This window comes from Streptomyces sp. NPDC006193, assembly GCF_040613915.1.
Taxonomy (GTDB): Bacteria; Actinomycetota; Actinomycetes; order Streptomycetales; family Streptomycetaceae; genus Streptomyces.
The window spans coordinates 1-51,398 of record NZ_JBEXTB010000041.1 but is presented as its reverse complement, the minus strand read 5'-3'; the positions used below and the strand labels follow the sequence as shown (position 1 = coordinate 51,398).

Annotated in this window: 46 protein-coding genes, 1 rRNA gene, 1 pseudogene and 1 riboswitch; of the genes and pseudogenes, 20 read left to right on the top strand and 28 right to left on the bottom strand. The window is 72.7% G+C overall.

Going from position 1 to position 51,398, the window contains the following annotated elements:
* The first annotated feature begins 93 nt into the window (after positions 1–93).
* From ABZ261_RS27400 to besC, 4 genes are all read left to right on the top strand, one after another.
* The gene (locus tag ABZ261_RS27400; RefSeq protein WP_356863671.1) at positions 94–1,176 is read left to right on the top strand and encodes a 3-isopropylmalate dehydrogenase; all 1,083 of its coding nucleotides are present in this window, start codon (positions 94–96) and stop codon (positions 1,174–1,176) included.
* A gap of 1 nt (position 1,177) precedes the next feature.
* The gene (locus ABZ261_RS27395) at positions 1,178–2,413 is read left to right on the top strand and encodes an argininosuccinate synthase-related protein (RefSeq protein ID WP_356863665.1); all 1,236 of its coding nucleotides are present in this window, start codon (positions 1,178–1,180) and stop codon (positions 2,411–2,413) included.
* Positions 2,414–2,695: 282 nt separating this feature from the next.
* Positions 2,696–3,454, top strand: a complete 759-nt coding sequence (locus ABZ261_RS27390; RefSeq protein WP_356863663.1) for an ArpA protein — start codon at positions 2,696–2,698, stop codon at positions 3,452–3,454.
* A 35-nt stretch (positions 3,455–3,489) separates the two neighbouring features.
* Positions 3,490–4,260, top strand: coding sequence for a 4-chloro-allylglycine synthase BesC (gene besC / locus ABZ261_RS27385; protein WP_356863661.1), 771 nt, complete (start codon positions 3,490–3,492; stop codon positions 4,258–4,260).
* 80 nt (positions 4,261–4,340) lie between these two features.
* On the opposite strand, the gene ABZ261_RS27380 is transcribed toward besC, so the two are convergent.
* The 4 genes from ABZ261_RS27380 to ABZ261_RS27365 all read right to left on the bottom strand — a co-directional run bounded on the left by ABZ261_RS27380 (position 4,341) and on the right by ABZ261_RS27365 (position 9,950).
* Positions 4,341–5,861 carry a hypothetical protein gene (locus tag ABZ261_RS27380; RefSeq protein ID WP_356863659.1) on the bottom strand — a complete coding sequence of 507 codons (1,521 nt, stop codon included), beginning with the start codon at positions 5,859–5,861 and terminating at the stop codon, positions 4,341–4,343.
* A 68-nt stretch (positions 5,862–5,929) separates the two neighbouring features.
* Positions 5,930–7,753, bottom strand: a complete 1,824-nt coding sequence (locus tag ABZ261_RS27375; RefSeq protein ID WP_356863657.1) for a BTAD domain-containing putative transcriptional regulator — start codon at positions 7,751–7,753, stop codon at positions 5,930–5,932.
* Positions 7,754–8,112: 359 nt separating this feature from the next.
* A complete protein-coding gene (locus ABZ261_RS27370; RefSeq protein ID WP_356863655.1) occupies positions 8,113–9,132 on the bottom strand; it encodes a DMT family transporter in 1,020 nt (339 codons plus the stop codon).
* 65 nt (positions 9,133–9,197) lie between these two features.
* Positions 9,198–9,950 carry a thioesterase domain-containing protein gene (locus tag ABZ261_RS27365; RefSeq protein WP_356863653.1) on the bottom strand — a complete coding sequence of 251 codons (753 nt, stop codon included), beginning with the start codon at positions 9,948–9,950 and terminating at the stop codon, positions 9,198–9,200.
* A gap of 149 nt (positions 9,951–10,099) precedes the next feature.
* Between ABZ261_RS27365 and ABZ261_RS27360 the strand changes: the two genes are divergently transcribed.
* On the top strand, positions 10,100–10,603 hold the full coding sequence (locus ABZ261_RS27360; protein WP_356863651.1) for an Lrp/AsnC family transcriptional regulator: 504 nt from the start codon (positions 10,100–10,102) through the stop codon (positions 10,601–10,603).
* Positions 10,604–10,655: 52 nt separating this feature from the next.
* Here ABZ261_RS27360 and ABZ261_RS27355 read toward each other — a convergent pair whose 3' ends face one another.
* From ABZ261_RS27355 to ABZ261_RS27340, 4 genes are all read right to left on the bottom strand, one after another.
* Positions 10,656–11,504 carry an alpha/beta hydrolase gene (locus ABZ261_RS27355; RefSeq protein ID WP_356863649.1) on the bottom strand — a complete coding sequence of 283 codons (849 nt, stop codon included), beginning with the start codon at positions 11,502–11,504 and terminating at the stop codon, positions 10,656–10,658.
* Positions 11,494–12,759: an aminotransferase class I/II-fold pyridoxal phosphate-dependent enzyme gene (locus tag ABZ261_RS27350; RefSeq protein ID WP_356863647.1), complete on the bottom strand. Its 1,266-nt coding sequence runs from the start codon at positions 12,757–12,759 to the stop codon at positions 11,494–11,496. The genes ABZ261_RS27355 and ABZ261_RS27350 overlap by 11 nt, the downstream gene beginning before the upstream one ends.
* A gap of 126 nt (positions 12,760–12,885) precedes the next feature.
* Positions 12,886–13,110 carry a phosphopantetheine-binding protein gene (locus tag ABZ261_RS27345; RefSeq protein ID WP_356863645.1) on the bottom strand — a complete coding sequence of 75 codons (225 nt, stop codon included), beginning with the start codon at positions 13,108–13,110 and terminating at the stop codon, positions 12,886–12,888.
* 52 nt (positions 13,111–13,162) lie between these two features.
* Positions 13,163–14,137 carry a chlorinating enzyme gene (locus ABZ261_RS27340; RefSeq protein WP_356863643.1) on the bottom strand — a complete coding sequence of 325 codons (975 nt, stop codon included), beginning with the start codon at positions 14,135–14,137 and terminating at the stop codon, positions 13,163–13,165.
* Positions 14,138–14,465: 328 nt separating this feature from the next.
* On the opposite strand from ABZ261_RS27340, the gene ABZ261_RS27335 reads away from it, so the two are divergent.
* The 3 genes from ABZ261_RS27335 (at position 14,466) to ABZ261_RS27325 (ending at position 16,442) form a co-directional block, all read left to right on the top strand.
* Positions 14,466–14,837, top strand: a complete 372-nt coding sequence (locus tag ABZ261_RS27335) for a cupin domain-containing protein (protein ID WP_356863641.1) — start codon at positions 14,466–14,468, stop codon at positions 14,835–14,837.
* 342 nt (positions 14,838–15,179) lie between these two features.
* Entirely contained in the window at positions 15,180–15,650 is a 471-nt protein-coding gene (locus ABZ261_RS27330; RefSeq protein WP_356863639.1) for a Rieske (2Fe-2S) protein, read from the top strand.
* Between the two features lie 321 nt (positions 15,651–15,971).
* Positions 15,972–16,442, top strand: a complete 471-nt coding sequence (locus ABZ261_RS27325; RefSeq protein ID WP_356863637.1) for a pyridoxamine 5'-phosphate oxidase family protein — start codon at positions 15,972–15,974, stop codon at positions 16,440–16,442.
* Positions 16,443–16,445: 3 nt separating this feature from the next.
* On the opposite strand, the gene ABZ261_RS27320 is transcribed toward ABZ261_RS27325, so the two are convergent.
* Positions 16,446–17,348, bottom strand: a complete 903-nt coding sequence (locus ABZ261_RS27320; protein WP_356863635.1) for a LysR family transcriptional regulator — start codon at positions 17,346–17,348, stop codon at positions 16,446–16,448.
* Between the two features lie 75 nt (positions 17,349–17,423).
* Here ABZ261_RS27320 and ABZ261_RS27315 point away from each other — a divergent pair, with 75 nt between their 5' ends.
* Positions 17,424–18,356 carry a DMT family transporter gene (locus tag ABZ261_RS27315; protein WP_356863633.1) on the top strand — a complete coding sequence of 311 codons (933 nt, stop codon included), beginning with the start codon at positions 17,424–17,426 and terminating at the stop codon, positions 18,354–18,356.
* Between the two features lie 553 nt (positions 18,357–18,909).
* Here ABZ261_RS27315 and ABZ261_RS27310 read toward each other — a convergent pair.
* Complete coding sequence (locus ABZ261_RS27310; protein WP_356863631.1) at positions 18,910–20,241, bottom strand: aminotransferase class I/II-fold pyridoxal phosphate-dependent enzyme; 1,332 nt, start codon at positions 20,239–20,241, stop codon at positions 18,910–18,912.
* A gap of 50 nt (positions 20,242–20,291) precedes the next feature.
* On the opposite strand from ABZ261_RS27310, the gene ABZ261_RS27305 reads away from it, so the two are divergent.
* Positions 20,292–20,966: a pyridoxamine 5'-phosphate oxidase family protein gene (locus ABZ261_RS27305; RefSeq protein ID WP_356863629.1), complete on the top strand. Its 675-nt coding sequence runs from the start codon at positions 20,292–20,294 to the stop codon at positions 20,964–20,966.
* Between the two features lie 10 nt (positions 20,967–20,976).
* Here ABZ261_RS27305 and ABZ261_RS27300 read toward each other — a convergent pair whose 3' ends face one another.
* The 4 genes from ABZ261_RS27300 to ABZ261_RS27285 all read right to left on the bottom strand — a co-directional run bounded on the left by ABZ261_RS27300 (position 20,977) and on the right by ABZ261_RS27285 (position 24,871).
* Positions 20,977–21,924, bottom strand: a complete 948-nt coding sequence (locus ABZ261_RS27300) for an EamA family transporter (protein ID WP_356863627.1) — start codon at positions 21,922–21,924, stop codon at positions 20,977–20,979.
* 192 nt (positions 21,925–22,116) lie between these two features.
* Positions 22,117–23,115 (bottom strand): EamA family transporter, encoded by a 999-nt coding sequence (locus ABZ261_RS27295; RefSeq protein WP_356863625.1) that lies wholly within the window; start codon positions 23,113–23,115, stop codon positions 22,117–22,119.
* 135 nt (positions 23,116–23,250) lie between these two features.
* Positions 23,251–23,976 carry a Clp protease N-terminal domain-containing protein gene (locus ABZ261_RS27290; protein ID WP_356863623.1) on the bottom strand — a complete coding sequence of 242 codons (726 nt, stop codon included), beginning with the start codon at positions 23,974–23,976 and terminating at the stop codon, positions 23,251–23,253.
* Between the two features lie 268 nt (positions 23,977–24,244).
* Positions 24,245–24,871 (bottom strand): PadR family transcriptional regulator, encoded by a 627-nt coding sequence (locus ABZ261_RS27285; protein ID WP_356863621.1) that lies wholly within the window; start codon positions 24,869–24,871, stop codon positions 24,245–24,247.
* Between the two features lie 367 nt (positions 24,872–25,238).
* Here ABZ261_RS27285 and ABZ261_RS27280 point away from each other — a divergent pair, with 367 nt between their 5' ends.
* Entirely contained in the window at positions 25,239–26,051 is an 813-nt protein-coding gene (locus ABZ261_RS27280) for a PhzF family phenazine biosynthesis protein (RefSeq protein WP_356863619.1), read from the top strand.
* Positions 26,052–26,070: 19 nt separating this feature from the next.
* Here ABZ261_RS27280 and ABZ261_RS27275 read toward each other — a convergent pair whose 3' ends face one another.
* Positions 26,071–26,871 (bottom strand): type II CAAX endopeptidase family protein, encoded by an 801-nt coding sequence (locus tag ABZ261_RS27275; RefSeq protein WP_356863617.1) that lies wholly within the window; start codon positions 26,869–26,871, stop codon positions 26,071–26,073.
* Between the two features lie 308 nt (positions 26,872–27,179).
* On the bottom strand, positions 27,180–28,697 hold the full coding sequence (locus ABZ261_RS27270; RefSeq protein WP_356863615.1) for a glutamate--cysteine ligase: 1,518 nt from the start codon (positions 28,695–28,697) through the stop codon (positions 27,180–27,182).
* A 570-nt stretch (positions 28,698–29,267) separates the two neighbouring features.
* Here ABZ261_RS27270 and ABZ261_RS27265 point away from each other — a divergent pair.
* The 8 genes from ABZ261_RS27265 to ABZ261_RS27230 all read left to right on the top strand — a co-directional run bounded on the left by ABZ261_RS27265 (position 29,268) and on the right by ABZ261_RS27230 (position 37,028).
* Complete coding sequence (locus tag ABZ261_RS27265) at positions 29,268–29,855, top strand: hypothetical protein (protein ID WP_356863613.1); 588 nt, start codon at positions 29,268–29,270, stop codon at positions 29,853–29,855.
* A 330-nt stretch (positions 29,856–30,185) separates the two neighbouring features.
* On the top strand, positions 30,186–30,392 hold the full coding sequence (locus tag ABZ261_RS27260; protein ID WP_356863669.1) for a DUF5999 family protein: 207 nt from the start codon (positions 30,186–30,188) through the stop codon (positions 30,390–30,392).
* A 629-nt stretch (positions 30,393–31,021) separates the two neighbouring features.
* Positions 31,022–32,980 carry an amino acid transporter gene (locus ABZ261_RS27255; RefSeq protein WP_356863611.1) on the top strand — a complete coding sequence of 653 codons (1,959 nt, stop codon included), beginning with the start codon at positions 31,022–31,024 and terminating at the stop codon, positions 32,978–32,980.
* 49 nt (positions 32,981–33,029) lie between these two features.
* On the top strand, positions 33,030–33,425 hold the full coding sequence (locus ABZ261_RS27250) for a helix-turn-helix transcriptional regulator (RefSeq protein ID WP_356863609.1): 396 nt from the start codon (positions 33,030–33,032) through the stop codon (positions 33,423–33,425).
* A gap of 247 nt (positions 33,426–33,672) precedes the next feature.
* Complete coding sequence (modA, locus tag ABZ261_RS27245; protein WP_356863607.1) at positions 33,673–34,503, top strand: molybdate ABC transporter substrate-binding protein; 831 nt, start codon at positions 33,673–33,675, stop codon at positions 34,501–34,503.
* Positions 34,500–35,360, top strand: coding sequence for a molybdate ABC transporter permease subunit (gene modB, locus ABZ261_RS27240; protein WP_356863605.1), 861 nt, complete (start codon positions 34,500–34,502; stop codon positions 35,358–35,360). Before modA ends, modB begins: the two co-directional genes overlap by 4 nt.
* On the top strand, positions 35,357–36,580 hold the full coding sequence (locus ABZ261_RS27235; protein WP_356863603.1) for an ABC transporter ATP-binding protein: 1,224 nt from the start codon (positions 35,357–35,359) through the stop codon (positions 36,578–36,580). The genes modB and ABZ261_RS27235 overlap by 4 nt, the downstream gene beginning before the upstream one ends.
* 28 nt (positions 36,581–36,608) lie before the next feature.
* On the top strand, positions 36,609–37,028 hold the full coding sequence (locus tag ABZ261_RS27230) for a TOBE domain-containing protein (protein WP_356863601.1): 420 nt from the start codon (positions 36,609–36,611) through the stop codon (positions 37,026–37,028).
* Between the two features lie 62 nt (positions 37,029–37,090).
* Here the strand turns inward: ABZ261_RS27230 and gcvP are convergent, their stop codons facing one another.
* The gene (gene gcvP, locus ABZ261_RS27225) at positions 37,091–39,976 is read right to left on the bottom strand and encodes an aminomethyl-transferring glycine dehydrogenase (protein ID WP_356863600.1); all 2,886 of its coding nucleotides are present in this window, start codon (positions 39,974–39,976) and stop codon (positions 37,091–37,093) included.
* A 175-nt stretch (positions 39,977–40,151) separates the two neighbouring features.
* Positions 40,152–40,246: riboswitch (glycine riboswitch) on the bottom strand.
* A gap of 119 nt (positions 40,247–40,365) precedes the next feature.
* On the opposite strand from gcvP, the gene ABZ261_RS27220 reads away from it, so the two are divergent.
* Positions 40,366–40,737, top strand: a complete 372-nt coding sequence (locus ABZ261_RS27220; RefSeq protein WP_356863598.1) for a PRC-barrel domain-containing protein — start codon at positions 40,366–40,368, stop codon at positions 40,735–40,737.
* 188 nt (positions 40,738–40,925) lie between these two features.
* Here ABZ261_RS27220 and ABZ261_RS27215 read toward each other — a convergent pair.
* The 11 genes and pseudogenes from ABZ261_RS27215 to rrf all read right to left on the bottom strand — a co-directional run.
* Positions 40,926–42,254: pseudogene (locus ABZ261_RS27215) on the bottom strand (DNA polymerase IV); the annotation flags it as partial.
* A gap of 66 nt (positions 42,255–42,320) precedes the next feature.
* Complete coding sequence (locus tag ABZ261_RS27210) at positions 42,321–43,004, bottom strand: MerR family transcriptional regulator (protein WP_356863596.1); 684 nt, start codon at positions 43,002–43,004, stop codon at positions 42,321–42,323.
* Between the two features lie 258 nt (positions 43,005–43,262).
* Positions 43,263–43,736 (bottom strand): bifunctional nuclease family protein, encoded by a 474-nt coding sequence (locus ABZ261_RS27205; protein WP_026253112.1) that lies wholly within the window; start codon positions 43,734–43,736, stop codon positions 43,263–43,265.
* Positions 43,737–43,868: 132 nt separating this feature from the next.
* A complete protein-coding gene (locus ABZ261_RS27200) occupies positions 43,869–44,606 on the bottom strand; it encodes a MerR family transcriptional regulator (protein ID WP_356863594.1) in 738 nt (245 codons plus the stop codon).
* 44 nt (positions 44,607–44,650) lie between these two features.
* Positions 44,651–45,481: an FHA domain-containing protein gene (locus ABZ261_RS27195; RefSeq protein ID WP_356863592.1), complete on the bottom strand. Its 831-nt coding sequence runs from the start codon at positions 45,479–45,481 to the stop codon at positions 44,651–44,653.
* A gap of 190 nt (positions 45,482–45,671) precedes the next feature.
* Positions 45,672–46,598, bottom strand: a complete 927-nt coding sequence (locus ABZ261_RS27190; RefSeq protein ID WP_356863590.1) for a DUF881 domain-containing protein — start codon at positions 46,596–46,598, stop codon at positions 45,672–45,674.
* A 5-nt stretch (positions 46,599–46,603) separates the two neighbouring features.
* On the bottom strand, positions 46,604–46,936 hold the full coding sequence (locus tag ABZ261_RS27185; protein WP_003988855.1) for a small basic family protein: 333 nt from the start codon (positions 46,934–46,936) through the stop codon (positions 46,604–46,606).
* The gene (locus tag ABZ261_RS27180) at positions 46,933–47,847 is read right to left on the bottom strand and encodes a DUF881 domain-containing protein (protein ID WP_356863589.1); all 915 of its coding nucleotides are present in this window, start codon (positions 47,845–47,847) and stop codon (positions 46,933–46,935) included. The genes ABZ261_RS27185 and ABZ261_RS27180 overlap by 4 nt, the downstream gene beginning before the upstream one ends.
* A gap of 124 nt (positions 47,848–47,971) precedes the next feature.
* Positions 47,972–50,467 (bottom strand): mannose-1-phosphate guanyltransferase, encoded by a 2,496-nt coding sequence (locus tag ABZ261_RS27175; RefSeq protein ID WP_356863667.1) that lies wholly within the window; start codon positions 50,465–50,467, stop codon positions 47,972–47,974.
* Between the two features lie 108 nt (positions 50,468–50,575).
* The gene (locus ABZ261_RS27170) at positions 50,576–51,193 is read right to left on the bottom strand and encodes a CDP-alcohol phosphatidyltransferase family protein (RefSeq protein WP_356863587.1); all 618 of its coding nucleotides are present in this window, start codon (positions 51,191–51,193) and stop codon (positions 50,576–50,578) included.
* 110 nt (positions 51,194–51,303) lie between these two features.
* Positions 51,304–51,398: ribosomal RNA gene (rrf, locus tag ABZ261_RS27165) — 5S ribosomal RNA — on the bottom strand; the annotation flags it as partial.

Below are 51,398 nucleotides of genomic sequence, written 5' to 3'. Positions count from 1 at the left end.
CTCAACGGCCTCGACGACATCTCGATCACCCTCCGCAACGAGACCGACATCGCCGCCTACGAGGCCCGCCGCCCGCCCCACAAGCCGCGCACCCTGTCCCCCGCCTCCCGCGTCATCGACCTCGCCGTGATCCCCGGCGACGGCATCGGCCCCGAGGTGGTGGCCGAGGGACTCAAGGTGCTGAGGGCCGTGCTGCCGCCGGAGGTCGAGCTGAGGACCACGGAGTACGACCTCGGCGCCGATCGCTGGCATCGCACCGGCGAGACGCTCCCGGACGCCGAGCTCGACGCCCTGAAGCGGCACGACGCCATCCTCCTCGGCGCCATCGGGCACCCGTCGGTCCCCAGCGGCGTACTGGAGCGCGGCCTGCTGCTGAAACTGCGGTTCGCCTTCGACCACTACGTCAACCTGCGCCCGAGCAGGCTCCTCGCCGGGGCCGGCAGCCCACTGGCCGGTGACCCGCAGATCGACTTCGTCGTCGTCAGGGAGGGCACCGAGGGCCCGTACACGGGCAACGGCGGCAGCCTGCGCACCGGCACGCCCCACGAGATCGCCACCGAGGTCAGCGTCAACACGGCGTACGGCGTCGAGCGGGTGGTCCGGGACGCGTACGAGCGGGCCCGCAGCCGCCCGCGGCGGAAGCTCACGCTGGTGCACAAGAACAACGTGCTGGTGCACGCGGGACGGCTGTGGACGGACGTCTTCGCCCGGGTGGGCGAGGAGTACCCCGACGTCACCACCGACTACCTGCACGTCGACGCGGCGACGATCTTCCTGGTGACCCAGCCGGAGCGTTTCGACGTGATCGTGACCGACAACCTCTTCGGTGACATCCTCACGGACCTGGCCGCCGCCGTGAGCGGCGGCATCGGCCTGGCCGCGTCGGGCAACATCGATCCGGCAGGGGACTTCCCCTCGATGTTCGAGCCGGTGCACGGTTCCGCACCGGACATCGCCGGCACCGGCCGGGCCGACCCCACCGCCACCTGCCTGTCCGTGGCGCTCCTCCTGCGGCACCTCGGCTTCGACGACGAGGCGGCGCGGGTCGAGGACGCGGTCGCCGCGCACCTCGCCGGGCGGACGACGGCCACGGCGGCCGGTTCGACCGAGGAGACCGGCGACGCCATCGCCGCTCTGGCCGCCGGGCGCCTGCCGGCCGGGACGAGGGCGGCCTGACGTGCGCGCACCCCTGGAGCACGAGTGGAACCGGCCGGTGCGCACCGCCCCGATCAGGTCGTTCCGCGAACTGGTCACGGGCGGCACGGACCTCACCGCCCCCTTGGTGACGATGTTCAGCGGCGGCCTGGACAGCACCTATCTGCTGTACCGGCTCAAGGAGATGGGCGCCACCGACGTCCACGCGCTCACCGTCGACCTGGGCGAGGGCGAGTCGCAGGAGGCGAAGCAGGAGATCTGCCAGCGGCTCGGCGTGAAACTGCACGTCCAGGCGGGGACGCGGCAGTTCGTCGACGAGTTCGTCCGCCCGGCGATCTCCGCCCAGGCCGTTTACCTCGGCACGCATCCCATCAGCTCGTCGCTGAGCCGGCCGCTGATCGCCCGGCTCGCCGTGAACCTGGCGCACAGGCTGGGCGGCGAGACGGTCCTCCATACGGCCAACCGGTCGCAGAACACACTCCGGCGCCTCAACGGAGCCCTGGAACTGCTGGGTTTCCGGGGCCGGTACGGCAGTCCGTACGACCTGGAGCCCGTCGACCGGGCCCGGAAGACCAAGGAGCTCACCGCCGCCGGGCTGACGCTGATGAGCGAGCGCACGGTCTCCAGCGACTCCAACCTGTGGTGCCGCGAGTTCGAGAGCGGAGCCCTGGACGATCCCGAGGACTTCGCGGTGCCGGAGCACCTGTACCGGTGGACCCGCGCGGACGGCGCCCCGGCCGAGGAGACGGTGGAGATCGGGTTCCTCGGCGGTGTGCCGACCTCGGTCGACGGCACTCCCCTGGCGCTGCCCGAGATGATCGGCGCGCTGAACACCCGGGTCGGCCGGCACGGGCTGGGGCGGTACAGCGGCCTGGAGCACCTCGGCGACGGGGTGAAGGTGCTGGAGGCGCGGGAGATGCCGGCGGCCTGGCTGCTGCTGCGCTCCTACCGGCAGCTGGAGAGCGCCGTCCTGCGCTACGAGACGATCCGCGAGAAGACCCACCTCGAACAGCTGTGGGTGCGCGAGGCCGTCGAGGGCCGCTGGTACGGCGAACTGCGGCGGTGTGCGCAGGCGTTCGTCGACACCTGCGCGGTCGAGGTGACCGGGACGGTGCGGTGGCGGCTGGGCGGGGGCCGGGCCGGCGTCGAGTCGATCGTGGCGCGGGACCCGCTGTACCTGCGCGACCGCGACGCCTGGGAGTGCGCCTCCGTCGCCCATGAGCTCGCCGCCTCCGCCTCGGCGACCGGCTCGGCGTAGGCCGGCCGCGGCGGACCGCCTTTCCCGCCGCCGCGCGCCTCACCGCCTGCGCCCGACGCGCGGCCGACCCGCGCCCCTGGCCGTACCGCCGGGCGCGGCGCGCCGCCCGCCCCGGCCCGCACCGCAGCGCACCACAGCGCACCGCAGCGCACCGCAGCGCACCGCAGCGCACCGCAGCGCACCGCACGACAGGAAGCAGTCGGTTCTCCGCCCGTCGAGCGACGGCGGGCGTCCGCATCCGCATCCGCATCCGCATCCGCATCCGCAAGAACGGAGAGCAGCATGGGCGACTTCGCGCCGCGACTCGACGACGTCCTGACCCGTCCGGACGGCCGCCGGCTGCGCCGGATGGCCGAGCACTTCCACCGGTACGGCATGGTCACCGTCACGGACGTGATCGGCGAGGAGACCCGCGGGCGGGTCCGGGCGGAGACGGAGCGCCTGCTCGGCTCCCACGCCGAACGCCGGGACCTCCGGCTCGCCACCACCGGTTACACCCGCCGCTCGATGTCCGTCGTGCCGAGTGAGGCCGTCCGGGACGGCAGCGGCCCGATCGCGCGCCTCTACTCGCACCCCGATCTGGTGCGGGTGCTGGAGGAGATCGCGGGTGAGCGGCTGTACCCGTGCCCCAAGAGCGACGAGAACTTCCTGATCACCCGTCAGGAGCAGCGCGGCGACACGCACGGCTGGCACTGGGGCGACTTCAGCTTCGCCCTGATCTGGGTGGTCCAGGCGCCGCCGATCGACGTCGGCGGCCTGCTGCAGTGCGTCCCGCACACCTCGTGGGACAAGGCGTCGCCGCGGATCAACCAGTACCTGGTGGACAACCCCGTCCACACCTACCACTTCGCCTCCGGTGACGTGTACTTCCTGCGCACCGACACCACGCTGCACCGCACCGTCCCGCTGCGCGAGGACGCCACCCGGATCATCCTCAACATGACGTGGGCGGGGGCACGCGATCTGGACCGCGACCTCGCCGCGGACGACCGCTGGTGGGACGACCCCGGTGTCTCCGCGGCGAGCTCCGTCGAGAAGTGACGACCGGCCGACCACCACGAAGCAGGAGAAGCGACATGACCGAAACGAACGCCCTGCGTCCCGGCACCGCCGTGTGGGACCACTTCGACAACGTCGAGACCGGGGTCCGCCGGCGTATCGCCGTGGCCGACCCCTCGGTCAAGGCCTACCTCGACGGGATGCTCGTCCGCGTCGCCGAGCACCGTGCCGTGGAACACCCGCTGCTGAACCGCTACCGCACCACCCCGTTCGATCCGCGGCAGGAGCGCCTGTTCTACAGCGAGTGCCACTACTTCTTCCAGCACCTGCCCTTCTACATCACGGGCATGGCGACGAAGACCCGGGACGAGATGATCCTGCGCGAGATCATCCTCAACGTGGCCGACGAGGTCGGTTCGGACCCGACGCACTCCACGCTCTTCGCCGGCTTCCTCGCCCGGCTGGGCATCGACCGCGAGCACCTGGACCGCTACGAGCCGCTGGAGGTCACCCGGCGGCTGAACGACGGCATCCGCCGCCTGTACACGGAGTCGTCGATCTACACGGCGCTCGGCGCGCTCTACGCGGACGAGACCATGTCCTCCATCATGGTCTCCAAGATCGACGACGGTCTGCGCAACCAGGGGTACGACGAGGAGACGCGCCACTTCTGGCGGCTGCACATCGACGTCGAGGTCGGGCACAGCAACTCCGTCTTCAACGCGATCGCCCCGTACGTCGGTTCGGCCGACGCCCGGCAGGAGTTCGAGGCGGGCGCCTTCGAGTTCCTGGAGCTGGTGGAGCGCTACTGGGACGGCGTGGGCCAGCTGGTGGGGCCGACCGCCTGACCGGGCGCACGGCACGCGCACGACGCCGGGGCGGGCGCCCTCCCGTGTGGAGGGGGCCCGCCCCGGCGTCGCAGGACCGGTCAGATGCTCGCCCAGGCGCTGTTCAGGGCCGCCTGGTCGAACGGCGTCTCCACGCCGGCGAGCACCTGGGCGAGGGCCGCGTAGCACACCGCGTCCGCGTCCCCGACACTCTCGGCCTTGGCCAGCGTCTTCTGCAACCGGTACAGCTGGGTGAAGGCCTGCTTGAAGTCCTGCCGGCCCAGCAGGGCCTTGATCTGGCCGGCGGCCTTGGCCACCTCGCCGGAACGCTCGCGTCCCGCGACCGGCTCGCGCTCGGCGATGCCCGCGTGGGCCGCCAGGAACCGCTCGCACGGCTCGATGTGCTGCGGCTTGACGGACAGCGTGTCCAGCGGAGCGGCGTTCACCAGCAGCGCGAGGCGCAGCACGTCCTCCGGGACGTCGGCGCCGGTGCCCTTGGCGAGCTGGGCGTTGCCCACCACGACGACCTCGGGCGCCGTCTTCACGACGGGCGTGAGGTGGGGTTCGGCCAGCAGCAGACGCAGAGCCAGCAGATCGTCCTCGACCCGGGTGGAGGGGGTCACGATGGTCAGCTCGGCGGACCGGACGTGCTCCTCCACCGCGCTCAGCACCGGGGACAGGCGCAGGCGCACCGGCTCACCGGACGCGTCGTCGCGTGCCACCGTGCGCCGCCCGCTGTCCCACGGCACCTCGACGCCGTCCCCGGAGCCGGCGGAAGCGATGCGGAAGGTGCCCATGCCGGAGTCCGTGTACTCCTCGACCAGTCCCCGCTCGGCGACGGCCGCGAAGTACACGGTCTTGGCCTCGTCGAAGGGCAGTCCCTCGGCGGCGGGGCCGACCCGGTAGGCGTGGCCGGACTTGATGTACGGGGGCTTGATCCAGCCGGCCGGGGCGCCGTCGTAGTCCTCGGGGGCGAGCGAGAACCGCACGGGCAGGCCGACCTTGCGGCTGAACTCGAGGTCGGGACGGTTGTGACCGGGGTTGAGGACGACCGCTCCGGTCCCGAATTCGGGCTTGACCCAGTCGCCGACCCAGATGGGCAGGAGGTCCCCGGTGAGCGGGTGGCGGCAGAACCGCCCGGTGAACGCGGCGTGTTCGCCCGGGGGGAGGCCGGGGCTCAGCGGGTGTCCCGGGTGGACGGCGACGGCGCAGGAGCTGGGCAGTCCCGTCCAGTCGGTGACGAAGGCGGTCACGGAGGCGCGTTCGTCGGTGTCGGCCACGTCCTCGAGCGGGAACTCGAAGATCGCGCCGACGGACCGGCGGACCAGCTTGCGGTGCCGGGACACGGTCGACTGGGGCCAGCCGCCGTCGGCGTCCGCGGCGACATGGTCGCGGGCGGCGCGGGAGGGGACGTAGCGCACCTCGTCGCCGTCGCCGATCAGCGTGGCCGCTTCGGCGAGCCGCGTGAGGGTCTCGCGCGACGCCGGGGCGGCCGTGGCGGCCGCCGCGTCCGCTCCCTCGATCGCCCGCAGGCGCCGCAGACAGGCCCCGAGGGCCTCGCTGCGGAGGTTCGCCTCGGGGGATTCCGGGTCACGAAGGACCAGGACGATGGTGCTCCTCACTGATGGCTCCAATGCACTGAGACGGTTCTTTGTCGTCGCCGGGTGCCGGCGGTGGCGCCGCGTCGTACTCAGGGACGCGACAGGCTTGCGGCCGCCGCGGCCGCGGCGGCCGGGCGGGGCCGGGGCACGCCCGGCAGCGGGGCGGGCTCCGGCGGTGGGCTGCCGAGGCCGGCGGCGGCGGTCTCGGCGGCGAGCTGCCCGGCGTAGGCGTGGAGCAGCTCGTGGATGACGTAGCGCCCCGGGACCGAGGTGCCGAGCAGATGGGCGTCGACGAGTGATTCGAGCAGGGCGTCGGCCTGGTCCAGGGAGATGCCGGCGAGCGCCGCGACCGTGCACGTCTCGATGTGGGTGACCGGCAGTTGCCCGAGCAGGCGGAAGACGCCCTGCTGAGCACGGCTGAGCCCCAGGTAGGACTGGCGGAACGCTTCGATCAGCCCGCCGTCCTCCGCCTCCAGGGTGGCCAGCCGCTGCCGTCGCCGGCCGAGACGGGAGGCGAGGTGGGCGACGGACCAGGAGGTGCGGTGGCGCAGTTTCGCGGCGGCCAGCCGGATGGCCAGCGGAAGCCGGCCGCACCCGTCGACGACGGTGTCCACGGCTTCGCGCTCGGCCGCGGCACGGTGGGTCCCCACCATGCTGCCGAACAGGTCGCGCCCTTCCGCGGAGGTCATCTCCCGGAGCGTGAGGTGGCAGGTGGCGATCAGGTCCGTCAGCCGGGTACGGCTGGTCACGACGGTCAGGCAGCCGGGCACCCCGGGCAGCAGCGGGCGGATCTGCCGGGTGTCGGCCACGTTGTCCAGCAGGATCAGCGCGCGCCTGCCGGCGAGGACCCGGCGCCAGATGGCGGAGCGCTCGGCCGGCCCGTCCGGCAGGTCGCCCGGGGGCAGGCCGAGGGCGGCCAGCAGGGTGCCGAGGGCCGTCGCGGGGTCGAGCGGCCGGCCGTCCGCGGCCCAGCCGCCCATGTCGACGAAGAGCTGGGCGTCCGGGTAGAGCGGCGTCAGCAGGTGGGCGGCGTGCACCGCAAGCGCCGTCTTGCCGATGCCGGCCATGCCGTCGATCGCCACGACCGCCGGGGCGGCGGAGGGCGGTTGCCCGCCGTCGGCGTGGCTGCGGGCCACTTCGCGCAGGGTGCGCATCTCCGGCGTCCGGCCGGTGAAGTGGGCGGCGGCGCTCGGCAGGTTGGTGGAGGCGAGGCGGGGGGCGGGGCGTGCCGGGGGGCGGCCTTCGCTGCGCAGGATGCGGCGGTGCAGGTCCTGGAGCTCCGCGCCGGGGCTGACGCCCAGTTCGCGCCGAAGGACGCGGCGGGTCTCCTCGTAGACGGTGAGCGCCCGCGCCTGTGTGCCGGAACGGTAGAGCGCCAGCATCAGCTGGGCGACCAACCGTTCGCGCAGCGGGTTCTCGGCGACCCAGGCGGACAGGTCGGCGATGACGGACTCGTGGCGTCCCTGGGCCAGTTCGAGATCGACCCGTTCCTCCATGGCGGCGAGCCGCAGTTCGTCCAGCACGGCCGTCTGGGCGCGCAGGGCCGGGCTCTCCAGCCCCGCCAGGGCGGGGCCGCGCCACAGTGCGAGCGCGGCGCGGAACTCCTCCAGGGCCCGGCCGAGGCGGCCCTCCTCCCGGTGCGCGCGGGCGCGGGCCACCCGCTGGGTGAACGTCCGGGAGTCCAGGCGCCAGCCGTCGAGGGCGAGGCGGTAGCCGTCCCCGGCCAGGGTGAGCCGTTCGGCGATCTCCGGATGGATCCCGCGCAGGTCGGACGCGACGTTGCGGATCTGCTTGGCGGCGGTGGCGGGCGCCCGGTCCTCCCACACGGTGTCGATCAGGCGGTTGAGGGAAAGGGGTTCGCCGTCGGCGAGGAGCAGGGCGCCGAGGACCGTCTGGCGCTTCCTCCCGGACATCCCCAGGCGGTCCCGACCGCACCACAACTCCAGCAGACCCAAGACACGGCACTCCAACACGGGCCCTCATGCCTCCAAGCGATGATGACGCGGTCCAGGACTGGCTGCTTCGATTTTCGGCTCTCCGCTCCCCGGGGCGGCCGAATTTCGGCCACTGCCCGGGTGCGGTCGAACGAGTCGCGCGGGTGTCTGCGGGCGTCGGACGGGCCGTCAGGACGACCGGAAGTCCTCACCGGGGCCGACGCGGGCCCCCGGGGGGCCGGGGAGGGGGGCAGGTGCCCCGCCGGGACGGGGGGATGACCAGCGGGATGCACCTGCCCGGTCCGTCACCGGCGCCTCGGCGCGCCGGTCGCTTCTCCTCAGCGTGCGCCCGCCTCCGGCACCACCGCGCCGCGCGGCTGCGGGACGGCGCTGCCGCCCGGCTCCGCGACGTCCTCAGCCCGGTCGTCGCGCTGCGGGGTCACGTCCGGGACGGCAGGCTTCGAGGCCCGGTATCCGCTGACCACGGCGAGCAGCGCCCCGCCCAGCATGACCACCGCCGCGCCGGCCTGGGCCCAGGTGAACATCTCCCCGAGGAAGGCGAAGGAGAACAGGGTGGCGAAGAGCGGGACGGCGAACATCATCACCGAGGCGGTGGACGCGCCCACGTCCCGGATGCCGCGGACGTACAGCAGGTAGGCCACGGCGGTCGGGCCGATCGCCATGTGGACGGCGTTGAGCCAGAACCCGCCGGACAGTTCGCCCCACTGGACGTCGCCGAACCGGGGTGCGGCCATCGCGGCGAGGACCAGCGAGCCGGCGACCGTGGAGTACGTCACCGCCAGCACCGGGTCCATGCCGACCACCAGTTTGCGGTTGAGCAAGGTGTAGACGGACCACACGGCGGCGCCGACGAGGAAGACGGTGTCGCCCATGAGCCGCTGGGAGCCGCCCGCGCCGTCGGCGGTGGTGGCGACGAAGAACAGCGCCGCGCCGCCGACGCCGACGACCAGTCCGGCTATGCGCACCGGCCGTGCCGACTCGCGGCCGCCCAGGATGAGGACGAGGGACGTGATGACCGGTGTGAGCGCGGGGAAGATCACTCCGCCGTCGCTCGACGGGGCCATGGTGACGCCCCAGAAGAACAGCGCGTTGTAGCCGAAGACTCCGACCACACCGGCCGCGCAGGCGCCTGCCACGGCCTTCCGCGACGGCCTCTGCTGCGGTCGCCGGACGAGGGTGATCAGCAGCAGGACGAGGGCGCCGCCGCCGAACCGGAACAGGGCCGCGACCTCGTGCGGGACGTGTTCCGTCGCGTACTTCGACGAGGGGAAGGCGCTGCCCCACAGCACCATGGCGAACAGGAGCCAGCCGTAGGCTCCGAGCTGTTTGGTCTTCATGTCACATCACGCTCGTTCGTCGTCTCGATTCCGGTAGCCGGCCCCGCGGCCCTGCCGTCGGGCCGTCAGCCGCCGTCCAGGGCTTCGGCGATGAGGCCGTGCACCCGGGAGGCGTGCGTGAAAATGGCGAAGTGGTCGCCTTCCAGTACGTGCAGGGTGAACCGCTCGGTCGTCTGTTCCTGCCAGTCGGCCAGATGGGGCACGGTGGCCCTCGGGTCGTCGGTCGCGGCGAAGGCGGTGAGCGGGATGTCCAGAGGCGGTTCCGCCGTGTACCGGTACGCCTCGCTGACCGCGAAGTCCGCGGTGAGCAGCGGGTGGAGCATGCGCAGCATGCCCGGGTCGTCCAGCACCCAGTCGGGGGTGCCGCCGTGGTGCCGCAGGATGTCCGCCAGCTGCTCGATGGTCAGTTCCTCCAGGCGGGAGGAGTGCTCCCCGACCTGGGGGGCGCGGCGCCCGGCGACGAAGAGGTGCACCGGCGCCGGCGCGCCCATGCGCCTGAGCTGGCGGCACAGTTCGAAGGCGCAGATCGCCCCGGTGCTGTGCCCCAGCACGGCGTACGGGCCCTCGACGACGGCCGCGACGTCCTCGGCGAGCGCGGTCACCAGCGGGCCCACCTCGCTCAGCGGCGCCTCCTGTCTGCGGGTCTCGCGGCCCGGGGGCTGGACGGGGCACAGGCCGATCCGCTCCGGCAGCCCGGCGCCCCAGGCCCGGTACGCGGAGGCGCCCGCGCCCGAGTGGGGCAGGCACAGCAGCCGGACGTCCGCCCGCTCGGCGACGCCGAAGGGCAGCCAGGGAGTCGTGGTGCGCTGCGTGCTCATGATCCTCTTTCTCCGTGGGAGGCTGGGGACCAGCCGTGAGGGACCTGGCGGAACGAGCCCGTGACTCGAGGCGGTGGACAGCCAGGATCTTGGCAGGTAATTCGACGACTCGCTACTGACGCCGAAACTACTGCGGTACTTTGGCGAGCATGCCGAATTTTGATGAGATCAATCGCGCCTTGCTTCTCGAACTCCAGAAGAATGCGCGCCGCTCCAACCGGGAGCTGGCGCGCACGCTGGGCATCGCCGACTCGACGTGCCTGGAACGGGTGAAGAACCTGCAGCAGAACGAGGTGATCCTCGGGTACGGCGCCGAGGTGAACCTGGACGCGCTGGGCCGTGGTCTGAAGGCGATGATCGCGGTGCGGATCCACCCGAAGAGCCGGCACGCCGTCGAGTCGTTCCGGGAGTTCGTGCTCGGCCTCGACGAGGTCCTGGACGTGTTCGTGGTGTCGGGGAACGACGACTTCCAGGTGCTGGTGGCCGTGCAGGACCCACAGCACCTGGAGGACTTCGTACTGGACCGCATCGCGCAGTTCCCGTCGGTGGCCGACCTGAGCGCCTCCCTCGTCTACGAGCACCTGCAGCGCCGGCCGGTGGAGATCCTCGCGCCCAAGCCGAAGCGGCGCCGGCCCGCCAAGCCGTGGACCTGACGGGCGCGAAGCGCGGGCACGGACCGCGCGGGCACGGACCGCGCGGGCGGGTTCAGCGAGCGGCGGTGCCGGCCCGCCGGCCCGCCCGGTGCATGAACGCGGCCATCCGCCCGGCCGCCCCGGCCGGGTCGGTGAAGAGCGCGTAGTGGCCGCCGGTCGGCAGCACGGACAGCTCCGCCCCCGCGATCAGGGCGGCCGCGCGCCGCGTATGGAGGTGGCTCACCATCTCGTCGTCCTCGCGCGCGAGGAACAGGGACGGTGTCCGCAGCCCGGAGCAGGCCGCGACCGGGTCGTAGTCGTTCGCCGCGTGGATGCCGTGAGCGAAGCGGGTCAGCGCCTCGACGTCCTGCCGGTAGGGCCAGGTGACCATCCGCGTCAGCTCCTCGTCGGGCAGGCCGAGCACGGCCGACTCGTTGCCCCGCGGCCGTACCGCCTCGTGGTAGAAGCCGGCGCGGCCGTCGTCGGCGGAGATCTTCGCGCACATGTCGAAGACGGCGTTGCCGAGCCGGGCGCCCGGACTGCCGGTGAACAGCATGGCGCCGTCGACCGAGGTGAAAGACAGTGCCCGCTCGCCCAGCGCATGGGTGACGAACAGGCCGATCGAGGCGCCGGTGCACCAGCCGGCGACATGGGCGCGGGTGATGCCGGCCGCGTCCAGGACGGCCAGCGCGTCGGCGGTGTGGTCGGCCAGTGTCACCCGGCCCGGCCCGGCCCCGGGGCTGCCGCGCAGCTCCCAGGTGACGAGGTCGAGCCCGTGCGCCCGGAACTCGGCGCCGAGGCCCGCCAGGAGCTCGTTCTCCATGCCCACGGCGTTGACGAAGAGCACGGCCGGCGTCCCGTCGTCGCCGTAGGAGGCGACGTCCAGGGTGATCCCACCGCTGCGGACGGTCTCAGTGCGCATCGCGCATCTCCTTCAGTGCCTCGGCGAACCGGGCGATCCCCTCGGCGACGACCGACTCGTCGGGGCTCAGGCTCAGCCGCACGCAGCGAGTGGCGTGCCGCGCCAGGAACGGCGAGTCGAACGGGGGCACGAAGAAGTGGCGGCCCGGCACGACGAACACCTTCCTGCGCTTGAGCTCCTCGTACATCGCGAGATCGTCGAACCAGTCGTGGTCGATCCACAGCCAGCAGAACATCCCGCCCTCGGTGGCATGGAGGCGCCAGTCGACGTCGTCGGGCAGCAGTTCGTGCAGCAGCTTCTCGGCGACCTGGCGCTTGCGCCGGTAGTACGGCTTGATCACGTCCTGGGTGAGGGTGTCGAGCACACCGGTGTCCAGCGCCCGTTCCGCCGTGGCCTGGATCAGCTGCGGGGGATGCAGATAGGAGTTGGCGGTGAAGGAGAGCAGGGCGTCGATCGCCTCGCGCGGGCCGATCGCGAAGCCGAGCCGCTCGCCGGGCAGGCCGGCCTTGGACAGGGTGAAGCAGTTGACGACGTGGGAGTGCAGCGGCGGGTCCACCCGGTCCTCGGCGACCGAGGGGAACGGATCGCCGTAGGCGTGGTCCAGGAACAGCGGCACATCCCGCTCCTCGGCGATCTCGACGAGCCCGGCCAGGGCGTCCGGCGTGATGCTGCGGCCGGTGGGATTGCCCGGGGTGGACAGCAGCATCATCCCCATGGAGGCTTCCCGCCGCACCGCGTCGAGGTCGAAGGTGTAGCGGAACGAGCGGTCCTCCAGGAGTTCGACTCCGGGGGCCACACCGACGATGCCGCGCTCGTCCAGGCTGAGCCCGTGGTAGCCGGTGTAGTCCGGGACGGACGGCAGCACCAGGCGCCGCGGGCCGTCCGGACCGGGCCCGGTGAAGACCGTGGTGGCCATGAACGCCAGCATCTGGCAGCCGGCGCCGACCACGACGTTCTCGGCCGTGATGGACCAGCCGTAGCGGCGGTTGAAGTAGCGCACGACGGCGTCGACGAGTCCGTCGGAGCCGCGGGAGGGGCCGTAGCGGCCGCCTGCCTCCGTGAAGCGCCGCGACAGCGACTCCTGGTGCAGTCGCTGCCAGGTGTCGGTCACCTCCGGGATGTGCGCCGGGTTGCCCGGGCTCAGGTTCACCCAGGATCCGGCGGAGGGGTCGGAGGCGGCGAGCGCGATGTCCTCCATGATGCTGCGGATCCCCGAAAGGCCGCCCATCTTCGCGCCCCGGGGCGAGAGTTGCACCGGTGAAGTCCTTCCGTTCAGGGCACGCGCCGTTCCCGTGCGGGTCGTGCGGTTCGCGTGTGGAGCGGGCCGTGACCCGCGTACGGGGGGACACCGGTGCGTCCGGTGTCCCCCCGTGAGCCGGCGCTACGCCGCGGCGCGGGACGCGAGGTGCGCCGAGATGCTCTTGATCGTGGAGTGCCGGAACAGCTCGTCCATCGGCACCTCGATGCCCAGCTCGCGGGTGATCGCCGCCTGTATCTCCGCCATGACGAGCGAGTGTCCGCCGAGGGCGAAGAAGTCGTCGTCGGGGGAGATGCCGTCCAGCTTCAGGGCGTCTTCCCAGATCTTGCCGATCTTCTGCTGAATCACGCTGTGTCCTTCCTGCCGTGCCGGCCGGGTGACCGGGCCGGGCGTGGGCGCGTCAGTGGGTGTTCTTCGTGGCGAACGGCTCGCCGTGAGCGTTGGTGGTGCGCAGCCGGTTGTGGCCGTAGGTGTCGCGGCCCGAGACCAGGACGGCGCCGTAGTCCTTCAGGTCGAAGTCGTGCCCGTGCGCCGTGTAGGAGGTCTGGTCGGGATAGATCCGCACATGCGTCGGCACGTAGCGGGAGGTGATCGCGAACCGGGTCTCGCGCTCGGTGATGTTGGGCAGCGAGCCGTGCACGCAGGAGGCGGTGAAGATCAGGGCCTCGCCGGGCTGCAGCTCCACCTCGGCGACGTCCTCGGGACGCGGCTCCCAGCCGGGCTCCACGGCGAAGTCGGAGAAGTCGTAGCCGTAGAAGCCGGTCTCCTTGGTGAACGTGGTCACGTGGTCCGTCTCGTAGCGCGCCTCACGGCCGCGCGCCGGGGACTTGGCCTCGTCGAAGATGCGCTCGCGGTGGGAGCCGCGCACGAACTTCATGCAGCCGGTGCGCTTGGTGGCCGGCGTGAAGGTCGTCCACACGGTGATGTCGATGTACGCGTTCCAGTCCGACTCCGTCGGCACCAGCTGGGGCTTGCCGGTGGCGTAGCTGTAGTCGCGGACCTGGTGCCACTCGGTGCCCCGGGAACCGGGGAACTTCGCGAAGAACTCGGTGCGCCACGACAGCACGTCGGGGCCGAGGATCGCGTTCAGGTACTTGAGGATCGTCGGGTGCGTGACGTGCCGCGACAGCTCCGGGATGTCCAGGTGGCGGTCGTAGTTCATGCTGTTCTTGAACACCGAGTGGGTGGTGTCCTGGTTCTTGACGCGCACCTCACGCAGGATCTCGGCCGCCTCGTCGGGCTCGTACAGCTTGACCGGGCCGATGAATCCGTCCCGCATGAACTGCGCGATGTCGTCCTTGATGTCCTCGGGAACGATCGCGTCGTCGGCGATCTTCATGCCCGAACCCTCGGGCCCGATCTTGGTCTCGGTCATCGTCAGGTCACGTCCTTTCATTTTCCTGAACTCGTCGAATTCATCCCGCCCACACGACCCGGCGCGGTCACGGAACACACGGAACTGCGAATGCGCCGTTGTGGAATCGACCGGAATACAGGAACGTGCGGCTGCCCTTTCCTGGACCATCCTTCGCGGCCCTGTCCTCGCACGGTCCTCGCCGCGTCCTCGCTGGTACGGGTTGACAGCCCGTCACCTGCCGCCCGATGCTGACGGCGGTCGCGCCCCGGCAGCAAGCTCCCCGCTCGCCGCCGGCCGGCCGAATGCCTCACGGCACACACGGTCCAGCGAGAACGAGGAGGGCTTCATGGCCCGGCCGGAAACGCCCGTCAACATCGAAGAGAAGCTGGCGAAAGTGACCGAACACTGGTCGCCGAAGACGGTGCTGGAGGCGAACGGCCTCGAATTCAAGGCGGCGAAGGTCCAGGGTGAATTCGTGTGGCACGACCACCCGGAGGGCGACGAACTGTTCCTCGTGGTGCGGGGCGAGCTGACCATCGACCTCGAAGACCGCCCGAGTGCGGTCCTGCGGGCGGGAGAGATGTTCGTCGTGCCGCGCGGCGTACGGCACAGGCCGCGCGCCGAGCAGGAGTGCGAGATCGTCATCATGGATCCGCCCGGGGTGGTCAACACGGGTGCGGTCACGAGCGATCTGACGGCCGCGGAGGAGTGGATCTGACGGCTTCGCCGCCGGGCTGCTGCCCACGCACGCGGCGATCGGGGCCGTGGCGACGGGGGCCGCGGCGCCCGCCGGGCTGACCGTCCTGCGGCCGGCGCAGGGGTGGCCCCGGGCGGCGCAGCGGGGCGGTCACGCGCCGCCGGCGCCGGGCCACCAGGAGGCGCAGCGGCGGGCCCCCGGACCTCGTGCCGGCCGCGGACCGGGATGCCGGATCGGCGGCCGCCCGCGGGCTCGGATGTCCCGGGTGCCTGCGCCGGCAGGCGGGGATGTGTCTGAACGGCCGCCGCGTTCCGGCCGTACCTCCTGGCGGATCACGAGAAGCTCCCCGGGAGGGAACCCGACATGACCAGCGCATCGTCCCAGCCATCCGCCGAGTTCCCGGCCGCGCTCGAACAGGGCGGCGCCGTTGCGGGACCGGCCCGCCGTACCGTCGTGGCGGCGGTCGGCGCCGCCGGCATCGCCGCGGCGCTGACCGCCTGCGGCGCGGGCGACGACTCGTCCGGCGCCGGGTCCGCGTCCGCCGGCGGCACCGCGCTCGCCCGCACCTCGGACATCCCCGAGGGCGGCGGAAAGGTCTTCAAGGACCAGGGTGTCGTGGTCACCCAGCCGACGGCGGGCACGTTCAAGGCGTTCTCGTCCAAGTGCACCCACCAGGGGTGCGCGGTGGGCAGCGTGGCGAAGGGCGTCATCGTCTGCCCCTGCCACAACAGCCAGTTCTCCGCCGAGGACGGCAGCGTGAAGAAGGGTCCCGCGACACGGCCGCTGCCCTCGGCGAAGATCACCGTCTCCGGCGAGGAGATCAGGCTGGCCTGAGCCGGCCCGGAGCCGTCCGCGCGCCCGTGTGAGGGCGGCGGGGCGAGGGGCCACAGGTCGTCGCGGGGGTGCTACCGGGGGGCGCCCCCGCGACGGTCTCGTCCGGGCCGGTCGGCCGTGCAGCACGACGGCAGCGCGGGCGCGGTGCCGTCCGGGCCGGGCGCCCGCACGGCACGACGGCAGCGCGGGCTCCCCCCGCCGGGGTCCCGCGGCGATGTCACGTCCGGACGGGAGCCGAGCCGTTCCTTTTCCGGACTCGATGTCCGAGGATCGATCCAGCCGGGGGTTCCTCTGGCGCCACAGGGGAGAAGAGGGGGCCGCATGACCGTCACTCAGCAGCGCCGGGGCCGCAAGATCATGATGACGCCCGGCGAGCTGGACGAGTTCCTGACCACTCAGCGCACCTGCCGGGTCGCGACCGTGTCGGCCGACGGCACACCGCATGTGAGCGCGCTGTGGTTCGCCTGGGACGGCACCTCGCTGTGGCTGTACTCCGTGGTGCGCAGCCGGCGCTGGGCCCAGTTGCGCCGCGATCCGCGGGTGGCGGTGGTGGTCGACTCGGGCGAGGAGTACGACCAGTTGCGCGGGGTGGAGCTGTCCGGGCGGGTGGAGTTCGTGGGCGAGGTCCCGCGCACGGGCGAGCTGTGCGCCGAACTCGACACCGCCGAGACGCTGTTCGCCCGCAAGAACTTCGGCCTGGAGGAGATGCCGCACGACGGCCGGCACGCCTGGGCCCGGCTGACCCCGGAGAAGATCGTGTCCTGGGACTTCCGGAAGCTGGGCGGGGCGTAGCGCTCAGCCCAGCTTCTGTGCCGTCGCGCGCAGGGCCTCGACCGCCGCGCGGATGGAGGGCCGGCGGTCGGCGTCCGCGCGCCAGACGACGTACACGTGCCGGCGCACCCGCTGCTTGAGCGGTACGAGGGCCACGCCGTCCGGCACCGGGTGACGGCCCAGCAGCGGCGCGATGCACACGCCCAGCCCGGCCTGCACGAGCGCGAGCTGGGTGTGCGTCTCGCCGGCGCGGTGGCCGACGATCGGCTCGACGCCCTTGGAACGCAGGGTGAACACCAGCCACTCGTGGCAGAACTCGCCCTCGCCCCAGGTGATCCACTCGTCGTCCGCGAACTCCGCGAGGTCCACCTCGTCGCGGTCCGCGAGCCGGTGCCCGGCGGGCACGGCGACCTCGGCCGGATCGTCCAGCAGGGGGGCCTTGACCAGGCCGTCGGGCACGGGCATCGGCTTGTTGTACCAGTCCAGCACCACAGCGAGGTCGAGGTCGCCGCGGACGACTCCGGCGACGCCCCGCTCCGGCTCCAGCTCGCTGGAGCGCACCCGCAGTCCGGGGTGCGCGGCGCGCAGCGCGCCGAGCGCGGCGGGGAACAGGCCCCGGGCGGCGGTCGGGAACGCCGACAGCCGCAGTTCGCCGACGACCTGGCCGCGGTGCGCCTCCAGGTCGGACTCGGCCAGCTCGACCTGCGACAGGATGCGCGCCGCGTGCTCGGACAGCAGCCGGCCGGCGTCCGTGAGGCGCACTCCCCGGCCGTTCCTGGCGAGGAGCTGCTGGCCGACCTCCCGCTCCAGCTTGCCGAGCTGCTGCGAGACCGCGGAGGTGGTGACGTGCAGCGCGTCGGCGGCCGCGCTGACCGAGCCGTGCCGGGCCAGGGCGTCGAGGGTGCGCAGGCGCTCCAGATTCAACATGTAAGCGATCCTAAGAGATAGTGGGCGAGAAATCTCGATTGTGCTACGACGTGCTGGTCCAGCATGGTGGTAGCCATGAGCACGGTCACCGCCTCCCGAACCCAGTCCCCCGCACCCGTCCGCCCCCGCGTCCGCCTGGACTGGCGGCTCCGCTTCGGGGCGCTCTCCCTGATCTGGGGCTTCAGCTTCCTGCTGATCAAGGTGGGGACGGACGGGTACGCGCCCTTCCAGGTCACGCTGGGACGGCTCGTCTTCGGCACGGCGGTGCTCGGGGCGGCGATGGCCGTGAAGCGGGAGCGGCTGCCGCGCGGGGCCCGGCTGTGGGGGCACATGGCGGTCGCGGCCTTCCTGTTGAACGCGCTGCCGTTCTCCCTCTTCGCGTACGCGGAGCTGACCATCCCGTCCACCCTGGCCGGCATCTGCAACGCCACGTCCCCCCTGTGGGGCATGGCCCTGTCGCTGGTCGCCCTGTCCGAGGACCGGCCGACCCGGGTGCGCGTCGCCGGGCTCGGACTGGGCTTCCTCGGGGTGCTGACGGTGCTGGGGGCCTGGCAGGGCTTCCACGGGCTGGACGCCAGGGGGACGGCGATGGCGCTGCTGGCCTCGCTGAGCTACCCGGTGGGCTGGATCTACGTCCGCCGGACGCTGGCCGGCACGGGGAACTCGCACCTGTCGATGACCGGGGGGCAGCTGCTGCTGGCGACGGTGCAGCTCGCGGTGGTGACGCCGCTGTTCACCAGCGCGCCGCGGCACTTCGCGTTGGTACCGCTGCTGGCCGTCGCCGCGCTCGGCGCACTGGGCACGGGCCTCGCGGTGCTCATCCAGTACGGGCTGGTCGCCGAGGTCGGGCCCACCACCGCCCAGATGGTCACGTACTTCATCCCCGTCATCGCCACGGCCGCCGGGGTGGCCATCCTCGACGAGTCGCTCCGCTGGAGCACACCGGTGGGAGCGGTGATCGTCCTCGCGGGAGCCGCACTCACCCAGGTCCGGCGCAAGGACGCCTGAGGTCGCCCCGGCGGGGTGCGGCGGCGAGGGCGAAGTTCGGGGGCGGGGGCGGGGTCACGGGCGCGAGGGCCGGGCCGGGTACGCCGAAAGGCCGGCACTCCGTGCGCGGCGGAGGGCCGGCCGCAGCGGGGCCGCAGCGGGGCCGCAGCGGGCCCGACACCGAGGCAGGGACCCGGAAGAGCGGGCCGCGCTTCCGGTCGTCGCTTCCATCTCGCGCCGCTCCCCCACCCCGGCGCCACCGACCCCGGCGGCCACGAACACGCCGCCGCAGGCACTCCCGGCGCCGCCACCCGCAGCGATAGCCGCAGGCGAGGTGCGGGCCGAGCGCGGGCCGCAGCGGGCCCGACACCGAGGCAGGGACCCGGAAGAGCGGGCCGCGCTTCCGGTCGTCGCCCCTTTCTCGCGCCGCTCCCCCACCCCGGCGCCACCGACCCCGGCGGCCACGAACACGCCGCCGCAGGCACTCCCACCGCCCCCCTTCACACACACAGCCGCAGCCGTCGGCGGAACCCACGCCACCGGCGCGGGCCGCTGGTGGCGCACCGTTGCGTCCTCAGCCGTAGACGCGGGCCGGGGACGGTCGCACCGCCGCCGCCACCGCGTCGGCCAGCGGGGCGATGTCCGCCGCCGTGAGCGGTGAGACCGTGATGCGGACGCCCTGCGGTGAGGCGACGCGGAAGCGGGCGCCGGGAGCCACCGCCCAGCCTCCTTGGAGCAGGCGGGCCACCGCGCCGGTCTCGTCGGGCACCGGGACCCAGACGTTCATGCCGCTGCGGCCGTGGGCGGTGATCCCGCGCTCCGCGAGGGCGTCGACCAGGGCGTTCCTGCGTGCTCCGTACGCCGCCGCCACCGCCGCCCGGTCGACCGCGCCCTCCCTCCAGAGGTGGAGCACGGCCCGCTGCAGCACCAGGCTCACCCAGCCGGGCCCGAGGCGCTGACGGCCCCGCACCCGGTCGACGGTGACGGGGTCCCCGGCGAGCACGGCGAGGCGCAGGTCGGGCCCGTACGCCTTGGCCGCCGAGCGGACGAAGGCCCAGTGGGACGTGACGCCGGCGAGGAGGTGCAGCGGCAGGTCGACGATGCCGTGGCCGTGGTCGTCCTCGATGAGCAGGGTCTCCGGATGGTCCCGCAGCACCGCGCGCAGGGCACGCGCGCGCGGTGCGGTCACCGCGGCTCCGGTCGGGTTCTGCGCGCGGCCGGTGACGATCAGGGCACGGGCTCCGGACTCCAGGGCGCGGCGAAGGTCGTCGGGGCGCGGTCCGTCGTCGTCCACGCCGACGGGGGCCGTGCGCAGCCCCAGGGCGGGGACCAGGTCGAGGACGCTGCCCCAGCCGGGGTCCTCGACGGCGACGGTGTCCCCCGGCCTGAGGTGCGCGCCGAGCACGCGTTCCACGGCGTCCAGGGACCCGGAGGTGACGGTCAGCGGACCGGCGGGGACGCCGTCGGCGTCGAGTTCGGCCCGGGCGACGCGGGCGAGGTCCGCGTCGACGGGGTCGTCGCCGTACAGGACCGGCTGCCGGTCCCCCTGCTCCGCCGCGGCGGCCAGGGCCGGGGCCAGGCGGGGCAGCAGCGCCGGGTCGGGGTTGCCGGTGGACAGGTCGCGGCCCCCGGCGGGGACCTCGACGCGCAGTTGCTCGCGCCCGGTGGTGGCCGGCCTGGGCCGGACGCGGCTGCCGCGGCGGCCGGCCGTCTCGATCACCCCGCGCTCGCGCAGGGTGCGGTAGGCGGCGGCGACCGTGTTCGGATTGACCCCCAGCCGAGCCGCCAACTCCCTGATGGGGGGCAGGTGTTCGCCCGGTCGCAGCTCTCCGGCGCCGACGGCCTGCTCGACGCCGGCCGCGATGTCGGCTGCACCACGCCCTGTGATCCGATATTCTCCTAGCACAATACACATTATGCACTATTACAAACGCGCTCGTCGCGGGGAGGACCGTCATGCAGGACAGGCCCGAGGAAGCCCAGGCCGCCGTGTACGCGCCGACCGACCGGACCGTGCCCACGCGTTCCGCGGACCGGGCGTCGTACGACAGGGAACTGGTGCACGCGATATTGGACGAGGGCTACGTCTGCCACCTCGGCTTCGTGCGCGACGGGGCCCCGGTCGTGCTGCCGACGCTGTACGGCCGGGTCGGTGAGCGGCTCTACGTCCACGGGTCCACCGGTTCCCGGCCGCTGCGGACGGCCGGCGGGAGCGGCCTGCCGGTGTGCCTGACCGTCACCCATGTCGACGGGCTGGTGCTGGCCCGCTCCGCCTTCCACCACTCGGTGAACTACCGCTCGGTCGTGGTGCACGGCGTCGCCCACCAGGTCACCGACCCCGAGGAGCGGCGGCTGGCCCTGGACGCGCTGGTGGACCACGTCGTACCGGGCCGGGCCGCCGACTCCCGGCCCGCCGACAGGAAGGAACTGGCCGCCACCGCGGTGATCCGCCTGGACCTGGAGGAGGTCTCGGCCAAGGTCCGCACCGGCGGCGCCAACGACGACCCGGCCGACCTGTCCCTGCCGTACTGGGCCGGGGTCGTCCCGCTGCGCAAGGGCTACGGCACGCCGGTGCCGAACGCCGACCTGGCGCCCGGCATCCCGCTGCCGGACTACCTGGCGGCGCGGTAGCGGCGGAGGGTCACGCCGGAGCCGGCCGCGGACGTCCGGCTCGACGGGCCTCGCCCACGGCCGGGACCGCGACGGAACCGAGGAGGAGCAGGGTGCCGACCGTGGTGGTCGCGGTCAGCCGTTCGCCGAGCAGGGTGACGGCGAGGACGGCGGCCGTCACCGGCTCCAGCAGCATGATCACCGAGACGGTGGCGGAGCGTACGACCGCGGCGCCCGCGAAGTACAGGGCGTACGCGAGGGCCGTGGGCACGGCGGCCATGTAGAGCAGCAGGCACAGCAGCCGGCCCGGATGGGCGGTGTGCGGGAGCAGGCCCTCGTGGACCGCGAACGGCAGCAGGCACAGGGTGGTCACCGCGAAGACCCCCACGGTGGTGTCGGAGGCGTCGGCGCCGCCGTTGCGGCCCCACCGGCGGGTGAGCAGCGTCATGGCGCCGTAGCCCGCCGCCGAGGCGAGCGCCAGCAGCACACCCGCGGGCCGGACGGTCGCGGCCGACCCGCCGAAGGTGAGGACGGCCAGCCCGGCCAGCCCGCCGGCGACCGAGAGGACACCGCCGGCGCCGAGCCGCTCGCCGAGCAGGAGCCGGGCGCCGAGGGCGATGAGCACGGGGCCGGCGCCCAGGGTGACGACGGTGGCCACGGCCAGCCCCGTCGACTCGACGGCTGCGAAGTAGCAGGTCTGGAAGACGGCGAGGCCGAGACCGACGGCCACGGCCCGGCCCGCCCGGCGGCGCAGTGGCCCGGCCGGGGCGGCCGGGCGGACGCGCGGGCGCACACCACGGCCGGCCAGCAGCAGGAGCAGCCCCAGCGCGCAGCGCCAGAAGGACAGTGCGAAGGCGCCCGTGTCGCTGGTCCGGTAGATCAGCGAGGCGGCGGCGCCGGCGGTGCCCCAGGCGGCACCGGTGACGATCAGGTAGAGCAGGCCGCGCCCGACGGGCAGGCCTGAAGCAGTGTTCGACAAGGAGATCTCTCCGCAGAAGCGCACTGTGGAGTGCGGAAGTTCGGGGGCGACCCGCTTCGGCGGGGCGCGCGGACTTCATCTGCGGGCAGCACCGTCCCGCCCGGCGCGTGTGCGCGGGGCGTGTGTCCCGGAGGCCCGCCTCAGGCGGCCGGGGGCGAAAGGACGAGTGCGTTCGACGGCATGCGCGGCACTTTATGCGGCGGTGCCGCGGGAGGACAACTCCCTTTCCGGACCGCCCGACGCGGCCGGTTCCGCGGGGCCCCCGGCGGAGGCGCCCGACTGGGCGATGAAGGCGCCGGCCAGCACGACCGCCCCGCCGGCGACCTGCGGCGCCGACAGGTGCTCGCCGAGCAGCACCCAGGCCAGCACGGTCGCGATGACCGCCTCCAGGCAGGCGACGACCCCGGCGACCTGGGGCGACAGCCGCCGCACGGACAGCACGCCGGTGACGTAGGCGACGACCGTGGCGAACAGCACGATCCAGGCCAGCAGGACGACGGCCGGCACGTCGGCGCCGTGCAGCCGGGCGGCGCCGGCCAGCACCGTCCAGTCCATGCTCCAGGGGCGGGCGACGGCCGTCAGCACGGCGGCGCCGACGAGCAGACCGTAGGCGATGACACCGAGCGGATCGGGCGCTTCGGTGCCGGCGTCGCTGCCCTGGTCGGACAGGACGAAGTAGCCGACCTGGCAGCAGGCGGCGCCCAGTGCGAAGACCAGGCCCAGCGCGTCGAAACGCAGGCCCGACCACACCTCCACCACGCAGGAGAGGCCGCCCGCCGCGAGGACCGCGCCGAGCGCGGCGGCGCGCGTCACCGGCCGCCGCTGCACGAACCGCACCCAGCCCAGCACCAGGGCGGGAGCCAGGTACTCGACGAGCAGGGCCACGCCGACCGGGATGCGGGAGAGCGCGGCGAAGTAGCAGGCCTGGACACCGGCGACGGCGAGCAGTCCGAACCCGGCGAGCAGCGCGGGACGGCGGCGCGGCAGGACGCGGTGCCGTACGGCGACGGGCAGCATCACCAGGGCGGCGCCCGCCACCCGCAGCCACACCACGTGCAGCGGGTCGAGTCCCGCCTCGATCAGGGGCTTGGCGGCCACTCCGGACCCGCCGAAGGCCAGCGCCGACACGAGCGCGAGACCGAGTCCGACTCCCCTGCCGGGGCTGCGCTGACTGCTCACTGACGTTTGCACCGGCCCATGATGTCAGGCCACGACAGCAGCGTCACCCCCGTTGACACCTGTCTCACCAGCTGGGAGGCGGCTTCGGCTCGGGGGCACCGCGCGCCGGGCGCGTCAGGGGCCGCCGCCCCGGCCGCGCCGGGCGCGTCAGCGGGCCGCCGCCCCCTCGCCGTCCCCGGCCTCCGCGGCTCCCGTCTCGATCCGCGCCACGAGCTCCGGGGCGGAGATGCCGGCGCGCTTCAGGACCTCGACGGCCCGCGAGCTCGGATCGCCGACGAGCGCCTTGAGCAGGTCGGCGCCGGTGACCCGGGGCGCTCCGCGCCGCCTGGCCCGGCCGCAGGCCTCCGCAAGAGCGGCGGCCGCGGCGGGGGACCAGCCGGCGGCGTCCCTGGGCGTCGGATCGTGGTCGGCGGACGCGGGAATCACGGCGGACGAGCCGCCCTCGCCGGGTCCGGCCGGCGCGTCACGACCGGCCGCAGCGGCATCCTCCGCGGACGGACCGCCTCCGCCGCCGGCCGGCGCGTCGTGACCGGTCCGCGCCGGCGCGGCGACGATATTCCCGGAGTCCTCCACCTCCCCGGAGTCCTCCACGCTGCCCTGCCAGCGCAGCCCGTAGCCGATGCTGCGCTGCACGAGGTAGCCGAGGAGCCGGGCGAGCTGCGGAGGGCCGCCGACGGCGGCGCGGACCTCGGGGTCGTGCTCCAGCAGCGAGTGGAGCAGATGGGCGGTGTCCGTCTGCCGGTCGCCGTCCCGGACGGCCCTCCTGCGGGCACCGGCGATGACCGCCGCCAGCTCGTCATCGAGCCCGGCGGCGCCGTGCGGCTGCGGAACCGGCTCGTCGGGGGCGGTCCGATGGGCGGTACGGGGTTGCACCCCTCCACCTCATCAGCCCGGAGGGCGCCGGGGCATCCTCGAGAGGAACCATTTCCGCGTCCCGCAGGAAGCGGACAACCTCCCCCGGGATCTCATCCTCAGGGAGGAGACCCGCCCCGAACCCGCACCTCGGGGCCGGGTCTCTCTCGCGGGCGTCCCGCACGCGTCCCGCGCGCGTCGCGGCGTGACGGTGCGGCGGTCCGGGCCGGGCACGCGCAGGCGCCCCGCGCGGAGTACCGCGCGGGGCGCCCGGGCCGCCGTCGGCGTCTCAGTGCTCGTCGGCGAGGATCAGGTACAGCTTCTTGCGGGCCTCGTTGAGGACGGCCAGCGCCTTCTCGCGCTGTTCCTTGCTGCCGGTCTTCCAGACCTGCCCGAAGGCCTCCATCAGCCCGAACCCGGCCTGACGGATCTCGCTGAGAGCCTCCCAGTCGACACCGCGCGAGGCCTCCTCCCAGGGCGCGTCCGGTCCTTCCTCGGCGGCGGTGCGTCCGCCGTCGGTGAGGGAGAACAGCTTCTTGCCGCCCTCGCTCGCGCTGGTGATCAGGCCCTCGTCCTCCAGCAGTTGCAGGGTGGGGTAGACCGAGCCGGGGCTCGGCTTCCACGCGCCGCCGCTGCGTTCGGCGATCTCCTGGATCATCTCGTAGCCGTGCATGGGCCGTTCCCTGAGCAGGGCCAGGATGGAGGCGCGGACGTCACCGCGCCGCGCCCGCCCTCGCGGGCCGCCCCGTCCTCGCGGCCCCCAGGCGCCCGGCCCGAAACCGGGGCCGCCGGGGCCGAACCCCGGGCCGCCCGGTCCGAAGGGCCCGAAAGCGGCCCGCCGGCCCTCGAAGCCGCCCATGCCGCGCCGGCCGGGGCCCTCGTGCCGATGTCCACGCTCGAATCCGTGGGTGCGCATCGCGCTCACTCCATTCCATCGTTGATCTGTCACGTTCGTATCACGTTCGCTTGCGATGCTTCAACGATATATCGGAGAAGAGGTCAAGACAAGCCCCTCGGCGAGGCGCGGAAGCTGCCGCCGATCGAGCGGAAGCTGCCGCCGATCGAGAAGGGTTCAGGCGTGCGCTGCGCGCGCCGCACGAGCCCGCGAGACCGGCGGCGGATCGCAACTCCGGCCTCCGGAGAGCCGGTCGGGGCCCGTCCCGCCCACGACGGCCACCACGCGATCAGGCCGACGGCGGCAGCACGGGGCCGTCGGGAAATCGGGCCGCGTGCCGCGCATTGGCCATGGGCCGCCGACCGTCGCGGCCACTAGCGTCGGCGGCATGCGCATACGAATCGTGGACGCCTTCACCGACCGCCCCTTCGCCGGCAACCCGGCCGGAGTGCTCCTCCTGGACGACGTCTTCCCGGACGACGACTGGCTCCAGCACGTCGCCGCGGAGGTCAACCACGCCGAGACGGCCTTCGCCCACCGGCTGCCCGAGGGCGGCGAGGCGGACTGGGCGCTGCGCTGGTTCACACCCGTCACCGAGGTCGCGCAGTGCGGGCACGCCACCCTCGCCACGGCTCACGTCCTGCACACCACCGGCGCCGAGACGGGTCCGGTACGCTTCGCCACTCTCAGCGGCGTGCTGACCGCCACGCCCGCGGAGGACGGCTCGATCACCCTGGACTTCCCCACCGCCCCGCTCACCCCGGTCGAGATCCCGGACCGTGTCGCCGAGGCGCTGGGCGCGGAGCCGGCCGCCGTCTTCGACACCGGCCCGAACATCGGGGACCTGCTGGTGGAGCTGGCCGACGAACGGACCGTCCTGGGTCTTGCCCCCGACCACAGGGCCCTCGGCGCCCACTCCTCGCGCGGCGTCATCGCCACCGCCCGCGCCGACGAGCCGTCCCTCGGCTACGACTTCGTCTCCCGTTGCTTCTTCCCCAACGTCGGCATCGACGAGGACCAGGTCACCGGCAGCGCCCACACCGCGCTCGCCCCGCACTGGTCCGCCCGCCTCGGCCGCGACGAGCTCACCGGGCTCCAGGCGTCCCGCCGCTCCGGGCTGGTCCGCACCCGGCTGCGCGGCGAACGCACGCTGCTCACCGGCCGCGCGGTCACCGTCATCGAGGGCGAGCTGCTCGCCTGACCCGCCGCGCCCGCGACTCTCAGGCCGTCGGCAGCCAGCCCACCTTGCCCGCGAGCAGGGCGTAACCGACGAACGCGCCGATGTCGAGCAGCGAGTGGGCGACGACGAGCGGGCCGACCCGGCCCCAGCGGCGGTAGAGGTGTGCGAACACCACACCCATGACCATGTTGCCGACGAAGCCGCCGACACCCTGGTAGAGGTGGTACGACCCGCGCAGGACCGCACTGGCCGTCAGTGCGGTCCCCGGGGCCCAGCCCAGCCGGTCCAGCCTGCGCAGCAGGTAGCCGACGACGACGACTTCCTCGAGGACGGCGTTCTGCACCGCGGAGAGGACCAGCACGGGGTACTTCCACCACACGTCCGGCAGTGCCTCGGGGACGACGGTGAGGTTGAAGCCGAGTCCGCGGGCGGCGAGGTAGAAGGCGATGCCGGTGCTGCCGATCACGGCCGCGATCCCGGCGCCCCGGGCCAGGTCGAACCGAGGGCGGGTGCGGTCGAAGCCCAGCGTGCGCAGGCTCGCGCCCTCGCGCAGCAGCAGATGCGCGACCAGGGCCACGGGGACCAGTGCGGTGGCGATGCCGAAGAGCTGCCAGGCCAGGTCCAGCCAGGGACGGCCGGGCGCGGCGGAGGCGTTGAGGGTGGCCGCCTGGTCCTTGAGGCCGCCCGGCTTGGTGACCGAGCCGATGAAGCTGATCAGCGCGGACACCCCGCTCGCGCCGAGCGAGAGCGCGAGCACCAGGAGCGTCTCGTCCCGCAGCATCCGTCGCCGGTCGCGCTCCTGCACCGGGGAATCGGCCACCGAGTCAGCCTGCACCTGCATCCCTGCCTTCGCACCAGGCTCACGGGCCCCCTGGCCCGCCTACGCCCGGCAAGGATCCCAGACGCATGAACGAGAACGTCGAACAGGCCCCGGCACGCTCGCCGGCGGCGCGCGGCCGCCCGCGGCCCCGGCACCCGGACGACGCCGTGCCACCGCTCCACAGCAGCCGGCCGAGGGCGCGCACGTGCGGAGGCGCGGCCTCCGGCAGGCCGCCCACCGCGCCGCCCACGGCCCCGTGCCGCGCCCTGTGCCGCGCCCTGTGCCGCGCCCCCGTACGGCGCACCGCTCCTGGTCCCGTCGCGTCGGGCTCAGCCGAGCGACGCCGGTTCGGGCAGGCCCACCGGCCAGGTGTGCACCGGCTCGCCGCCGTGCATGAGCTCGGCGTACCGGCGTGTCGTCGCCGCCAGCGCCGCCTCCCGCGACATCCCCCGCTCGAGCGCCCGGTGGAACGTGGCGGCCTGCCAGGTGGCCCCGTTCACCCGGCGCCGGCAGCGCTCCTCGATCACACCGAGGTACAGGTCCCGGTCGGCGGCCTCCACGCCCCACGCGTCCAGCCCGGCGGCGGCGAGCGGCAGCAGCTCGTCGCGGACCAGCGTCACCGCGTCGACCTCGCCCGTGCCGCCGTACCTGCCCCGGCGCGGCCAGACGAAGCGCGCGTCGATGCCGTGCCGGCACGCCGCCTCGAAGTTCGCCTCGGCCGCGGCGAACGGCATCCGCGTCCACACCGGCCGGGACTCCTCGGCGAGGGCCCGGACGAGGCCGTAGTAGAAGGCGGCGTTGGCGATGACGTCGGTGATGGTCGGCCCGGCGGGCAGGACGCGGTTCTCCACGCGCAGGTGCGGAACGCCGTCCGCGATGCCGTACACCGGCCGGTTCCAGCGGTAGATCGTGCCGTTGTGCAGCACGAGTTCCGCGAGCTTGGGCACGCCGCCGGCCTCGATGACCTCCAGCGGATCCTCGTCGTCGCAGATCGGCAGCAGGGCCGGGAAGTAGCGCAGGTTCTCCTCGAACAGCTCGTACGCGGAGGAGATCCACCGCTCACCGAACCAGGTGCGCGGCCGTACGCCCTGCGCCTGCAGCTCGGGCGGGCGGGTGTCGGTGGACTGCAGGAACAGCGGGGGGCGGGACTCGCGCCACAGCTCGTGGCCGAAGAGGAACGGCGAGTTGGCGCCGACGGCGATCTGGGCGGCGGACGCCGCCTGCGCCGCGTTCCACACGTCGGCGAACCGTCCCGGCGTGACCTGCAGGTGCAGTTGCAGGGAGGTGCAGGCGGCCTCGGGCACGATGGACTTGGACGTGCAGGTCAGGTGCTCCACGCCCTCGATGTCGAGCCGGAAGTCCTCACCGCGCGCGGCGACTATCTGATCGTTGAGCAGCGTGTAGCGGTCCACCTCGGAGAGGTTGCTGGAGACCAGGTCGTCCCGGTCCAGCGTGGGCAGGATGCCGATCATCACGATGCCCGCGTCGACCTCGCCGGCCTTGCGGTCGGCGTAGGCGAGCGAGGTGCGCAGCTCCTCGGCGAGCTGGTCGAAGACCCGGCCGCCCAGCCGGTGGGGCGCTATGTTGACTTCCAGGTTGAACATGGCGAGTTCGGTTTGGAAATCACGGCTCGCGATGCGCTCGAGCACCTGCCCGTTCAACATTTTCGGCATGCCGTCGGGACCGGCGAGATTCAATTCGATCTCGACTCCCATGAGGTTCTTGGGACGGTCGAATCGCTTCTCGCGCAGCAGCCGCTCCAGCCCCGTCAAGCACTTCTGGAGCTTTTCGCGGTAGCGCTGGCGATCGGACAGGTCGAACTGCCCTGCCACGACCTTTTCCCCCATCGAAGTGTCCCTCCTCGGACGGGCGGACCGACGCTCCGGCCGCCGGGCTCCCAAAGTCAGGTGGGATGATGCCCAGCCGAAGCGATCGATAACGTCCCGTGTGGGCCCGCCGCCCGCTACTCTGTCGCCATGTTCCCTGCGGCACATTCACGAGGCATGCCGCAGCTCGCACCTTCGGGTGCCCCGTACGCCTCGTGAAAAACGCCGACGCCATTCGGCCGAACGTTACCGACGCGTACGGCGAGGTCAGAGGCAGGGAGTCGGCCCGGGAATCAGGATTTTCTCGGCATATCGGCGACCCAATTGCGCCTTGTCTCGTGCACCGCAATGAGATAGACGAAACATCGGCCGAACGCGCGTCGTATAAACTTCGTCCACAAGGCAGAAGGTTGGTGCCCTCGGTCCTGGTTCCAGCCGTGTTTCTGCCGTCCCGATCGACGGACGGCAGACCGAGCCGCACCCTCGTTCACACCGAATGGGGCCCCACCTCTCCGGCCTTCCCCCGAGCAGACAGCGCCGTCCGCCCCACCTCCTCGCGCCGCCGCGCCTGTCGAATGAGAGGCGAGCCACATGCCGCTGCACGTGCCCCCTGCCCCTGCGCCTGCCCTGCGATCCGTCCTCACCGCCCTGAGTTCGCCCACCGCGGTCCGTGAGGCCCGCACCCCTTCCCTGTGCGCCGCCGCGCAGGGTCCCGCCGCGCCCGAACTGCCGCTGCCCGTCCACGTCCTGGACCGGATCACCGCGCAAGGCCTGTCCGCCACCCGGCTGGCCGGCTGGCGCTTCCTGATCCGGTGCGGCGACCGCGCGGTGGCGGCGGCCGAGACCGTGCTCACCGCCGACGGCTGGACCTTCTCGCACTTCTTCGAGGGTCCCTACGTCGCCTCGACCGAACGCGCCGTGCAACAGGCGGAGGCGCTGCAGCAGCCGTACCAGGCGCGGCTGCTGTCCGTGCCCGGGCTGTACATGCTCACCCTGTGGCTGCACCAGGACTGCACCGGAGACGGCACGGAGGGCCACCCGGCCGACGGTGATCTGCTCGTCCCGCTGGCCCCGGCCCCGCCCGGCATTCCGGCGCACCGTCCGTTCCGGGTGTCGGAGCTGCTGCCGGTGCTGACCCATCGGGCGACTCCCCTCCCCTTGCTCGGCTCGCCCGCCTGACCGACGCCCGCGTACCCCGCTTGCCGGAAGGGAAGCGGGGTACGCGCGCTTTTCCCGGGCGGTGCGGCACAGGCGGTCGGCGTGCATATGCCCGCGGATTGCCGCCGTACGGGCTGGCCCGGTCCGGCTAGCCCTTTCCGACCACTGCGAACCACCCAAAGGGACAGTGCAGTTGGGCTGAACCGCCCGCGCGCGTGACGCGTCTTGAATCCATGAGAAGCGGTGCCGTGAAATCCCTGCGGAACCACGCCCGGAGGACAACACTGGCTTCAGACCGACTCATCTCCACGGGGGACGGACATGACCACGACAGAGCGAGAGATCCCACCCATGTGCCAGCACCAGCCGCCGTGCCCGACAGCCGAGTCCGCCGACCGGGAGTCCGCCCGCCTCGTGGCGCACCACCCGGAGCAGGGGTGGAGCCTCCTGTGCAACGGAGTGCTGCTCTTCGAGGACACCGGCGAGCTGCTGCCCGACGGCCGCATCATCGCCCCGCACCGCCCGCTCGGCGCGGACCGGGTGATGACCGCCGCCTGAGCGGAGCACAGTGACCCGAGGGGCCGGCCCGCAGCCATCCGGTGCGCACCGGCCCCGACCCGTGCCCGGCGGCAGCCGGGACACCGGCCGCTCGGGTCCGCTCGCCACGTCCGGCCCCGGCAGGGCGCGGGCGTCCCCGAGGACGCGGAGACGATTCCGGTGACTTCGCCGTCGCCACCTGGGCACCGGGCCACCCTCGGCCCCGGCCTGCCCGTGGACCTGCACCCGCCGCCTCGACGGAACCCGTCCGTCGCCGCTCCCCGATCGCGCGGGCCCCACACCGGCAGGCGATCCGTTCGCCGACGAGGAGACGGCCCAGTGCGGTGCGGTGCGCCAAGCCGACCGGGACGGGCCAGGACGGCGTCGACGCCGCTTCGCGGTCGATCACCGGCAGGACCGCCGGCGGATCCGCCCCCTCGCGGGCGGTGTCCGCCTCCTCCAGGCTGCCGCCGAGCGTGAAGGGCCGACGGCCGGCATCGCCCTCCCGCGTTCCCGTCCGGGCATCTTTGGCCAAGGCTTGACTCTCCCCGGTCATGATCCACCGGCTCAGGGGTAGCGCTCTGCTTACGTTGGTGCCGCCGTCCGCGTGATGGCCGGAAAGAGCTGAGCCGTACCGCAGGAGCACGCCGATGGTCACGACCGAACACCCTCCCGGCACGCGCCGCCTGCGCGCCTGGATGCTCGAGGGACTGTCCGACATGGGCAGGGAAGGGGGTCATACCGGGCCGCACGCGGAACCCGGGCCGCCGCACGAGGGTCAGCGCTGGTGGCGGGTGATGTGCCTGACCGGCGTCGACTACTTCTCCACCCTCGGCTACCAGCCGGGCATCGCCGCCCTGGCGGCCGGCCTGCTCTCCCCCGTGGCGACCGTCGTGCTGGTCGTCGTGACCCTGGCCGGCGCCCTGCCGGTCTACCGCCGGGTGGCCCAGGAGAGCCCGCACGGCGAGGGCTCCATCGCCATGCTGGAGCGCCTGCTGTCCTTCTGGCAGGGCAAACTGTTCGTGCTCACCCTGCTGGGCTTCGCGGCGACCGACTTCCTGATCACCATCACGCTCTCCGCCGCCGACGCCTCCACCCACCTCGTGGAGAACCCGCACCTGTCGGACGCCCTGCAGGGCAAGCAGATGCTGATCACGCTGCTCCTCGTGGCGCTGCTCGGCGCGGTCTTCCTCAAGGGCTTCCTGGAGGCGGTCGGCGTGGCGGTCGCCCTGGTCGGCGTCTACCTCGGGCTCAACCTCGTCGTCGTGATCACCGGTCTGTGGCACGTCGTCACCGCCGGGCACGTGGTCACCGACTGGAGCAGCGCCCTGTCGGCGGAACACGGGAACGTCTTCGCGATGATCGGCGTGGCGCTGCTGGTCTTCCCGAAGCTCGCCCTGGGCCTGTCCGGCTTCGAGACCGGTGTCGCCGTCATGCCGCACGTCCAGGGCGACCCCGGCGACACCGAGGAGCGGCCGGCGGGGCGGATCCGGGACACCCGCAGGCTGCTGACCACGGCCGCGCTCATCATGAGCTGCTTCCTGATCACCACCAGCTTCATCACCACGCTGCTGATCCCGGAGAAGGAGTTCGAGTCGGGCGGCGACGCCAACGGCCGTGCCCTCGCCTACCTCGCGCACGCATACCTCGGGGGCGCCTTCGGCACGGTGTACGACGTCTCGACCATCGCCATCCTGTGGTTCGCCGGCGCCTCCGCCATGGCCGGCCTGCTGAACCTGATGCCGCGCTATCTGCCCCGCTACGGCATGGCCCCGCACTGGGCGCGCGCGGTGCGCCCGATGGTCATCGTCTTCACCCTGGTGGCGTTCCTGGTGACATGGATCTTCGACGCCGACGTCGACAAGCAGGGCGGCGCCTACGCCACCGGCGTGCTCGTGCTGATCAGCTCCGCCGCGATCGCGGTGACCATCGCCGCGCGCAAGGCGGGACAGCGCGGCTGGACCATCGGGTTCGCGGTGATATCGGCCGTGTTCCTGTACACGACCGTCGTCAACGTCATCGAGCGCCCGGACGGCGTGAAGATCGGCGCCTGTTTCATCGCGGGCATCATCCTGGTGTCGCTGCTGTCCCGGCTGGCCCGCGCCTTCGAACTGCGCGTGACCAGCGTGACCCTCGACCCGACGGCGCAACGGTTCATCCGGGACCTGTCCAGCCGGAAGATGCGGTTCATCGCCAACGAGCCGGACCGCCGCGACGCTGCCGAGTACCGCGACAAGATCGAACAGATCCGCGCCGACAACGACATGCCGGAGCAGGAGGACTTCGTCTTCGTCGAGGTCACGGTGACCGACCCCTCCGAGTTCGAGACGGGACTGACCGTGCGCGGCGAGATCCTGCACGGCCGCTACCGCGTGCTGACGCTGGAGCACTCCTCCGTCTCCAACGCCATCGCCGCGCTGCTGCTCCACGTCCGGGACGCCACCGGCTGCACACCGCACATCTACTTCGAGTGGACCGAGGGCGACCCGTTCACCAACTTCCTGCGCTTCTTCCTGTTCGGCCAGGGCGAGGTCGCCCCGGTCACCCGGGAAGTGCTGCGCGAGGCGGAACCGGACCGGGCCCGCCGGCCGCGCGTGCACACCGGGTGAGGACGCCCCCGGTCTCCGTCCCCGGCGGCCCGGCCCTATCGTGACCGGCATGCAGTCCTACACGATCGGCCAGGCCGCGCGGCTGCTCGGCGTCAGCCCCGACACCGCACGCCGCTGGGCCGACGCCGGCCGGATGGCCACCCACCGCGACGAGTCCGGCCGACGTCTCATCGACGGCCGGGACCTCGCCGCGTTCTCGGTCGAGCTGGCCAGGTCGGGCGCCGGCGAGGAGGGCGTCCCGCTCACCTCCGTGCGCAACGCCTTCCCCGGCATCGTCACCGCGATCAAGCTCGGTGACGTCGCCGCCCAGGTCGAGATCCAGGCGGGCCCGCACCGCCTGGTCTCGCTGCTCACCCGGGAGGCCGTCGAGGAACTCGGCCTGGAGGTCGGCATGGAGGCCACCGCCCGGGTGAAGTCCACGAACGTGCACATCGACCGCGTCTGACCGCACCCGGCACGCCACCGCACCCCCCGCCCGGATCGGCCGGGCGCCCGCGGCGGCCGGGCGCGGCCCGCCGCCGTGCGGCCTCCGGACGCACCTGCAAGCCGTACCGGGCAGTGTCCCCGCTTCTGCGATGCCCCAGGGGGCTCACACCTGGCAGATGCGGCAGTATGATCGCAGCGCGGCCGGTGGACGGTCGCGCCCGAGGCCCGACCGTCCCCGGCCCAGCACCCGAGGGAGCAGATCCGTGATGACCCGTCCCGCGCCCCGGATCCGGCGGACGGTGCGGCTGGCCGCCGCGGCCGCCGCCCTGACAGCCCTCGGCGCCTGCTCTTCGCCGGCCGGCTCCTCGGACTCGCCGGGCCCGCCGGCCGCCGGGGGCGCCGCATCCGCCTCACCGAAGCTGTCCGGCACGGTCACCGTCTTCGCCGCCGCCTCCCTGAAGGAGAGCTTCACGACCCTGGGCGAGCGGTTCGAGAAGCAGCACCCGGGCACCGAGGTGACCTTCAGCTTCGGCGGCAGCGACACCCTCGCCGCGAGCATCGCCGGCGGAGCCCCGGCGGACGTGTTCGCCGCCGCCAGCCCCGCGACGATGGCCGCCGTGACGGACGGGAAGGCCGCGGCCCGGACGCCGGTGACCTTCGCCCGCAATCAGCTGGTGATCGCCACGGCGCCGGGCGACCCGCACCACGTGTCCTCCCTGAAGGACCTCGCCGGGCCCGGCCTGAAGGTCGTCCTGTGCGCCGAGGAAGTCCCCTGCGGCGCCGCCGCCCGCAAAGTCCTGGACGCGAGCGGGCTCGAGCTCACCCCGGTCTCCTACGAGGAGAACGTCAAGAGCGCCGTGACCAAGGTGGTGCTGAAGGAAGCCGACGCGGCGCTGGTGTACCGGACGGATGTGCAGGCCGCCGCCGGCAAGGTGGAGGGCGTGGAGTTCCCCGAGTCCGCCGCGGCGATCAACGACTACCGGATCGTCCCGCTGAAGAACGCACGGAACGCCGAGGCCGCCGAGGCGTTCGTCGCGCTCGTGCGGTCCGCGGAGGGCCGGAAGGTGCTCACCGGGGCCGGGTTCCTGAAGCCGTGACCCCCCTCGGCAGGCCCGACACCGCGACCGGTCCCCGCACGGGCCGGCCGCGGCCCCGGCGCGCCGGCGCGTCGGGATGGCGCGGGGCGCCGCCCGCGCTGCTGCTGCCGGGCGTGGTGGCACTGGCGTTCCTGCTGCTGCCGCTGCTCGCGCTGCTCCTCCGGGCGCCCTGGCGCAGCCTGCCCGGCCGGCTCACCAGCGCCGAGGTGTGGCAAGCGCTCCAGCTGTCCCTGGTCAGCGCCACCGCGGCGACCGCCGTCAGCCTCGTCCTCGGCGTACCCCTGGCCTGGCTGCTGGCCCGCACGGACTTCCCCGGCCGGGGCCTCGTACGGGCCCTGGTGACCCTGCCGCTGGTGCTGCCGCCGGTCGTCGGCGGGGTGGCCCTGCTGCTCGCGCTGGGCCGCAACGGGATCATCGGCCGGTGGCTCGACTCCTGGTTCGGCGTCACGCTGCCGTTCACCACCGCCGGTGTCGTGGTCGCGGAGGCTTTCGTGGCGATGCCGTTCCTGGTCATCAGCGTGGAGGGCGCCCTGCGCGCCGCCGACCCGCGCTACGAGGAGGCGGCCACCACGCTCGGCGCGTCCCGCTTCACCGCGTTCCGCCGGGTCACGCTGCCGCTGATCGCGCCCGGCGTCGCGGCGGGCGCGGTGCTGGCGTGGGCGCGTGCGCTCGGCGAGTTCGGCGCCACGATCACCTTCGCGGGCAACTTCCCGGGCCGCACCCAGACCATGCCCCTCGCGGTCTACCTCGCCCTGCAGAGCGAGCCCGAGTCCGCCCTCTCCCTCAGCCTGGTGCTGCTGGCCGTGTCGATCGCGGTGCTGGCGGGGCTCAGGAACCGCTGGATGGTGCCGTCATGACGCGCACCCGCGCCGCTGCCGCCGGCGACGACTCCCGCCGGCCCACCGCCCCCGCGGCCGCCGGCGCGGCCCGGCCCCCGGCAGGTCCGGCGGCGCCCGACCACGAGGCGCGCACGCGCGGTGAGGCCGTCGGACCCGCTCCGGCCGACGGCGGGCCCCCCTCCGCGCCCCCGCGTCCGGCCGCCGGCCTGGACGCCCACCTCGTCGTCGACCGCCCCGGCTTCCGCCTGGACATCACCCTGACGGCCGCACCCGGAGACGTCGTGGCACTGCTGGGCCCCAACGGCGCGGGGAAGACCACCGCGCTGCGCGCCCTCGCCGGCCTCACCGCCCTCACCGACGGCCATCTGCACCTGGACGGCGTCCGCCTGACGCGCACACCCCCCGAGGCGCGCCCCGTCGGCGTCGTCTTCCAGGACTACCTCCTCTTCCCCCACCTGTCCGCCCTGGACAACGTCGCCTTCGGCCCGCGCTGCCGGGGCGCCGGCAAGGCCGAGGCCCGCAGGCAGGCGGCGGCCTGGCTGGACCGCATGGGCCTCGCCGACCACGCCGGCGCCCCGCCACGCCGCCTCTCCGGCGGTCAGGCCCAGCGCGTCGCCCTGGCCCGCGCCCTCGCCACCCGCCCCCGGCTGCTGCTCCTGGACGAGCCGCTCGCGGCGCTGGACGCCCGCACCCGCCTGGAGGTCCGCGCCCGGCTCCGCCGCCACCTGGCCGAGTTCGAGGCGGTCGCGGTGCTGGTCACGCACGACCCGCTGGACGCCATGGTGCTGGCCGACCGGCTGGTGGTCGTCGAGCACGGGCGGATCGTCCAGCAGGGCGCGCCCGCCGACGTCGCCCGCCACCCGCGCACGGACTACATCGCCCGGCTCGTCGGCCTCAACCTGTACCGCGGGCGGGCCGCGGGGCACTCCGTGCAGCTCGACGCCGGACCGGCCGTCACCACGACGGAGGAGCTGTCCGGGCCGGTGTTCGTGGCGTTCCCGCCGTCCGCCGTGACCCTGTTCCGGGAGCGGCCCTCCGGCGCCAGCGCCCGCAACCTGTGGCGCTGCGAGGTCGCCGGCCTGGAGACGCACGGCGACCGGATCCGCGCCGACCTGATCGGCGACATGCCGCTCGCCGCGGACGTGACGGCGGCGGCCGCCGCCGAACTGGACCTGCACCCGGGTGCGGCGGTCTGGGCGACGGTCAAGGCGACGCAGACGCACGCATACCCGGCCTGAGCGGAGCGGCGCTCTACGGTGGGTGCCCATGACCCTGAGCATCCGCAACCAGCTTCCCGGCACCGTCACCGAGGTGCGCCCCGGCGAGGTGATGGCCCTCGTCACGGTCCGGCTGGACGACGGCCCGCACCTCACGGCCGCCATCACCCGGGAGGCCGCCGAGCAGCTCGCGCTCGGCCCCGGCACGCCGGTGCGCGCGCTGGTGAAGTCGACCGAGGTCTCCCTCGCCACCCGCCGGGTCGAGGGCCTGTCGATCCGCAACCAGCTGCCCGGCACCATCACCCGGCTCACCTCCGGCGAGGCCATGGCCTCCGTGAGGATCGGCGTGGCCGGCGGCGAGATCACGGCGGTGATCACGCAGGACGCGGTCGGCGACCTGGGGCTCTTCGTGGGCTCCGACGTCATCGCGCTGATCAAGGCCACCGAGGTGTCCCTGGCGACGGACTGACACGGCGAAGGGCCCCGCCCGGCTTCCACGAAATCCGGACGGGGCCCTCGCCCACGGCTCGCTCAGTCCTCGTACGCGTCCAGCGGCGGGCAGGAGCAGACCAGGTTGCGGTCGCCGAAGGCCTGGTCGATGCGGCGCACCGGCGGCCAGTACTTGTCGGCGGCCGAGACGCCGCCCGGGAAGACGGCCTCCTCGCGGCTGTAGGCGTGCGTCCACTCACCGCCGAGCGCGGCCGCGGTGTGCGGGGCGTTGCGCAGCGGGTTGTCCTCGGCGGGCCACTGTCCCGAGCCGACCTTCTCGATCTCCGCGCGGATGGCGATCATCGCGTCGCAGAAGCGGTCCAGTTCGGTGATGTCCTCCGACTCGGTCGGCTCGATCATCAGCGTGCCGGCCACCGGGAAGGACATCGTCGGCGCGTGGAAGCCGTAGTCGATCAGGCGCTTGGCCACGTCGTCCACGGTCACGCCGGTCTCCTTGGTGAGCGGGCGCAGGTCGATGATGCACTCGTGCGCGACCAGGCCGCCGGGGCCGGTGTAGAGCACCGGGTAGTGCGGCTCCAGCCGCTTGGCGATGTAGTTCGCCGACAGCACGGCCACCTGCGTGGCCCGCTTGAGGCCCTCGCCGCCCATCAGCCGGACGTACGCCCACGAGATGGGCAGGATGCCGGCGCTGCCCCACGGCGCCGCCGAGATCGGGCCGACGCCCGTCGCCGGGCCGGCCGCCGGCTGGAGCGGGTGGTTCGGCAGGTACGGCGCCAGGTGCGCGCGGACGGCCACCGGGCCGACGCCCGGACCGCCGCCGCCGTGCGGGATGCAGAACGTCTTGTGCAGGTTCAGGTGCGAGACGTCGCCGCCGAAGTGCCCGGGCTTGGCGAGGCCGACCAGGGCGTTGAGGTTGGCGCCGTCGACGTACACCTGGCCGCCGGCCTCGTGGACCCGGGCGCAGATGTCGGCGACGTGCTCCTCGAACACGCCGTGCGTCGACGGGTAGGTGATCATGAGCACCGCCAGCTCGTCGCGGTACTGCTCGATCTTCGCCCGCAGGTCCTCGACGTCGATCTCGCCGTCCCCGGCGGTCCGGACGACGACGACCTTCATGCCGGCCATCACGGCGCTGGCCGCGTTGGTGCCGTGCGCGGAGGACGGGATGAGGCAGACGGTGCGCTGCTCGTCGCCGTTGGCGCGGTGGTAGCCGCGGACGGCCAGGAGACCGGCCAGCTCGCCCTGCGAACCGGCGTTCGGCTGCAGCGAGACCTTGTCGTAGCCGGTGACCTCGGCGAGACGTTCCTCCAGCTCGCGGATGAGCGTGAGGTAGCCCTCGGCCTGCTCGGCGGGCGCGAACGGGTGCAGCTGACCGAACGCGGGCCAGGTGACCGGCTCCATCTCCGTGGTCGCATTGAGCTTCATGGTGCAGGAGCCCAGCGGGATCATGCCGCGGTCGAGCGCGTAGTCGCGGTCGGCCAGCCTGCGCAGGTAGCGCAGCATCGCGGTCTCGGAGCGGTGCTGGTGGAAGACCGGGTGGGTGAGGTAGGTGTCGGTGCGCAGCAGCGCCTCGGGCAGGGTGTCCTCGGTGGTCGCGTCCAGCGCCTCGATGTCGGCGTCGACGCCGAAGGCGGACCAGACGGCGGCCAGCTGGGCCCGGGTGGTGGTCTCGTCGCAGGCCATGGAGACGTGGTCGGCGTCGACTTGCCACAGGTTGACGCCGTTGGCCCGGGCGGCGGCGACGACCTCGGCGGCCTTGCCGGGCACGCGCGCGGTGACCGTGTCGAAGAACGCGCCGTGGACGATCTCGACACCGCCTGCGGTCAGACCGGCGGCGAGGAGCGCGGAGTAGCGGTGCGTGCGGCGGGCGATGGTCCGCAGCCCCTCGGGGCCGTGGTAGACGGCGTACATGCCGGCCATCACGGCGAGCAGCACCTGCGCGGTGCAGATGTTGCTGGTGGCCTTCTCGCGGCGGATGTGCTGCTCACGGGTCTGCAGCGCCAGCCGGTAGGCCTTGTGGCCGTCGGCGTCGACGGAGACGCCGACGAGGCGGCCGGGCAGGCTGCGCGCGAACTTCTCGCGGACGGCCATGTAGCCGGCGTGCGGGCCGCCGAAGCCCATCGGCACGCCGAAGCGCTGGGTGGTGCCGACGGCGATGTCCGCGCCGAGCTCGCCCGGCGAGGTCAGCAGGGTCAGCGCGAGCAGGTCGGCGGCGACGGTGACGAGGGCGCCCAGCTCGTGCGCCTGGTCGATGACCGGCTTGATGTCGCGTACGGCGCCGGAGGCGCCCGGGTACTGGATCAGCACGCCGTTGATCTCGCGCTCGGCGATGCCGGCCGGGATGCCGTCGCTGAGGTCGGCGACGACGACCTCCACGCCGGTCGGTTCCGCCCGCGTCCGGATGACGGCGACGGTCTGCGGCAGGGCGTCCGCGTCGACCAGGAACAGGCCCTTCTTGTTCTTGCCCATGCGCCGGGACAGCGCCATGGCCTCGGCGGCGGCCGTGCCCTCGTCGAGCAGGGAGGCGCCCGAGGTGGGCAGGCCCGTCAGGTCGGCGACCATCGTCTGGAAGTTCAGCAGGGCCTCCAGGCGGCCCTGGGAGATCTCCGGCTGGTACGGCGTGTAGGCCGTGTACCAGGCCGGGTTCTCCATGACGTTGCGCAGGATGACGGGCGGCGTGAAGGTGCCGTAGTAGCCCAGGCCGATCATGGAGCCGAGGACCTGGTTGCGGTCGGCGAGCGAGCGCAGCTCGGCGAGCACGTCGGCCTCGGTGCGGGCGCCCGGCAGGTCCAGGGCGTCGGCGTTCTTGATGACGTCCGGGACCGCGGCGGCGGTCAGCTCGTCGAGCGAGCCGTAGCCGACGTGCGCGAGCATCTTCGCCCGCGCCTCCTGGTCGGGCCCGATGTGGCGCTGTTCGAACGGAATGCCCGCTTCGAGCTCGGAGAGCGGGATGCGATGGGCGGTCATTGCGGAGGCCTCCTGGTCTGACGCGACCTTCGAGGGGCACCCCGTACGGATACCCCGGCGGCCTCCCCCTCTGTCATCTCGACCTGAGAGCTTCACCGAACGCCCGGAGGGGCGCCGGTTTTCACCGTCGGTGAGAGCGGAAGCCGTCGACACCCGCTCTGCTTTCCAGAGTGACCTCGTCCGTGCGGTACGTGAGCCTGAGAGATTCCGGGGAGGAGTTGCTCCTTCGGCGCCCCCGAGGTGGTCGGAGGACTCTCCCGCACGGTGTCAGCAGCCATTGCCAGCGTACCAGCGGGGTCAACGCCTGAGCCCTCGAGTGGCCGCCTCCTTGAATGTGCTCTTTTGTAGTGCTTACGGATGAGTTGCGACCACGTGGAGGGAGAGGGACCGTGCAGACCGACATCGATCCGCGCAACCTGATCGGCCGCAAGGCGTTCGACGTCAATGGCACCAAGATCGGCACCATCGACGAGGTGTACCTCGACGACGCGACCGGCGTGCCCGAGTGGGCGGCCATACGCACCGGCCTGTTCTCCCGGGACGCCTTCGTCCCCCTGGCGCCGAGCGAGCTGATCGACGGCGCCCTGCACGTCCCCTTCGACCGGGCCCTGATCAAGGACGCCCCCGACTTCGGCGTCGGCCGCCATCTCTCCCCCGAGCAGGAACTGCAGCTCTACCACCACTACGGCCTCGACGTGGCCTCCCCTCCCGCGGTCCCGGACCACGACTTCGGCAGGCTGGCGGGGTCGGAGGAGACCTGACCGCGGACCTCTTCCCCGTCGCGGCGGGCTCCTTCCCGGCCGGGAGCCGCTGCCCGACCGCCGGCTCGCCGGCCACCCGCTCCCTGACCGCCCGCCTCCTGCGCGCGGGCCCCCTCCTCGGTCTCCCGGGGCGGGACCCCGTGCCGGCCGCTTCCCCGCCGGCCGGGACCGACGGCCGGGCGGAACGGTTCGGCGACCAGCGGCAGCGGATCCGCGGGCTCCAGCGCCGGGTCGCCGACGGCGAACGTCCGCACCCGCCCCGGAGGTGACTGCGGCGTCTCGAAGCGCACCGTGACGCGCCCCAGTCCGCTCCCCTGCACCCACCCGTGCCCGTACTCGGTGTGCCGCACGTCCTGACCGGCACGCCACTGCCGCTCGGCGGGCTGCGGACGCTCCACGACGGCCTCGGTCGCGCCCTCCTCCGGTTCCTGCGCCGGAGCCGCCGGCATGGCCTGCGCGAACAGGTCCTCCTGCGTGTAGTCGGCGAGCCCGGACACACCGACGCCGAGCAGCCGCACCCCGCCCGTGGTGTCCACGGACTCCAGCAGCCGTGCCGCGGCCTCGCGGACGACCGCCGGGTCGTCCGTGGGGCCCCGCAGGGTCTCGGAGCGGGTGAGGGTCGAGAAGTCGTACCGCCGCACCTTCAGCACGATGGTCCGCCCGGACAGCCCGGCCGCGCGCAGCCTGCGCACGCACCGGTCGGCGAGCCGCTGCACCTCCGCGGCGACCCGCAGCCGGTCGTGGATGTCCACGTCGTAGGTGTCCTCCACCGACACCGACTTGGCCTCCCGCTCGGCCACCACGGGCCGCTCGTCGCGGGCCAGCGCCATGGCGTACAGCGCGTGCCCGTGCGCCTTGCCCAGCAGCCGGACCAGTTCGTCCTCGCCCGCCTCGGCCAGCTCCCCGACCGTGGTGATCCCGGCCCTGCGCAGATGGTCCCCGGTGGCCGGGCCGACCCCCGGCAGGGTGCGCACCGGCATCGGTCCGAGCAGCGCCCGCTCGGTGCCCGGCTCGATCAGCACCAGGCCGTCCGGCTTGGCCTGCTCGGAGGCGATCTTGGCGAGCATCTTGGAGGCGGCGAGCCCCACCGACCCGGTGAGCCCGGTCACCGCCCGGATGTCCGCGCGCAGCTGCTGCCCGGCCCGCCGCGCCGAGGCCTCGTCCCAGGCCGCTCCCCCGGCCTCCAGGTCCACGAACGCCTCGTCCAGGCTCAGCGGCTCCACCAGCGGCGACAGCTCGCGCAGCAGCGCCATCACCTGTTCGCTGATCGCCCGGTACGCGGTGAAGCGCGGGACCAGGTAGGCGGCGTGCGGAGCCAGCCGGCGCGCCTGCGCCATGGGCATCGCCGAGTGGACCCCGAACACCCGTGCCTCGTACGACGCGGTGGCCACCACTCCGCGCGGTCCGAGCCCGCCCACGACGACCGCCTTCCCGCGCAGGCTCGGCTTCGACGCCTGCTCCACCGAAGCGAAGAAGGCGTCCATGTCGAGATGGAGGATCGTGGGCGCGGTTCTCACATCTTCGATGCTGCACCACGGCACTGACAACGCGGTGGTGCGGGAGGCGCCGGAGACGCCCCTGGGTCAGACCGCCCGGTTGCGGCGGCGCGCCAGCTCGTCCGCGGGGTTGTGCCCGACGAGGGTCTCACCGGTGTCGACGCGTTCGCCGTGCAGCTGGGAGAGGGCGCTTTCCACGTCCCGCCACACCACGCCGACGGCGATCCCGAAGACGCCCTGACCCCCCTGGAGCAGGGCGTGCACCTCGTCCGGCGACGTGCACTCGTAGACGGTGGCGCCGTCGCTCATCAGGGTCATCCGCTCCAGGTCACGGAAACCGCGTTCCCTGAGGTGCTGGACGGCCGTGCGGATGTTCTGCAGGGACACCCCGGTGTCCAGGAAGCGCTTGACGATCTTCAGGACGACGACGTCCCGGAAGCTGTACAGGCGCTGGGTGCCCGACCCGTAGGCCGGCCGCACGCTGGGCTCGACCAGACCGGTGCGCGCCCAGTAGTCGAGCTGCCGGTAGGTGATGCCGGCGGCCGCGCAGGCCGTGGGCCCGCGGTAGCCGATCTGCTCGGACGTCATGGACGCCACCCCTCCGCCGTTCGGCACCGCCGTCGCCAGCTGCGGGGCGTGATCGACCGTGCTGCCGGACCGGGGGTGGCCCCCGCTCGGGTGCAGCCGCGAGCCCGGGGGCGGGTACGGACCGCTCTCCCCGAAGCTGCGTCCGGGGGCGCCCCCGGCCGTACCGTCGCCGCTGCTTCTCACGCCGACCTCCGTCCTTGACCTGCCTTCTCGACGGTAGGCAGTCACCAAGGGTGCGTCAACGATCGCCACACTCGGCACGCCGAGTGATAATCACCCTAAGAGTGGTTTCCCGTGTCCCACCGCGGGGAAAGGCTAGCCGAATGCCCTCGCGGGAACCCGTAGGACGCTCTCACCGGCCGGAGGCAATTGCCGGAGCACCGGCTGTGCGGAGCCGCCGCCGCCCGGTGGCGCACCGGGTGGGAGGGACCGCCCCGCGGCCTACTGGCTGCTGGTGCCGAAGTCCTCGGGCGAGATCTGGTCGAGGAACTCGCGGAACTTCTCCACCTCGTCCTCCTGCTCGTCCGGGATGGCGATGCCCGCGTCGTCCAGCACCGTGTCACTGCCGTAGATCGGCGTCCCGGTGCGCAGGGCCAGCGCTATGGCATCGGAGGGGCGGGCGCTGACCTCGACCCCGCTGGCGAACACCAGCTCCGCGTAGAAGACGCCTTCCCGCAGATCGGTGATACGCACTTCGGTCAGCTCCTGGCCGACGGCCTCCAGCACGTCCTTGAACAGGTCGTGCGTCAGCGGTCGCGCGGGGGCCATGCCCTGCTGGGCGAAGGCGATCGCCGTCGCCTCCCCCGGCCCGATCCAGATGGGGAGGTAACGGTCGCCCCCCACTTCGCGCAGGAGCACGATCGGTTGGTTGGAGGGCATTTCGACCCGGACACCTACGACATCGAGCTCGTTCACACAGCAACCCTAGGCCGTGCCCGGGACGTTTGGGTAGTCGGGCCGGGAACAGGTGCCCGATCCGGTCGCCCGGACGCCCCTGCGCAGCCCCTTGTCAAGAGCCGATCCGGCGCGGGCCCGGGGCATCGGGTGTCAGGGCAGCCGCACGCCGAGAGCTGTCCTGACCAGGGCCGCGTGCAGCTTCGTCGTGAGCGCCGCCAGTTCCTTCGTACGGGCCGCGGCGAGGGCCCTGGTCTGCGGGTTGCGGTGGCGCTTGAGCGGTGCCACCACCTGGTCGATCAGCCCCGCCTCGCGGTCGGCGGCGGCCTTCATCGCCCGCAGGTGGCGCGGCTCGATCCCGTACCGGCCCAGCTCGGCGACGAGCGAGGCCACGGTGACGGCCTCGGCGTCGTACACCCCGTCCTCCAGGGGAGTGATCAGCCCGTAGGACTCCCACTCCTCCAGCCGGCCCTCCTCGATGTCCGCGGCGGCCAGCAGCTCCGCCCGGCCGATCCTGGCCGCCGTCGGCGCCTCCGGCGGCTGCGGAGAGTCGTCCGGGGTGCGCTGGCGCCCGACCAGCGGCAGGGCCACGGCCTCGCCCCGCTCCATGGCGTCCAGGTGCTCACGGATCACCTTGAGCGGCAGGTAGTGGTCCCGCTGCATCCGCAGGACATGACCGAGGCGCTCGACGTCCCCGGCGCTGAACTTGCGATACCCCGCCGGGGTCCGCTGCGGCTCGATCAGCCCCTCCGACTCCAGGAAGCGGATCTTGGAGATGGTCACTTCGGGGAACTCGTCGCGCAGCACGTTGAGCACCGTGCCGATGCTCATCAGGCCACTGTCCCTGGCGGCGGTGCCGCTTCCGGCACCGCCGCTCGGTGATCGAAGCATGGACCTTCCCTGGGGGTCCCCCCGGACGTGAGTCCGGGGGCCGGTCAGATGCCCTGCCGGCTCGCGTAGAACACCAGCCGGTACTTGCCGATCTGCACCTCGTCGCCGTTCGCCAGGGCGACCTGGTCGATGCGCTCACGGTTGACGTACGTGCCGTTCAGGCTGCCCACGTCGGCGACCGTGAAGGTCCCGTCCGCGGAGCGCCGGAACTCCACATGCCGCCGGGAGACCGTGACGTCGTCCAGGAAGATGTCGCTCTGCGGGTGGCGGCCGGCCGTGGTCAGGTCGCTGTCCAGCAGGAAGCGGCTGCCCGAGTTCGGACCCCGGCGCACCACCAGCAGCGCCGAGCCCAGCGGCAGAGCGTCCACGGCGGCCTGCGCCTCCGGGGAGAGCATCGGCAGCGGCGTCTGGCCGGTCGCCTCGGAGTCGTAGGCCTCCAGGCCGGAGATCGAGATCGTCGACGTCGTCTCGGAGGCCCGCTCCGGCGCCACGCCGGGGCGCAGCGGCGCTCCGCAGTGGGAGCAGAACCGGGCGTTCTCCGCGTTGCGGTTACCGCACCTCGTACACACCAGGACCGACATCGACGGATCCTCCTGCCGCGGCTGCCCCGCCGGGGCGTTGGACGCGTACGGGCCGGAGGCAAACCCTCCACCCGCACCTGAGGTTGACGGTTGCCCGAAACCTATGCCGCCGGACTGCGCAGGGTCAACAGACGCCGCGCCCTGACCACCGGAAATGTCACCGCCCGGACCAGTGACCTGGTCCCGGAACAGCGGGCGCCGGTCCTCCGCGTCAGGCTGTGCGCGATGGCGGGCGGTGGCGTTGTCGCTGCCCTCTCGCGCGCTCTTGCCGAACAACTTCGCAAACAACTTCACGGGCGATTCCCCTTGACCGAAACAGACCCGCCCGTGGGGCAGGACGAACCCTGATTGCCTACACCGGCCGAGCCGGACATCCTCACAACGTCCGTATGCACCAAACAGTTTCCACCACGCAGCACCCCTTCGGTGCGCCGACCCCCCGCAACCTCATGCCCTTGCGCGAGAGCCCCCATGCACCGACGGTTCACCGGGAGGACGACCGAGCGTAGTCAGGCCGCTCCGCCTGTCGCAAGGCGTCCACGACGATCTTGCTCGACCGTTCGACGGTGACCGTGGCCTGCTCCTTCTCCAGCGTCTGCACCACGCCTCCCGGGATGTTCAGCGCGGGCTCGAGGTCCTGCGGCTTGCCGATGACCTTGAAACGATAGGGGGCTTTGATCTTGTTCCCGTCGACGCTCACGCTGCCGCCGGAGTCCGTGAAGTACGTGCCGGCCACCACCCGGACCCGGTTGACCTGGATGGCCTCCGCGCCGGCCGCGCGCAGCTCCTGGATCGCGTCGAGCAGCATGTCCGCCTGGACCGTCCCCTTCGTGTCCTCGATCGTCATGGTGATGCCGGGACCCTTCGCCGCCACCGTGCCCGCCAGGATGCCGAGTTGCCTCTCCTTCTCGGCGGTCTGCTGGCGCGCCTCCGCGGCCTGGTCGGAACTGCTCTGCAGCTCCTGACGCTGTTTCTCGAGTCCCTGCTTCTCGTCTTCTAGACGCTCCGTACGCGCATCCAGTTCATCCAGGATGCGCACGAGGTCCTCCTGCCGTGCGCCGCGCAGCGCGCTGTCGGTGTCGCTGTTGGACGCGACCTGGACGGCCAGCCCGAATCCCAGGCCGAACAGCAGCAGCGCGACGATGAATTGGGCGCGCGTGAAACGCGGCGGCCACAGGCCGTCGACGAGCCGCTGCCGCCCGCTCAGCGGCTGCTGCGGCTCCCGCTCCTGCTGCTCGGCCGGCTCCGCCGTCTCGGGCCCGGGAGCGGGAGCGGACACGGGAGCAGGCGCGGACGCGGGCGCGGGGGCGGGCGCGGGCGTGGGCACCTCGGCCGGCAGTTCCCTGCGCAGTTTGCTCTCCGGCTGGTCGTTGCGGTCGTTCCGGTCGTTCCGGTCGTTGCGTTCGCTCATGGCCGTCACGCCCGGAACACGTGCCGTCGGATCGCCGCGGCGTTGGAGAAGATGCGGATGCCCAGGACCACGACGACACCCGTGGACAGCTGTGCGCCCACACCCAGCTTGTCGCCCAGGAACACGATGAGGGCGGCGACGACCACGTTCGACAGGAACGACACCACGAAGACCTTGTCGTCGAAGATGCCGTCGAGCATGGCCCGCAGACCGCCGAAGACGGCGTCCAGCGCCGCGACGACGGCGATCGGCAGATAAGGCTCGACGACCGCCGGAACCTCGGGCCGGACCAACAGGCCGGCCACGACTCCCACGACGAGGCCCAGTACGGCGATCACGATGTGCCCTTCTCGCTCTTCTCGGTGCTCGGCTGTGCTGTTCTTACGATCACACTGGGGGCGGCGGGCAACCGCACGTCGCCCTCCGTGGAGATGGTGGCGCGGATGCCGTAGTTCTCCCTCAGCGCGTGCAGGTACAGGCCGTCGGCACTGTCCTGGAACCTGGTGCTCAGCCGCTCGCCGTCCCCCACCGCCAGCACCGTGTACGGCGGCACCAGCGGCCTGTTGTCGACCAGTATCGCGTCACCCGCGGCCCTGATCGCGGACAGGGCGGTCAGCCGCTGCCCGTTGATGGAGATCGCCTCCGCCCCGGAGGCCCACAGCCCGTTGATCACGCGCTGCATGTCGCGGTCGCGCACGCGGCCGGTGTCGGAGAAGTTCGACGCCTCGCGGGGGCCGCCGTCACCGCCCGGACCGGCGTCCTCGGCGTCGTTCACGACGAGTTTCACGCCGGGGCCGTGCACGGCGGTCGCGCCCGACAGCAGTCCCGCCAGGTCCGCCTCCGTGCCGCCGCCGCCGGCCCGCAGGGCCGCCCGCTGACGGGCGCCGACGTCCTCGCGCAGTTCGTCGACGGCGGTCTCGAGCTTGTCCGCGTCCCTGGTCTCGCTGTCGATCCGGTCGATCAGCTCCTGGCGCTCCTTGGCCACCACCGGCGCCGACACGCGCGCCTGCGCCGCTCCCACGGTGACGACCAGCGCCGCGAGGACGAGTCCCGCGGCCAGGCCCAGCTTGGCCCGGAGCGTCTTCGGCAGACCGCCTTCGCCCTCGGCCTTCTTCCGGGCGGCGGCCTCGGCGTACCCGTCGTCGAGGCTGTGGTCCATGACGTTGGTGATCAACGACATGGAGGCGTCCGGGCGCTGCGGCCGCGCGGGGCTGCTCCGAACGGGGGGTTGCTGCGGCATGCCGCACATCGTCGCATGTCGCGAGCGGTACCTCCGAACGGCCCCACCGGCGTGCCGGACAGGCCCTTTTGAGGACACTTGTCCGGCACGCGCACGTGCGGCGGTTTTGCCGTCCGGAGCAGCCGGGTGTGCGTTACCGGCCGGCGCTGTCCACGACGGCCGACCACTCGTCCAGCAGGGCCTGCGCGGAGGCGTCGTCGGGTCCCTCGGCCCACAGGTGGGTGACCGCCTCGGCCGGGTCGGGCAGCACCATCACCCAGCGCCCGTCGGCCTCCACGACCCGCACGCCGTCGGTGGTGTCGACGGACCGGTCCCCGGCGGCCTCGACCACCCGCCGCATCACCAGGCCCTTGACGGCCCACGGCGTGGCCAGGTCCCGCTTGAGGACGTGCGCCCGCGGGATCCGCGCGTCGATCTGGCTCAGGGTGAGCTGGGTCCGCGCCACGAGTCCGATGAGCCGTACGAAGGCGGCCGTGCCGTCGTAGACGCTGCTGAACTCGGGGACGATGAAGCCGCCCTTGCCGTCGCCGCCGAAGATGGTGCCCTCCTGGCCGCCGACCCGGGTGAGGTCGTCGGGCGAGGTGGTGGTCCACTCGACCTGGGTGCCGTGGTACGCGGCGACCTGCTCGGCGATCCGGGTGGTGGTGACGGGCAGCGCCACCCGCCCGCTGCGCCGCTCGGCGGCCACCAGGTCCAGCATCACCAGCAGCGCCCGGTCGTCCTCGATGATCCGGCCCTTCTCGTCCACGAGCGACAGGCGCTCGCCGACGGGGTCGAACCGGACGCCGAACGCGGCGCCCGAGGACGCCACGATCTCACCGAGCCGCACCAGTCCGTTGCGCCGCATCTCGGCCGTCTCGGTGGGCCTGGACTCGTCGAGACCGGGGTTGATGGTCAGCGAGTCCACACCGAGCTTGCCGAGCAGGCTGGGCAGCACGAGCCCGGCACTGCCGTTGGAGGCGTCCACGACGACCTTGAGGCCGGATTCGGCTATGCCGGTCGTGTCGACGTTCCGCAGCAGCGATCCGGTGTACGAGTCGAAGACGCTCGCGGGGAAGTACAGGTCGCCGATCTCGCCGGGGAACGCCCGCCGGTACTCCTGCCGGGCGAAGACCCGGTCGAGCTTCCGCTGGCTGCCCTGGGACAGGTCGGCGCCGTTGCCGTCGAAGAACATGATGTCGACGGAGTCCGGGACACCCGGCGAGGTCCGGATCATGATGCCGCCGGCGCTGCCTCGCGCGGTCTGCTGCCGGGCCACGGGCAGGGGCACGTTCTCCAGGTCGCGTACGTCGATGGCGCTGGCCTGGAGCGCGGAGATCACCGCGCGCTTGAGCGCCCGGGCGCCCCGGGAGTGGTCGCGGGCGGTGGTGACGGTGGCGCCCTTCTTCAGGGTCGTCGCATAGGCGCCGGCGAGCCGGACCGCCAGCTCCGGGGTGATCTCCACGTTCAGGATGCCGGAGACGCCGCGGGCGCCGAAGAGGTGGGCCTGGCCGCGGGACTCCCAGATCACCGAGGTGTTGACGAACGCACCGGCCTCGATGGTCTTGAACGGGTAGACGCGGACGTTGCCCTGGACGATCGACTCCTCGCCGATCAGGCACTCGTCGCCGATGACCGCGCCGTCCTCGATCCGGGCGGCGCGCATGATGTCGGTGTTCTTGCCGACGACGCAGCCGCGCAGATTGCTGTGCTGCCCGACGTACACGTTGTCGTGCACGACGGCCTTGTGCAGGAAGGCGCCGCTCTTGACGACGACGTTCGAGCCGACGACGGTGTGCTCGCGGATCTCCGCGCCGGCCTCGACCTTCGCGTAGTCGCCGATGTACAGCGGCCCGCGCAGCACGGCGTCGGGATGCACCTCGGCGCCTTCGGCGACCCACACGCCCGGGGAGATCTCGAAACCGTCGATGTCGACGTCGACCTTGCCCTCGAGGACGTCCGCCTGCGCCTTGACGTAGCTCTCGTGGGTGCCGACGTCCTCCCAGTAGCCCTCGGCGACATAGCCGTAGATCGGCTTGCCCTCCTTCATGAGCTGCGGGAAGACATCGCCGGACCAGTCGACGGGAACATCGGGGTCGACGTAGTCGAAGACCTCGGGCTCCATCACGTAGATGCCCGTGTTCACGGTGTCGGAGAAGACCTGCCCCCAGGTCGGCTTCTCGAGGAAGCGCTCGACCTTGCCCTCCTCGTCGACGATGGTGATGCCGAACTCCAGCGGGTTGGGCACGCGGGTCAGGCAGACCGTGACGAGCGCGCCCTTCTCCTTGTGGAAGTTGATCAGCTCGGTGAGGTCGAAGTCGGTCAGGGCATCACCGGAGATGACGAGGAAGGCATCGTCCTTCAACGCCTCCTCGGCGTTCTTGACGCTTCCGGCGGTACCGAGTGGCTTCTCCTCGTTGGCATACGTGAGCTCCATTCCGAGCTCTTCGCCGTCACCGAAGTAGTTCTTGACGAGCGATGCCAGGAACTGCACGGTGACAACGGTCTCGGTGAGCCCGTGCCTTTTGAGCAGCCGTAGCACGTGCTCCATGATCGGGCGGTTGGCCACGGGCAGGAGCGGCTTGGGCATGCTCGAGGTCATGGGGCGCAGGCGTGTGCCTTCGCCCCCGGCCATCACGACGGCCTTCATGTCGGAAGCGTCCTCCTCCAAGAGACGACTGTCTAGCCGACTTCACCCGTCAGGATTGTCCCGCACTTTCGCGCCGCGGGCCATCGAGGCGTGGGGTACGGACCACAATCACTGAGTGGAATCGGCCGTGGCATCCGCACGAACCAAACGGCGGACTTGTACCACGTAGAGCACTCCTGCCCACCAATACAGGGTTGTACCCCATCCGGCGAACGCCCATCCGAAAATAGCAGCGAGTGACGCGATCCAACCAGTTCCGTCACTGAGGAGCAGGAGCGGGAAGGCGTACATCAGGTTGAACGTCGCGGCCTTCCCCAGGAAGTTCACCTGCGGCGGCGGATACCCGTGCCGGCGGAGGATGCCCACCATGACCAGCAGGACCAGTTCCCTGGCCAGCAGCAGCGCGGTCAGCCAGAGCGGCAGGATCTCGCGCCAGGTGAGGCCGAGGAGCGTGGAGAGGACGTAGAGCCGGTCGGCGGCCGGATCGAGCAGCCGGCCGAGGCTGCTGATCTGATTCCAGCGCCGGGCGAGCTTGCCGTCGAGATAGTCGCTGACCCCGCTCAGGGCCAGTACGAGGAGGGCCCAGCCATCGCTCTTCGGGCCGCCGAACTCGGGCCTGAGGATCAGCCACAGGAACAGCGGTACGCCGACGAGCCGCGCCATGCTGAGGATGTTGGGGATGGTGAGGACCCGGTCCGTCTGAACACGGGTCTCCTGGACCTCCACCCGGGGGCCTCCTGTGGGGAACGAGCCGACTTACGACGCCCTCGACCTTACCTCAACGCAAAAAAGCTCCGGCCCCTGGGCGATGCCCAGGAGCCGGAGCTGTAAAAGGAGTTCGGCGGCGTCCTACTCTCCCACAGGGTCCCCCCTGCAGTACCATCGGCGCTGTGAGGCTTAGCTTCCGGGTTCGGAATGTAACCGGGCGTTT

Excerpts from the sequence above, each read along its gene's own strand:
- ABZ261_RS27390 (WP_356863663.1), top strand. The coding sequence starts at position 2,696 with ATGGGCGACTTCGCGCCGCGACTCGACGACGTCCTGACCCGTCCGGAC.
- besC (WP_356863661.1), top strand. The coding sequence starts at position 3,490 with ATGACCGAAACGAACGCCCTGCGTCCCGGCACCGCCGTGTGGGACCAC.
- ABZ261_RS27375 (WP_356863657.1), bottom strand. The coding sequence starts at position 7,753 with ATGTCCGGGAGGAAGCGCCAGACGGTCCTCGGCGCCCTGCTCCTCGCC.
- ABZ261_RS27370 (WP_356863655.1), bottom strand. The coding sequence starts at position 9,132 with ATGAAGACCAAACAGCTCGGAGCCTACGGCTGGCTCCTGTTCGCCATG.
- ABZ261_RS27365 (WP_356863653.1), bottom strand. The coding sequence starts at position 9,950 with ATGAGCACGCAGCGCACCACGACTCCCTGGCTGCCCTTCGGCGTCGCC.
- ABZ261_RS27360 (WP_356863651.1), top strand. The coding sequence starts at position 10,100 with ATGCCGAATTTTGATGAGATCAATCGCGCCTTGCTTCTCGAACTCCAG.
- ABZ261_RS27355 (WP_356863649.1), bottom strand. The coding sequence starts at position 11,504 with ATGCGCACTGAGACCGTCCGCAGCGGTGGGATCACCCTGGACGTCGCC.
- ABZ261_RS27340 (WP_356863643.1), bottom strand. The coding sequence starts at position 14,137 with ATGACCGAGACCAAGATCGGGCCCGAGGGTTCGGGCATGAAGATCGCC.
- ABZ261_RS27335 (WP_356863641.1), top strand. The coding sequence starts at position 14,466 with ATGGCCCGGCCGGAAACGCCCGTCAACATCGAAGAGAAGCTGGCGAAA.
- ABZ261_RS27330 (WP_356863639.1), top strand. The coding sequence starts at position 15,180 with ATGACCAGCGCATCGTCCCAGCCATCCGCCGAGTTCCCGGCCGCGCTC.
- ABZ261_RS27325 (WP_356863637.1), top strand. The coding sequence starts at position 15,972 with ATGACCGTCACTCAGCAGCGCCGGGGCCGCAAGATCATGATGACGCCC.
- ABZ261_RS27320 (WP_356863635.1), bottom strand. The coding sequence starts at position 17,348 with ATGTTGAATCTGGAGCGCCTGCGCACCCTCGACGCCCTGGCCCGGCAC.
- ABZ261_RS27315 (WP_356863633.1), top strand. The coding sequence starts at position 17,424 with ATGAGCACGGTCACCGCCTCCCGAACCCAGTCCCCCGCACCCGTCCGC.
- ABZ261_RS27305 (WP_356863629.1), top strand. The coding sequence starts at position 20,292 with ATGCAGGACAGGCCCGAGGAAGCCCAGGCCGCCGTGTACGCGCCGACC.
- ABZ261_RS27285 (WP_356863621.1), bottom strand. The coding sequence starts at position 24,871 with ATGCGCACCCACGGATTCGAGCGTGGACATCGGCACGAGGGCCCCGGC.
- ABZ261_RS27280 (WP_356863619.1), top strand. The coding sequence starts at position 25,239 with ATGCGCATACGAATCGTGGACGCCTTCACCGACCGCCCCTTCGCCGGC.
- ABZ261_RS27275 (WP_356863617.1), bottom strand. The coding sequence starts at position 26,871 with ATGCAGGTGCAGGCTGACTCGGTGGCCGATTCCCCGGTGCAGGAGCGC.
- ABZ261_RS27270 (WP_356863615.1), bottom strand. The coding sequence starts at position 28,697 with ATGGGGGAAAAGGTCGTGGCAGGGCAGTTCGACCTGTCCGATCGCCAG.
- ABZ261_RS27265 (WP_356863613.1), top strand. The coding sequence starts at position 29,268 with ATGCCGCTGCACGTGCCCCCTGCCCCTGCGCCTGCCCTGCGATCCGTC.
- ABZ261_RS27260 (WP_356863669.1), top strand. The coding sequence starts at position 30,186 with ATGTGCCAGCACCAGCCGCCGTGCCCGACAGCCGAGTCCGCCGACCGG.
- ABZ261_RS27255 (WP_356863611.1), top strand. The coding sequence starts at position 31,022 with ATGGTCACGACCGAACACCCTCCCGGCACGCGCCGCCTGCGCGCCTGG.
- ABZ261_RS27250 (WP_356863609.1), top strand. The coding sequence starts at position 33,030 with ATGCAGTCCTACACGATCGGCCAGGCCGCGCGGCTGCTCGGCGTCAGC.
- modA (WP_356863607.1), top strand. The coding sequence starts at position 33,673 with ATGACCCGTCCCGCGCCCCGGATCCGGCGGACGGTGCGGCTGGCCGCC.
- ABZ261_RS27235 (WP_356863603.1), top strand. The coding sequence starts at position 35,357 with ATGACGCGCACCCGCGCCGCTGCCGCCGGCGACGACTCCCGCCGGCCC.
- ABZ261_RS27230 (WP_356863601.1), top strand. The coding sequence starts at position 36,609 with ATGACCCTGAGCATCCGCAACCAGCTTCCCGGCACCGTCACCGAGGTG.
- gcvP (WP_356863600.1), bottom strand. The coding sequence starts at position 39,976 with ATGACCGCCCATCGCATCCCGCTCTCCGAGCTCGAAGCGGGCATTCCG.
- ABZ261_RS27200 (WP_356863594.1), bottom strand. The coding sequence starts at position 44,606 with ATGCTTCGATCACCGAGCGGCGGTGCCGGAAGCGGCACCGCCGCCAGG.
- ABZ261_RS27190 (WP_356863590.1), bottom strand. The coding sequence starts at position 46,598 with ATGAGCGAACGCAACGACCGGAACGACCGGAACGACCGCAACGACCAG.
- ABZ261_RS27180 (WP_356863589.1), bottom strand. The coding sequence starts at position 47,847 with ATGTGCGGCATGCCGCAGCAACCCCCCGTTCGGAGCAGCCCCGCGCGG.
- ABZ261_RS27175 (WP_356863667.1), bottom strand. The coding sequence starts at position 50,467 with ATGAAGGCCGTCGTGATGGCCGGGGGCGAAGGCACACGCCTGCGCCCC.